This window comes from Hydrogenibacillus schlegelii (assembly GCF_001653195.1).
GTDB lineage: Bacteria > Bacillota > Bacilli > Thermicanales > DSM-22653 > Hydrogenibacillus > Hydrogenibacillus schlegelii.
In genome coordinates this window covers 1-55,690 of record NZ_JXBB01000023.1, presented here as the reverse complement: position 1 = coordinate 55,690, position 55,690 = coordinate 1, and the positions used below count along the sequence as shown (strand labels likewise).

Below are 55,690 nucleotides of genomic sequence, written 5' to 3'. Positions count from 1 at the left end.
GAACGGTGATCTGAACCTTCGGGTGCTTGGCCATAAACCGCTTCGCCGCTTCTTCGACGAGGGGCTGCATGGCGGTCGATCCCGCCAAAGTGATTTTGCCGCTCAATTCGGCGGCGGTACGGACCGTCTCCGCCTTTTCGGCGGCTTTGGCGCCCACGCTTCCGGCGAAAGGAGCGAGAAGCACGGCTCCGGCCAGCAAGAGGCGCATGATCGAGCTGAACGGCATTCGCCTACCCTCCTCTTGACAGGGTTCAATGCCCTATCCGCTGCCATTGTACAAGCCCAGTGTAAAAGGAGATTGAAGATCGGATTAAGAAAATGTAACATTTATGTTAAGTTTTGGTAAAGGCAAAGGCCGTTCCGGATAGTGCGATTTATACATCTTGCGTATTCCGCTCATCGGTGATAAGATGAAATACGTTCAAGCGAATCGATCGTGGGCCATTAGCTCAGTTGGTAGAGCACCTGACTCTTAATCAGGGTGTCGGGGGTTCGAGTCCCTCATGGCCCACCAGTACATATTGCGAAAATCAAGGCCTCCGGGGGATTGCTCTCCGAAGGTGTTCTTTTTTACCGGCCCTTGGGGGCTTGCAATTCGCGTCGATTCGTGCTATGATGCCGATGTCTTTTCCCGGAGAAGGGATGCGCTGAGGGGGCGGCCGAAGCCCGACAGACGATGCGGACGTAGTTCAGGGGTAGAACGCAACCTTGCCAAGGTTGAGGTCGCGGGTTCGAATCCCGTCGTCCGCTCCAGGAACGAAACCGAACGGACCGCCGATCGGGTCGGGGATCGTCCGGGACGTGGGAATCCCGACGGGAAAGGCGGACGATTGGTCGATAGAGTGTATCCCGTTGGCCGCATCGGAAAAAGCGGGAAAGCCATGGGAGCGAAGAAGGGGCAGTCGCAGTTGCCCCTTTTTCTTTTTCGCACATTTCGCTGACCGTTGCGCCGGAGCAAGACCGGGGGGCGCCGAACGGTTCCGCTCGGGCCGCCGTCACGGTGAAGAATGCCGATGGGCGGAGGTGGGCGCGTTGGACCGCGGAGAATCCGGGAAAATCGCTCCTGTCGATCCTAAGGAACAAGAAGACATCGCCGGGTCCGAGGACGAAGACGAAGACGTACGCTGGATGCGGCTCGCCCTGGAAGAGGCGAAAAAGGCATTGGAAAAGGGCGAAGTTCCGGTCGGCGCCGTCGTTGTCAAAGACGGCGTGGTCGTCGGCCGCGGGCACAACGTCCGGGAGACGAAACGGGACCCCCTCGGCCACGCCGAACTGATCGCCATTCGGGAAGCGGCACGGACGCTCGGTGGGTGGCGGCTGGGCGGCACGACCTTATACGTCACATTGGAGCCGTGTCCGATGTGCGCCGGGGCGATCGTGCAAAGCCGCATCGACCGGCTTGTCTTCGGCGCCGCCGACCCGAAGGCCGGAAGCGCCGGAACGCTCCTCAACCTCGTGCGGGATCCCCGTTTCAACCACCGGGCCGAAGTGCGCGGCGGCGTCCTCGAGGCGGAAGCGGCGGCGCTCTTAAAGGCGTTTTTTGCTCGACTTCGGAAAAAACGGGCGGACAACCTATAGGAGCAAACGCCGAGGCGGCACCCGCGAAGAAGAAAAACGGGCACGCTGCTTTCAGGACGCCACCGCACGCGCGTCTCCCTGTCGGCGCACGGAAACGGCCTTCTTCTTCGCTTTGCGAATTCCTCTCGACCCTGCGCTTTTGGACCACGATCCGCTCTGGATGGCCGCCTATCGCCGCTCAGAACCGCCGGCGGTGGCCGGTTGGCCGGTTGGCCGCCGTGGACCTTCTGGCGGCATGACGATCGGAGGACGGTACCGGGCATCGCGGGGCCGGTCGATCTGGATCGGTACCGGGGCGCAGACACTCGTCGCGGCGTTGAAAAAAGTGGGGCCTTGCTCCGGAGAGCATGACGTGTTATGATAAACGGTGCGCGTGGAGGCGTACCCAAGTGGACGAAGGGGGCTGACTCGAAATCAGCTAGGACGGGCAACCGTCGCGGAGGTTCGAATCCTCTCGCCTCCACCATTTTTTGGAGCCTATTATGACTGAATATTTATTAAATATAGTCTTCGTTTTTCGATCTCTTCGCTTAAAACCGCCTCCGGGCAAGGGCCCGTTGAAGGAATATGTCTGAGCGGGTCGAATACATCTTTACTAAGGAAGTGAGAAAGACACCCGGTGAAGGGAGCGCCAAAATGAGCGAACGGGGTGTGTTCAATTCGGCGCTGCAGCGGTTTGTCGACCACCTCCCCTTGCCGGCGGCGGTCATCGATGAAACCGGCCGGCTGCTGGTGAAAAATACGGCTTGGACCGAGGCGGCCGCCGCTTCTTCCGCCGACTTCGTCCGGGAGCCGCCGGCTTCATGGCCGGCTCCGCAGCCACGCGAGGATCAGATGTTTTGGCTCCCGCTGGAGACGGCCGACCGCTTCCGTACATACCTCGCCATCCGCCCGGCGGCCGCCTCCGGCGAGGGCGAAAAAGATGTGCGCCGGCGGGCGCTGGAGGAGGCGTTTGAGCGATATCATGCGGCTTTTCTCGTCCTCGATCGCAAAGGCCGCATCTTATGGATGAACGCGCTGTTCCGCCGCTGGTTTTTCGTCCCGGCGGCGGCCGTCGGGCGGCCGATCGCGGACGTGTTTCGTCACCTTCCGGAGGAACAGACGCCGGCGCCTAAGCGGCTGATCGCCGGGGGAGAAGTTCGGGAAGAGCCGTTTACGTGGATGAGAAACGGAAAACCGCTCCATCTCGTCCGGGACAGCTACGCCCTCGGAGACATCGGCGCCGTCCTCCTCGCGTTCAAAGAGATCGGGCGTTACGCGAACATCGACGACAAGATCTTGCGGGCCGACCGGCTGGCGACGATCGGGCAGATGGCCGCCGGGACCGCCCACGAGATCCGGAACCCGCTGACGTCTCTCAGAGGTTTTTTGCAGCTGCTCGAGACTTCGCTGGCGGAGCACGGATTGGAGAAGGAACGGGAATACGTCCACCTCATGTTGAAGGAAATTCTCCGGATCAACGCCCTGGTCGACCAATTTTTGCTTCTCGGCAAGCCGCAGGCGGTCCGTTACCGAAAGCTTCGCCTGCCAGCGGTGGTGGCGGAGATCGTCCCGGTGCTTGCCGGGGAGGCGATGCTCCACGATATCGTCCTTGAAAATCGCGTCCAGGAGCCGCTTCCGCCGATCATCGGCGATCCCGAACTCATCAAACAGGTGCTCCTCAACATCGTCAAAAACGCCATCGAAGCCGTTGAACGGCAGGGGACGATCACCCTGACGGTCGATGTCGACCCGGAGATGCGGACGGTCCATCTGAACGTGCATGACACCGGACCCGGCATTCCGCCGTACCTTGTCGACCGCATTTTCGACCCTTTTTTTACGACCAAAAAAGACGGAACCGGTCTCGGACTGGCCGTCTGCCAGCGGATCATCCAAGATCTCGGCGGGCAGATCCGCGTCATCAGCAAAGGCTTCGGGACGACGATGCAGATCGTCCTGCCTTACGTCGACGATACGGAAAGCGGTGCGGCGGAGGCGCGCGGCCGGAAGCGGGACACCGAAGATCCGAACGGCCCGGCTCCGGATTCGATTCGATAGGCGCCGGCCGGCTCCCCGGGAGCGCCGATGTGGTACAATCGGGATGATCGCCTGCGGCGCAGGAGGGGATCACGATCGGCTATCAGGCGCTCTACCGGGCCTATCGTCCGAAGCGATTTCAAGAGCTCGTCGGTCAGGAACACGTAACGACGACGCTTCGCCAGGCGGTCAAAAGTGGGCGGGTGGCTCACGCGTATCTGTTTGCCGGCCCTCGGGGGACGGGAAAGACGAGCGCGGCCAAGATCCTCGCCAAGGCGATCAACTGCCTGGCGCCGGAAGACGGAGAACCGTGCGGCCGGTGCACCCACTGCCGCGCGATCGACGCCGGCGAGGCGCTGGACGTCGTCGAACTCGACGCGGCGTCCAACCGCGGCATCGACGAAATGCGGTCGATCCGTGACGCGACGTGGCTGAAGCCGGCCGCCCTTCAGACCAAGGTGTACATCATCGACGAAGCGCACATGCTGACCCACGAGGCGGCCAATGCCCTTTTAAAGACGCTCGAAGAGCCGCCGGAGCACGTCGTCTTCATCCTCGCGACGACCGACCCGGACAAGATGCCGGCGACGATCCGTTCCCGGGCGCAGCGGTTCGACTTTCGCCGCCTTGCGCCGGAGGCGCTCCGGGCCAGGGTCGAGGAGATCGCCGGCCGGGAAGGGATCGCCCTGGAGCCGGAAGCCCTCCGGCTCATCGTCGAGTTCGCCGACGGCGGACTCCGGGACGCCCTGGCGCTCCTCGATCAGGTTCGGGCGTATGCCGGCGACCGCATCGCCGCCGCGGACGTTCGGAACGTGGCGGGGCTCCCGGAGGCGGAGGAGATCGAGGCGATCCTCGCCGCTCTCGAGGAAGGGGACGCCGCCGGGCTCCATCGGGCGCTCGAAGCGGCGTACGGGGCCGGACGGGAGCCGGAGCGGCTCGCCAGGAGCCTCGCCCGGGCGCTTCGAGAGCGGTTTTACCGGCGGCGGAAAGAAGCGGGCGGTCCGGCGAAAGGCGAGGCGGCGCTCGCCCGGCGGCTGAGGGCGCTCATGGAGGTGGAGGCGGCCCTTCGTCTGAGCGTCGATCCTCACCTCAGGCTGGAGGCAGAGCTCATCGGCCTCCTCGCCGAAGGGGGCGCCGAGAAGGCCGGGGAACAGGCTTCCGAGGCGCTCCTTGGGCGGATCGCCGAGCTCGAGGCGCGCCTTCGGGCGCTGGAGGACCGCTTGCGGCGGCCGGAACGGTCGGCCGCCGGCGCGGACGATGCGAAGGCGCCGGCCCCGACCTCAGAGGGAAGCCGGCGACCGACGCCGGCGGCGGTCGCCACGGCGCCCGGCGCATCGCCTTTCCCGTCCGCAGGCGCACCGGCGGACGCCCCCGCCGGCGCGGCGGCCCGGCCGGGGCCGAGCGCGGCGGAGCTTTCGGCCTTCGCTCGGGAGAACGATCCGGCGCGCCTTAAGGTGCTCGAAGAACGGTGGGCCAAGGTGCTTGCCGCGGTCAAGGGCCGGGATATTCGCGCCGAAGCGTGGCTGAAGCGCGGCCGGCCGGCGGCGGTCCGGGGGGAGGTCGCGCTCCTCGTCTTTACCGTCCCTCTTCACCGGCAGATGACCGAACAGAGCGACAACCGGCGGCACGTCGAGGCGGCGCTGGCCGAGGCGACCGGCGGGGAGATCCGGTCGTTTCGAACGGCGATGGCCGACGCGTGGGATCGGGCCCGAGGCGCCGCCGGCGACCCGCCGATCGTCCGGGCGGCCGTGGAGCTCGTCGGGCCCGAGCGGGTCGAGGTTCGCTACGGGGAGGAAGACGAAGCGGAAGCGTAAGCCGGCGCGGCGGAAAAGAGCCGGCCCGCCGGCGACAGGAGGCGAACGGGATGAACATGCAGCAGATGATGAAGCAGCTCAAAAAAATGCAAGAACAGATGGAAAAGGCCCAGGCGGCGCTCAAAGCGAAGACGGTGGAAGGCAGCGCCGGTGGGGGCGCCGTCGTCGTCACGATGAACGGGCACAAAGAGATCCTCGGCGTCAAGATCGACCCGAGCGTCGTCGACCCGGACGACGTCGGCCTGCTGGAAGACCTCGTGCAGGCGGCGGTGGCCGAGGCCCTCCGGGCGGCGGAGGCGCTGGCGCAGGAAGATCTCGGCCGGATCACCGGCGGCCTCCGGATTCCGGGCCTGTTCTGACGGGGGCGTCCCGATGCACTATCCGGAACCGCTGGCCCGACTGATCGAGGCGTTTCAGAAGCTGCCGGGGATCGGGCCGAAGACGGCGACGCGGCTTGCCTTTTACGTGCTCAAACTGCCCGATGAGGACGTTCGGGCGCTCGCCGAGGCCCTTCAGGCGGTCAAAAGGGATCTGAAGACGTGTTCGATCTGCCATAACGTCACCGACCGGGATCCCTGCGCGATCTGCAGCGATCCGACCCGGGATCGGCGGACGATCTGCGTCGTCGAGGAGCCGAAAGACGTCGCGGCGATGGAAAAGATGAAAGGGTACCGGGGCCTTTATCACGTGCTCGGCGGCGTTCTCTCTCCCCTCGACGGCATCGGCCCGGAGGAGCTGAAGATCAAGTCGCTCCTCGAGCGGCTTCAGGATGAGACGGTGGAAGAAGTGATCATCGCCACCAACCCGTCCGTCGAAGGCGAGGCGACGGCGGTCTACCTCGCCCGGCTGATCAAGCCGTCGGGCATTCGGGTGACGCGCATCGCCTCCGGGCTCCCCGTCGGCGGCGATCTCGAGTACGCCGACGAGGTGACGCTGGCGCGGGCGTTGGAGGGGCGACGGGATGTCTGACGGGAGAAAGCCCGAAACCTGCGGCGAGGAATGGGAAGCCGGGCGGGGCGCCGAAGCGCCGATCGTGGAAGCCCTCCAGACCTACGCCGATCGCGTCCGCTTTCACGTTCCGGCCCACGGCGGTCGCCCCTTCGGGCCGGAGGTCGCTGCCCTGCTCGGCCCGGCGCTTCGGTTCGACCAGACGGAAGTCGGGGCGCTCGACGATCTGCACCGGGCGACGGGCGTCATCCGGGAGGCGGAAGCCCTCGCCGCCCGGGCGTTCGGCGCTCGCCGGACGCGGTTTCTCGTCGGCGGGGCGTCCGCCGGCGTGATGGCAGCGGTGCTGGCCGTCCGGGAAAGCCGCCCGAACGGAGTGTGGCTGGCGGGGCGCGACGCGCACCGGTCGTTTTACCACGCTCTCATGCTGGCCGGCGCCGAGGCGATCCTCATCGCGCCGGAGGTGGACGCCTACGGTCGGCCGGACGGATACGATTGGGCGCGATTTTGCGCCTGGGTCGAGCGGATCCCGGTGCAGGGGGTGTTCGTGACGACGCCGACGTACTTCGGTCGGCACCGCCCCCTCGAGGCGCTCGTCCGTTGCCTGCGCCGGCGAGGGATCCCGCTCGTCGTCGATCAGGCCCACGGCGGGCATTTCGGCCTCGATCCGCGCCTCCCGCCGTCGGCGGTCGCCGAAGGGGCCGACCTCGTCGTCCATTCGTCGCACAAATCGCTCGGGGCGCTGACGATGGCGGCGATGCTTCACCTCGTCGGGGACGCCGCTCTCGACGACGCCGTCGACGGAGCGCTGGTGAAGCTCCAGTCGTCCAGCCCCTCCTACCTGCTTCTGGCCTCCCTCGACCTCGTGCAGCAGTCCGTCCGATCGGGGGCGCTTCCGAACCGCCTTCGCCAGGCGATCGACGTCGCCCGACCCCTGATGAGGCGGCTTCAGGCAGTGCGGCCGGACGCGGTCCTCCCGTCAGACGACCCGCTTCGTTTTTCGCTCCTCGCCCCTCCCGGCGAAGGGCCGGCGCTCCTTTCGCACTTTGCGGCGGCGGGGATCGACCTGGAGCTCGCCTTCGGCGACCTCGCCCTGGCGATCGTGCCGCTCGGCGTCCGGCCGGAAGACGGCGACCGGCTCGAGGCGGCGTGGCGGTCGTTTTGGGCGGTGCGGCCGAAGGCGCATCCAGCCCGGGGAGCGGTCGGGCGCCGACCGGCGGTGCCGCTTTTTGTTCCGGCGGCCGAAGAGCGCCGGCGCTTTGCCCTGGGCGCCGGCCGGCGCCGTCGGCAATGCCTCGCCGAAGCCGTCGGCCGGCCGCTCGCCGACGCCCTCGTCCCCTATCCGCCGGGGATTCCGTGGCGGTTTCCCGGTGACCGGCTTTCGGCCGAGGACGCGGCCGCGCTCGCGGCTGCCCTCGCGGCGGGCGCCTCCATCCACGGCGTCTTTCCGGACGGGACGGTGTCGGTGTTTGAGGAAGCGGAAGGGTGAAGGCGGCGGTTGACCGGATAATGTGCGATTTATGGTAGAATGAAGAAAACGGACGTCGGAGGAGAATCGCCGATGAAGATGATCATCGCGGTCGTTCAGGACCAGGACAGCCAAAAGCTCTCCCAGGCCCTCATCCAGGCCAACTTTCGCGCGACCAAGCTCGCCAGCACCGGCGGTTTCCTCCGGGCCGGGAACACGACATTTCTCATCGGCGTCGAGGACGACGACGTCGATCGGGTGCTCGACATCATCCGGGACAGCTGCCAGTCCCGCGAGCAGATGATCGCTCCGGTGGCGCCCCTGGGCGGGGCGGCGACGAATTACGTCCCGTACCCGGTCGAAGTTCAGGTCGGCGGCGCGACGGTGTTCGTCCTCCATGTGGAACGGTTCGTCCACTTTTGATCCGGCGCGGGAGCCCCGGGCGGGACGGCTCATTGAGCGCATCGCGGCGAGTGGGCGGGCCGCCCATGCCTATTTGTTTTACGGGCCGCCGGGGAGCGGGAAGCGGGAGGCGGCCCGCCGCCTCGCCGCTCTGCTCCTCGGCCGCCCCCTCGCCGAGGCGGCGACCGACGTCCGCTGGGTCGAAGCGGACGGGCCTCTGGTCGGCATCGATGACGTGCGGGCGTGGATCGAGTGGGTGCACCGGGCGCCCCTTGCGGGGGCCCGCCGGGTCGTCGTCGTCGAGCAGGCGGAGCGGCTGACCCGAGAGGCGCAAAATGCGCTGCTCAAGGTGCTGGAGGAGCCACCGGCGACCGCCCACTTCGTGCTGCTTACGGCTCGGCCGGGGCGGCTTTTACCGACGGTGCGCTCCCGGCTCTACCCGGTGCCGTTTTCCGCGGCGGACTCCGGCGCCCGCTTGCTTTCGGCGCTGGCCGAAGGCGGTCTTTTCGTTGCCGGCGAAGGCAGGGACGGATCGGCCGGCGCCGGCGAAAAGACGGCGGCCGGGGCGGCGTCTGGCGAGGGATGGGACGACGTGCTACACTTCTTATGTCACCTCCCGGCGACGCCCGGCCGGCGGCTTCAGGCGTACGCCGCCCTCGTCCGCAAGGCCGGCGCCGATCCGGCGGCGGTCCTCGGTCGGCTTCTCGTCGCGTACCGGGACGTCCTGGTGCTCGCGACCGGCGGCGAGGCGTCCCTCGTCCTGGCGTCGGCGCGGCCGTGCCTGGAGCGCCTTGCCGCCCGCCTCGGTCCGGCCGGCGCTGCGCGGGTCGTCGTGCGCCTGATGGAGGCGCTGGCGGCCGTGCGGGAGCACCGATCGCCGGCTTGGGCGGAAGCGCTGGTGACGGAGCTGGAAGGGGTTTGACATGGTCGAGATCATCGGCGTCCGCTTCAAAAAGGCCGGGCGGATCTATTATTTTGACCCCGGGGAGGCGGAAGTGTCCGTCGGCGACGGCGTCATCGTGGAGACGATCCGCGGCATCGAGTACGGTCGCGTCGTCATCGGCCGGCGTCTGGTGCCGGAGGAAGACGTCGTCCTTCCGCTCCGCCCGCTGATCCGGCGGGCCGACGCGGCGGACGAGGCGGTCGTCGCCCAAAACCGCGAGGACGCCAATCGGGCGATCCCCGTCGCCCGGGAACTCATCGCCGCCCACGGGCTGCCGATGCGGCTCATCGATGCGGAATATACGTTTGACCGGGCGAAGCTCATTTTTTATTTCGCCGCGGACGGCCGCGTCGATTTCCGGGCCCTCGTCCGGGATCTTGCGGCGGTCTTCCGCACCCGGATCGAGCTCCGGCAGATCGGCGTGCGGGATCAGGCGAAGCTCATCGGCGGCATCGGCCCGTGCGGGCGGGTGCTTTGCTGCTCGTCGTTTCTCGGTGAATTTGAGCCGGTCACGATCAAGATGGCCAAAGATCAAAACCTGGTCTTGAATCCGACGAAAATCTCGGGACTCTGTGGCCGGCTGATGTGCTGCCTGACCTACGAAAACGATCAGTACGAATCGGCCCGGGAGATGCTCCCGGATCTCGGCGAGGAGATCGAGACGCCGTACGGGTCGGGGCGGGTCGTCGGCCTCAATCTCCTCGACCGGATCGTCCAGATCGCCCTCTCCGGCGGCCAGACGGTGGAGCTCCCGTGGGAGTCATTGGTTGCCTACTGGCAAGAGCGCTGGCAATGACGGGCGGACGGCGAGGCGAGGGGGTGGGCCGGCCGTGGAAAAAAAGGCGCTCTTTCATCGCCTGGAGGCGATGGAGGCCAAACTCGGGGAACTGTACGAAGCTCTCGGAGAACTGAAGCGGGACTTGCAGGCGCTGGTCGAGTCGGAGCTTCGCCTGGCGCTGGAAAACGAACGGCTTCGGCGATCGCTGGCCGGCTCCGACCGGGCGCCTGCCGGGTCGGGGGCCGCAACGGAAGTCGGCGTCGGCGAAGGGGTGGAAAACCTCGCCCGGCTGTATTACGAAGGCTTTCACGTCTGCCATCACGCGTTCGGCACGCTCCGGGCCGGCGGCGACTGCCTCTTCTGCCTCGATCTGCTGCACAAAGCGACCCGAAAGGGCCGGGAGGAGGGCGGCGATGCGGAGTCCAGGCGAACTTCCTCCGTCCGCGGCGCCCCTTAAGCCGGGGGAGCGGCTCGATCGTCTGGGCCTCGGGCATCGGGTGATCATCCAGCGGGACGATGCCTTCCGCTTCGGCATCGACGCGGTCCTGCTCGCCGCCTTTGCCCGGGTCCCGGCCGAGGGGGAGATCGTCGACCTCGGCGCCGGAAATGGGGCGGTGCCGCTCCTTTTGGCCGACCGGACGGGCGCCCGGTTCACGCTGGTCGACATCCAGCCGGAGCTCCTCGACATGGCCCGCCGGAGCGCCGAACTGAACGGCCTTCAGGACCGGTTTCGGTTCGTGCTCTCGGACGTTCGGGAAGCCGCCGACGTCCTCGGCGCCGATCGATTCGACTACGCGACGTCGAATCCGCCCTATTGGCGTCGCGGCGGCGGCACCCCGAGCCCGAACGCGACCCGGCACATCGCCCGCCACGAGACGACGGCGACGATCGACGATTTTGCCCGGGCCGCCGCCCGGCTCCTCAAGCCGCGGGGCCGCGCCGCCTGGGTGTACCGGCCGGAGCGGCTGGCGGACCTGTTTTCCGCCCTGCAAAAGGCCCGGCTTCACCCCGTGCGGCTGCGCTGGGTCCATCCCCGGCCCGAGGCCCGCGCCGTTCTCGTCCTCGTGGAAGCGGTCAAAGGGCCGGCGGCTCCCCTTGCGGTGGAGCCGCCGCTTTTCGTCGCCACCGGCGACGGCTATTCCGAGGCCATGATGGCCATCTACCGGATGAGCGGAGGCGCCGATGGCTGACGTCCACGTGCAAAAAAGTTTTGCGGCGACCGGCGGCGTGCTGTACGTCGTCGGGACGCCGATCGGCCACCTCGACGATTTCACCCGACGGGCCCAGAGCGTCCTGGCCTCGGTCGACCTCATCGCCGCCGAAGATACGCGGGTGACGCGAAAATTGTTGCAGGCATACGGCATTCGGACGCCGCTCGTCAGCTTCCACGCCCACAGCGGCCCCGGCCGCCTTCAGGCGCTCGTTGAGCGGCTCGTCTCCGGCGCCTCGGTGGCTCTGGTCACCGACGCCGGCATGCCGGCCATCTCCGATCCCGGCGAAGTCCTCGTCCGGGCGGCGATCCGCGCCGGCATCCCCGTCGTGCCGATCCCCGGCCCATCGGCGGCGATCGCGGCCCTTTCGGTCTCCGGGCTTCCGGCGACGCCCTTTTTGTTCGTCGGCTTCCTTCCGCGGCGGCCGGCGGAGCGCCGGGAGCGCCTGACCGCATTAAAGCCGCTTCCTTTTACGCTCGTCTTTTACGAGGCGCCGCACCGACTTTCGGCGACGCTCCGGGATCTTGCGGACGTCTTCGGCCCGCGGTCGGCGGTCGTTGCCCGGGAGATGACCAAGCGGCACGAGACGTTCTGGCGGGGCAAGCTTCCGGACCTTTGGGCGCTCGCGGAAAAAGAACCGCCCCGCGGGGAGATCACCCTCGTCGTCGAAGGCGCGGAGGCGGCCGACGGCCGGAGGGCCGCGCCGGCGGGCGGGGCGCCGGCCGGCGAGGAAAGCCCCGGCGCGGAGACGCCCGCCGAGGCGCTCCGGGCGCTTCTGGCCGCCGGTTTCAGCGGCCGCGACGCGGCCCGGGCGGTGGCGGAGCGCTTCGGCCTCTCCCGCCGGACGGCCTACCGCCTCCTTGCCGACCTGGACCGGTCCGGCGCCTTGATCCGGGAAGACGAAGACTAGCGGCACCGGTTCGTCGCCGGGCCGGCTTCCCGGGGCGGGGCAAAGAGGCGGGCCCCCGGCCCCCAAGCGGTCGGCATCGAAAACGGGTCCGGCCGTTCCGGACCCGTCGAACCGTCTGGCGCCCGCCGCGCCATAGCGAATGATCGAAGCCTTTTGGGGCCGTTCTCTTTTCGACGAGGGCCGCCGGGGGCGCCAACAGACGCGGGAATCAGCGCCCGTCGCCCGGTTCCGGAGCGCCGGCCGGACGCACGGCGTCGCCGAGCTCGGCGGCGCACCGCCGGCAGACCTTTTTATCTCTAAATTCGATCAAATCCGATGACGAACGGCAAAAGACGCATCGCGCTTCGAGTTTTCTCAGCACGATCCGATCACCGTCGACGTAGATCTCCAGGGCGTCCCGCTCGCCGATGCCGAGGGTCCGCCGGAGCTCGATCGGGATGACGACGCGGCCGAGTTCGTCGACTTTGCGGACGATGCCGGTCGCTTTCACGGCTCTCCCCCCCGACGGCGCCGCACGTGACGCCAGGCTCCCTCTTTAGCATACCAGCTCCTGCCAGGGAGCGTCAACTTTCTTGACAGAGCCGGGAATCGGCGCTAAGATGGACAAAAATCATCCAGCGCGACTGAGGGACCGGGGATGGGAAAGTTTTACATTACGACGCCGATCTACTACCCGAGCGCGACGCTCCACATCGGGAACGCCTACACGACCGTGGCCGCCGACGCGATCGCCCGCTTCCGGCGGCTCGAAGGGGACGACGTCTTCTTCCTCACCGGCACCGACGAGCACGGCCAGAAGCTCGCCAAGACGGCCGCCCGGCACGGCAAGGCGCCGCTCGAGTACATTGAGCCGATCGTCGTGTGGATCAAGGATCTCTGGGCGCGCCTCGACATTTCGTACGACGACTTCATCCGGACGACGGAGCCGCGGCATAAGGCGGCGGTGCAGAAGATCGTCGAGCGCCTCCTCGCCTCCGGCGACATCTACCTCGGCGAATACGAAGGCTACTACTGCGTCGAGTGCGAGGCCTACTGGACGGAGTTTCAGGCGAAGCGGGACGACGGCTATTTCTGCCCCGACTGCGGCCGGCCCATCAGTCGCGTCAAGGAAAAAAGCTATTTCTTCCGCCTGTCCAAGTACGCCGATCGGCTCGAAGAACACATCGAGCGCCATCCGGAGTTCATCCTGCCGGAGTCCCGGAAGCATGAGATGCTGAACAACTTCATCCGGCCGGGGCTTGAGGATCTTTCCATCTCCCGGACGAACTTCGACTGGGGGATCCCGCTTCCCCACGATCCGGAGCACGTCCTCTACGTCTGGGTCGACGCCCTGTCGAACTACATCACCGCCCTCGGCTACGGATCCGACGACCCGTCGAAGTTCGAGCGCTACTGGCCGGCGGACGTCCACCTCGTCGGCAAAGACATCCTTCGCTTCCACACGATCATCTGGCCGGCCATCCTCATGGCGCTCGGTCTCCCGCTCCCGAAGACGGTCTTCGGCCACGGCTGGCTGCTCATGCCGGACGGGAAGATGTCGAAATCGAAGGGGAACGCGATCGATCCGAAGTTCCTCATCGACCGGTACGGCTCCGACGCCGTCCGCTACTTCCTCCTTCGGGAGGTCCCGTTCGGTCAGGACGGCGTCTTTACGCCGGAGGCGTTCATCCGCCGGACGAACAGCGACCTCGCCAACGACCTCGGCAACCTCGTCCACCGGACGGCGGCGATGATCGAGCGGTACTTCGACGGGCGGCTCCCGGCGCCGGGGGAGGAGGCGCCGGCCGACGAGGCGTTTCGGGCGGAGGCGCTCGGGCTTCGGGCCAAGGTGAAGGCGGCGATGGACCGCTTCCACCTGAACGTTGCCCTCGGAGAAATCTTCGCTTTCGTCCATCGGGCGAACCAGTACATCGACGAGACGGCGCCGTGGGCGCTGGCCAAGGATCCGGCGGCCCGCTCCCGACTCGGCACCGTGCTGTATCAGCTCGCCGAAGGAATCCGCATCCTCGCCGTCCTCCTCGGTCCCTTCATGCCCCGGACGCCGGAGCGCATCTTCGCGATGTTTTCCGTCGGACCGGATGACCCGGCCCGGGACTACGGCCGGCTGGAGACGTGGGGGGTGCTTACGCCGGGCCGGCGGGTGGAAAAAGGGCCACCGCTGTTCCCGCGGCTCGACCTCGCGGCGGAGATCGCGGCGATCGACGCTCACACCGCCGCCGCCCGGGCGCAGGCGGAGGCCAACCTCCGGTCCCGTTCGGCCGGCAGGGCGAACGGGCCGGCCGGCGAGGGGAGCGCTCCGGCCGGCGCCGGTCCGGCAAAAAATACGGCGAACCGCATCCCGTCCGAAGGAGGAGAAAACCGCGTGGCCGAAAGCCCGCCGAAAGCGCCGGAAGGCGTCACGCCGATCGACCTCGAGACGTTCGGCAAGGTCGAGCTTCGGGCGGCGGAAGTCGTCGCGGCAGAGCGGGTGCCGGGCGCCGACCGGCTCCTTCGGCTCATCCTCGACCTCGGCGATGAGCGGCGGCAGGTCGTCTCCGGCATCGCCGAGCATTACGCGCCGGAGGCGCTCGTCGGGAAGAAACTCATTTGCGTCACGAACTTAAAGCCGGCCCGCTTCCGGGGGGTCGACTCGTACGGCATGATCCTCGCGGCGTCGTACGACGGCGCCCTCAGGGTGATCGAGGTGCCGGCCGAGGTGCCGAACGGCACCCGGATCCGATGAGCGCCCCGCTGGTCGACACCCATGCCCACCTCGACGATCCGGCGTTTGATGCCGATCGGGCGGAGGTGCTGGCGCGGGCAAAGGCCGCCGGCGTCCGGGCGATCGTCAACGTCGGCTACAATCCGGAGCGCATCCGGACGACGCTCGCGCTCACCGAGGCGGAGCCGATCGTCTACGCCGCCGTTGGGCTTCATCCGACGGAAGCGGAGCGCTTAAGCCCGGACGTTTTGGCGGCGATCCGGGAGGCGGCCCGGCACCCGAAGGTCGTCGCCATCGGCGAGATCGGCCTGGACTATCACCATCAGACGGCGTCCCGGGAGGCGCAGGTCCGGGCGTTTCGGGCGCAGCTCGACCTCGCCCGGGAGCTCGGCCTTCCGGTCATCATCCACAACCGGGACGCCCACGATGACGTGTATGCCCTCCTCCGGGAGGCCGACGCCGGGGCGATCGGGGGCGTGATGCATGCCTTTTCCGGCTCGGAGGCTCACGTCGAGGCCGCCGTCGCCCTCGGTTTTTATCTTTCCCTGGGTGGTCCGGTGACGTTTAAAAATGCCCGGGCGCTTCAGGCGCTCGTGCCCCGCATCCCGCTGGATCGCCTCGTCATCGAAACCGACGCGCCGTATCTGGCGCCCCACCCTTATCGGGGGAGGCGGAACGAAAGCGCCCACGTGCGCCTCGTCGCCGAGGCGGTGGCGCGCCTTGCCGGGCGTTCGGTGGAAGAGATCGCGCACCTTTCGACCGACAACGCGAAACGGCTGTTTCGCCTTCCGTCGCCGGACGCCCCACCGGACCACGGGATGGGTTGAGGTGAAGCGATGGCGTCAAGTCGCCGGCGGCTCGCCGGAGCGCTCGCCTGGACGTTCGTCTGGGGCGCGCTCCTTGCGGCCGCCATCGGATTCGGTTCCAAGACGGTCACCGTCGACGACGGAACCGCGGTCCGGACGCTCAGCGTCCCCGACCGGTCGGTCGGGGCGCTCCTCGTCCGCCTCGGCCTCCGGCTCGAGGACGGCGACCGGGTGTTTCCGCTTCCGGACGCGACCCTTCGGGACGGTGATGCCGTCGTCGTCCGGCGGGCTAAGGCGGTCCGCCTGATCGTCGGCCGCGGCCAGCCCGCCCTCGTCCGGACGACAGCGGAGACCGTCGGCGGCCTCATCGCCGAGCTGGGCTTCGGCCTGCGGCCGGCGCACGTCGTCACGCCGGCGCCGGAGATGCCGCTTCGGGGCGGAGAGACGGTGCGGATCGAGCGGATCGATGCGGCCGTCGTCGCCGAGAGCCGGACGATCAAGGCCGAAACGGTCAAAAAGGCGGATCTCGCCCTGCCGCGGGGGGTGGAAAAGACCGCCTCCCCCGGCCGGGACGGGCGGGCCCTCGACTTTTACCGCGCCGTCTACGTCAACGGCGTCCTCACCGACGTGCGGCCGCTCGTAAGCCGCATCGTCGAAGCGCCGATGCCGAAGATCGTTCGCGTGGGCGCCCGGGTGCCCTCGCCGGAGGTCGCACCGGTCCCGGAGGCCGGCTCCGGGGCCCGCGCCGCCTCGTCGGAACCGGCGGTCCTTGCGATCAACGGGCAGCGCCTCCCCGTGCAAAAGGCCCTGACCGGTGTCGTGCTGACCGCCTACGGCCCGGGCCCGGCCCACACCGGCAAGCGGCCGGGCGATCCCGGTTACGGAATGACGGCCATCGGCGTTCGGGCCAAAGAAGGCCGGACGATCGCCGTCGACCCGACGGTCATCCCCCTCGGAAGCTGGGTGTACATCGAAGGCTACGGCCTTTACCGGGCGGAAGACACGGGCGGCGGCGTCCGCGGTCGGATGATCGACCTCTTTTTCGAGGACGACCGGAAGGCCGACGCGTTCGGCTACCGGCGGGGAAACACCGTCTACGTGATCGGACCCCATCGACCGGAAGGGCTGTGACCCTTCCGGTTTTTTATGGGCTGAGGGGCGATGGTCCTGAAAAAAGTCCCGGTGGGTGAAGGTGTATAATAAGCGAGGTGATGCCGGGTTGACCGAAGCGAAGCCGCACCTCGAGGCGGTCGTCGTCGTCGAAGGGCGGCGGGATGCCGCCCGCGTTCGAGAGGCGGCCGAGGTCGACGTCTTCGTCCTCGGCGGCGACGCCCTTACCCCGGAGAAGATCGCCGCCCTCCGGCGCCTTGCCCGCGTGCGGGACGTCGTCGTCCTGACCGATCCCGACCGGGTCGGAGAAAAACTGCGCCGGGCCCTCGATCGGATGGTTCCGGGGCTTCTGCACGCCTACCTTCCTCCGGAGGCGGCGAAAAAAAACGGCCGCTACGGCGTCGAGCACGCTCGACCGGAGGCGATCCGGGCGGCCCTCGGCCGCCTCCGCAAAGCCGAGCGAAAGGGGCCGCCGGCGTTGTCGTGGCAGGCGTACGTCGCCCTCGGCCTTGCCTTTCAACCGGAGGCGTCCTTCCGGCGGGCCCGCGTCGCCGCTCGCCTCGGCATCGGCCCCGCCGGCGCCAAGGCGTTTTACGAACGCCTGAACCTCTTTTGCATCCCGGAGGCCGCCGTTCGGGCGGCTCTCGGGTCGGACGCCCGGGAAGGCGGCCCGACCTCCGGCGCCGGCGGTCCCGAGGGGAAGGAGGCGGACCGCCGGTGAACGTCGATCCCCGGCGCACGAAAGCGCTTGCCCGGGCGCTGGATCTTCGGCCGGTCAAATCCCGCGGGCAGCATTTCCTCACCGCCCCGCCCATCGTCGACGGGATCGTCACCTGCGCCGGCGTCGGGCCGGAAGACGGCGTGCTGGAAATCGGCCCCGGCCTCGGCGCCCTCACGGCGGCCCTCGCCGAACGGGTGCGCCGCGTCGTGGCGGTGGAGATCGACCGGCGGCTCGTCGCCGCCCTGAACGAGCTCTTCGCCGATCGGCCCTCGGTCCACATCGTGGAAGGGGACGTGCTGGCGGTGGACCTTCCGGAGCTTCTGAACCGTCACTTTGCGCCGGAGACGCCGGTCCACGTCGTGGCCAACCTCCCGTATTACATCACGACGCCGATCCTCTTTCGCCTGCTCGAGCACGGCGATCGCTTCCGGGCGATCACGATCATGGTGCAAAAAGAGGTGGCCGATCGCCTCGTCGCGACGCCGGGAACGAAGGCGTACGGCGCCCTGACGGCGTCGGTGGCCCGCTTCGCCCGCGTCGAAAAGTGCCTCGACGTCCCGGCGGGAGCGTTTTTCCCGCCGCCGGCGGTGGCGTCCCGCGTCGTCCGCCTCGTGCCGCACCGCCCTTCGCCGTACGCCGGCTGCCGCGAAGGCTACGGGCACCTCGTCGCCGTCGCCTTCAAAAGCCGCCGGAAGACGCTCGCCAACAATCTGCGCCAGGCCCATCCGGCGCTTCCGATCGATTGGGGCGCCTGGCTCGAGGCCCACGGCTATGACGCAAAAATCCGCGGCGAAATGCTCGCGCCCGACGATTTCTGCCGCCTCGGCGCGGCGCTCTGGACGCTCCTTCAGGCCCGAACGGGGTGACGCGATGCTCTTCATAAGCCCGACGGACGGCCGGCTCTCGATCGCCGAGATGCTGGCCGCGATCGAACGGTTCATCGCCGTCGACGAGGCAGGCCGCTACAAGCTCATCATCGGCACCGATTCCCAGACGCATCACGGCGAGACGCTGTTCGTCACCGCCGTCATCGTGCACCGGATCGGGAAGGGCGCCCGCTTTTTTTTCCATCGCCAGAGCCGGCCGCCGGTCCAGGATCTCCGGCAGCGGGTGTATCTCGAGACGGCGGCTTCCCTCGAGACGGTTCAGCGGATGCAGCGCGATCCGGCCTTTCAGCGGATCATCGATCTCCCGATCGAGATCCACGTCGACATCGGGACGACCGGCGCCACGCGGTCGATGATCCAGGAGATCGTCGGCTGGGTGACGTCGGTCGGCTACACGGTCAAAATCAAACCCCAATCGTACGGTGCGAGCGCCGTCGCCGATCGTTACACCAAGTAAGGCCGCCTCACTCCCGGACGTCGCCGGCCATAGGCTATGGCGGAAGGGGGCGCGGCGATGATCACCGTCGGCATGCTCGTCGGCCGAAAATCGTACGGCCGGGACATCGTCTTTCGCGTCATCCAGATCGATCACGCCGCCCGAAAGGCGCTTTTGCAGGGGAAGGACGTCCGCCTCCTGGCCGATGCGCCGCTGGACGATCTGGAGCCGGTGGACGACGCGGGGGAGGAGGCGGACGATGGCGCTTCGGGCAAAACGGCCCGACCGGCGCCGCCTCCGCCGGCGCCCCGCGGGAAAATCCTCGGGACGCGGGCGGTGCCGTACCCGGGGAAGGTCCTCCATCTCGACGGCGACGCCCGGTACCTCGCCCTGTCGATGGCGGAGTACGAGCGCCTCGGGCTTCCGGCCGTCGGGCTGAACCTTCCGGAGCGGGAGATGCCGAAGAAGGTCTCGACCCTCCTCCGTCGGATGCAGCCCGACATCCTCGTCCTCACGGGGCACGACGCCTACCAGCGGGGCCGGGACACCTACCGGCACTCGCGGTACTTTATCGACGCCGTGCGCCACGCCCGGGAAATCGAGCGGCACAAGGACGCCCTCATCATCGTCGCCGGGGCTTGTCAGTCGGATTACGACGGGCTGATGGCCGCCGGAGCGAACTTTGCCAGTTCTCCGGCCCGGATGAACATCCACGCCCTCGATCCGGTCCGGGTCGTCTCCCGGCTTGCGACCGCCTCGGTCCGGGACATCGTCGCGCCCGATGCGGCGATCGCCGGCGTGACCGGCGGCGCCCGGGGGTTCGGCGGCATCGAAACCCGCGGGACGCTTCGCCTCGGTTTTCCGGAAAACGCCCGTTGACAGCCTTTTGCCGGCCCTGCTATAATGGTTGTTTTCGTTTGACACGCTATACGAAAAATGTTATACTAGGGCCGGCGAGGTGATGAACACGTGGCGAAAAATGCCCTGGCGGAGATCAAAACGCTTCTCGACGGGTATGTCGGACAGCGGATTCGACTGAAGGCAAACGGCGGCCGCAAAAAAACGGTCGAACATGTCGGCATCTTAGAGGAGACGTATCCGCTCGTGTTCATCGTCAAATTGGACGAAACGGCTCGACCGGTCCGGCGGGTGTCCTACAGTTACGCCGACATCTTGACGGAGGCGGTCGAGCTTACGGTTCTCGACGAAAAGGGACCGCAAAAGATCACCGTGTCGCCGGCGCCGTGACGCCGCTTTGCGCCGCATAGCCTCGGACGGACGGCGCAGATTACGAAGGGGGCGGCCGAGGCGCCGGGAGGGATGGCGGTGGCCCGACGGCGACGGGTCATGTCGGAGGCGCTGAAGGCGGAACTGGCGAAGGAACTCGGCTTTTACGACAAAGTCCGTGCCGGAGACTGGGGCGACATCACCGCCCGGGAGGCGGGGAACCTGGTCCGCCAGGCGATCGCCAAGGCGGAGGCGATCCTTCGGGCGGGCGAAGCGCCGTCTGACCGGCGGTGAGGGGGCAGAAGAGGCTGGGCGACCGGCCTCTTTTGCCTGCCTTTTTTTGCCGTGCTTTGCGTGTTACAATGGGACGGAACGCGGGCGTCGGTGGGCAGCGGCAGGCGGACGGGATGGAGACGAAAATGCGCGAACTGTGGATCACCTCGCCGGCCAAGATCAACTTGACGCTGGAAGTGCTCGGCCGGAGGCCGGACGGATATCACGAGCTCGACATGCTCGTCGTCGCCGTCGATCTGGCCGACCGGCTGCGCCTCGTGCTTCGGGACGACGGAGCGATCACCCTGTCGTCGTCGAACGGAACGCTCCCCCTCGGCGAGAAGAACCTGGCGGTGGCCGCCGCCCGGAAGCTTCAGGCCGCAAGCGGCGTCCGGGCCGGCGTGCACATCGAGATCGAGAAGCGGATCCCGATCTCCGCCGGCCTCGGCGGCGGGTCGTCGAACGCCGCGGCGGTCCTCATGGGGCTCAACGCTCTCTGGGGGCTCGGCTACGACCGGGAACGGCTTCAGACGCTCGGCGCCGAGATCGGCTCCGACGTGCCCTTTTTTTTCCACGGCGGGACCGCCCGGGTGCAGGGCCGGGGAGAGCGGGTGGAGCCGCTTCCCGACGTCGGTCCCTGGACGATCGTCATCGCCCGGCCGCCGCTTTATGTGTCGACGGCGGATGTGTTTCGGGCGCTCGCGGTCGATCGGCTGCCGCCGCCGGGAGAGACGGCGGCGGCGGTGGCGGCCCTTCAGGCCGGCCGGCGGGAGGCGGTGCTCCGGCACCTCCGGAACGATCTCGAAGCGGTGACGTTTCGGCTGTACCCGGAGGTGCGCCGCCTGAAGGAGAAATTTTACGCTTTCGGCGCCGAATACGCGCTCATGTCCGGCAGCGGCCCGGTCGTCTACGGCGTCTTTCCCGACGGCCGCCGCGCCCGCCGGGTCGTCCACAGCCTGCGGGGGTTTCTCCGGGACGTCTATCTCGTGCAGACCCTCGGCGCCCGGTCTTCTCCCCGGGGCATGACGGCGGTCTCGAAAGGGTGAAACCGGAGTGGCCAAGAAGCCGAAACGCGCCGGACGGCTCGTCGACCTCGCCGCGCGCCTGGTGGCGGCGCCGTACGGACATTTTTCGCTGACCGCCTTCGCCGAGGCGTACGGCGCCGCCAAATCGTCCATCAGCGAAGACCTGGCCCTCATCAAGGACGTGCTGGAGGCCTCCGGCCGGGGAACGCTCCGGACCTTCCCCGGCGCCGCCGGCGGGGTCCGGTACGAGCCTTGGCTTCCCCGGCCGGAGGCCGAGGCGTTCGGCGAAGCGCTTCGAGCGGAGATGGAGCGGCCGGAGCGGCTTCTGGCGGGGGGGTTCGTCTACATCACCGATCTTCTCGGCCGGCCGGACGTCCTCTCCCGGTTCGGCCGGCTGGTGGCGACCGCCTACGGGGGCGAGGAGATCGACTGGATCCTCACCGTCGAGACGAAGGGCATCCCCCTGGCGACCGCCGTCGGGTTCTGGCTCAACCGGCCGGTCGCCGTCGCCCGCAAGGCGAGCCAGATCACCGAAGGGTCGGTCGTCACGGTGAGTTACGTCTCCGGGACGACCCGGCGGATTCAGACGATGTCCCTCTCCCGCCGGGCGATCCCGTCGGGAGCGCGGGTGCTCATCGTGGACGATTTTTTGCGGGGCGGGGGGACGATCCGGGGGCTTTGGTCGCTTCTCGACGAGTTCCAGGCGACGGCAGCGGCGAGCGTCGTCCTCGTCGAGACGCCGCCCGGAGCGCCCCGCCTCGTCGACGGGGTGCGGGCCGCCGTCCGGCTGACGCGGCTCGACGCCGAGGCGGGGGTTCTCGTGGCCGAGCCGGGGGACCTGATGCACGACTACCGGGCGGCGCTTTTAAAGATCGAAGGGGAGCTGAAAAAAGAGGACGCGGCGCTCGTCGACCCGGAGGGTCGGCCGGACGACGGCGCCGCAGACGGAAAAAGGAGGGAGCGGCGCGATGCGGTCGATTAACGCCGACCGGGCGCCGGCGGCCATCGGCCCGTATTCCCAGGCGGTCGAAACCGGCGGCTGGGTCTTTCTCTCCGGCCAAATTCCGCTTCGGCCGGACGGGACGCTCGTCGACGGACCGCCGGCGGAGCAGGCGGAACAGGTGCTCAAAAATCTGGAGGCCGTGCTCGAGGCGGCCGGCCTTTCCAAACGGGACGTCGTCAAGACGACGATCTTTCTTACCGACCTTTCGCATTTTCAGGCGGTGAACGAAGTGTACGGCCGCTTTTTCGGCGATCACCGGCCGGCCCGCTCGACGGTCCAGGTGGCGGCGCTCCCCCGGGGCGCGGCGGTCGAGATCGAAGCGATCGCCGTCCGGCCGCGGTGAGGACCGCCGATTCATGCAAAAATAACTTTGATCCGCGGAAGGAATCGGCCGCCCTGCGTCGAAAGCGTAGACTAGTCCGACACTTCGGCGCAAGGTGGTGAACCCGATGGAAGTGACCGATGTCCGCATCCGGACGGTGCAGGGCGAGGGCAAGATGAAGGCCGTGGCGTCCGTCACCTTTGACGGCGAGTTCGTCGTCCACGACATCCGCATCATCGACGGGACGAACGGCCTCTTCGTCGCCATGCCGAGCAAACGGATGCCCGACGGGGCGTTTCGGGACATCGCCCACCCGATCTCTTCGTCGACGCGCGAAAAGATCCAGCGGGCCGTCCTCGACGTCTACCGCCGGCACGTGGCCCAAAACGCCGCCCGGGAGGCGGCCGAAACGGCCGGACCGACCGACGGCGACCTCGTCGGCGAAGGCGCGTAAGGCGCTTTCGCCGCTTTTTTGTCCGCCGGTGCCCCTTGCGCCGGCGCCGGCCTTTCTGTATCATGGGGATGATTTGCCGGGCGGGGAACGCCGGAGGGAGAGGAAGGATCCGGATGAAACGGGTTGCCGTCGTGCTGGCGGCCGGCAAGGGGACCCGAATGCGCTCGGAACGGCCGAAGGTGCTCCATCCGCTCCTCGGAAAGCCGATGCTGGGGTACGTCCTGGAAGCGCTCGGCGCCGTCCGGTGGGACGGCGTCTTCGTCGTCGTCGGCCATCGGCGGGAATGGGTGGAAGCGGCGTTTGCCGGCGCCGCGTCCTTCGTCGTCCAGGATCCGCCGCTCGGGACCGGCGACGCGGTAAAAACGGCCCTCAAGCAGGCGGGGGCACCGCCGGAGACCCTCGTCGTCTTAAACGGCGATGCGCCCCTCCTTCGGGCCGAGACGATCCGCCGCCTCGTCGAGGCGCATGAGGCCGCTTCCGCCGCGGCGACCGTCGCCGCGGCCCGTCTGGACGATCCGACGGGGTACGGGCGCCTCGTCCGGGACGACGACGGCCGCCTCGTCGGCATCGTCGAAGAAAAGGACGCCACGCCGGCCGTTCGGGCCATCCGGGAAGTGAACGCCGGGCTGTACGCGTTTTTCGGCCCGGCGCTCGCGGAGGCGCTTTCCGCCCTCCGGCCGGACAACGCGCAGCAGGAATACTATCTCACGGACGCCGTCGGGCATCTCCTCGCCCGCGGAGCGGCGGTCGAGGTCTTTCCCCTCTCCGATCCGACGGAGGCCCGGGGGGTGAACGATCGCCGGGAACTCGCCGAGGCGGAGGCGATCCTCCGGCGGCGGATCATCGAGCGGCATCTCCTCGCCGGGGTGACGGTCGAGGATCCGGCGTCGACGTGGATCGGGCCCGACGTCGAGATCGCCGCCGATGCGATCATCCGGGCCGGAAGCCGCCTGATGGGCCGGACGCGCGTCGGCGAGGGGGCGGACGTGGGGCCGTATGCCGACCTGACGGACACCGAGGTCGGCGCCGGCGCCCGCGTCCGGTACACCGTCGCCGAAGGGGCGGCGATCGGCGCCGGATCCGACGTCGGGCCCTATGCCCATCTCCGGCCCGGCGCCCGCCTCGGCCGGACGGTGCGCGTCGGGAACTTCGTGGAAGTGAAAAACAGCACCGTCGGAGACGGGACGAAGCTTCCGCATCTGACGTACATCGGCGATGCGACGGTCGGTTCCGGCGTGAACGTCGGCTGCGGGACGATCACGGTCAACTACGACGGCGTGGCCAAGCACCGGACGATGATCGAGGACGGCGCCTTCATCGGCTGCAACACGAACCTGATCGCGCCGGTCCGCGTCGGCGCCGGCGCCTACGTCGCCGCCGGCTCGACGATCACCGACGACGTCCCGGACGGAGCGCTGGCGATCGCCCGGGCGAGGCAGACGAACAAACCCGGTTATGCCGCGCGGCTTCGGGCCAAGTTCCGGGATCGCTCCGGCCGGTCGGCCGGGGAAGCCGTCTCCCATCACGGCGGAGAAGGGAACGAGGGATGAGCTATCGCGACTCGAAACTGAAGGTCTTCAGCGGCAACTCGAACCGGGCGCTCGCCGAGGAGATCGCCCGGCATATCGGCGTGTCTTTGGGCGATGCGGAGATCTCCACCTTCAGCGACGGCGAAATCCAGGTCCGGCTGAACGAAAGCGTCCGCGGCGCGGACGTTTTTGTCATCCAGTCGACGAGTTATCCGGTGAACGACCACCTCATGGAAATGCTCGTCATGATCGACGCCTTGAAGCGGGCGTCCGCCGGCCGGATCAACGTCGTCATGCCGTACTACGGGTACGCCCGGCAGGACCGGAAGGCCCGGGCCCGGGACCCGATCACGGCCAAACTGGTCGCCAACCTGATCGAAACCGCCGGCGCCGATCGGGTCATCGCCATGGACTTGCACGCGATGCAGATCCAGGGCTTTTTCGACATCCCGGTCGATCACCTGCTCGGCATCCCGATCCTGGCGGCGTATTTTCGGGAAAAGGGGCTCGACGATGTCGTCGTCGTCTCGCCGGACCACGGCGGCGTGACCCGGGCCCGGCGCCTCGCCGACCGCCTCGGGGCGCCGATCGCCATCATCGACAAACGGCGCCCGGAGCCGAACGTCGCCCAGGTGATGAATATCGTCGGCCAGGTCGAGGGCCGGACGGCGATCCTCATCGACGACATCATCGACACCGCCGGAACGATCACTCTGGGCGCCGAGGCGCTCCTCAAAGCCGGGGCGAAAGCGGTTTACGCGAGCGGCACCCACGCCGTCCTCTCGGGGCCGGCGATCGAGCGGCTCCGCTCCTCGCCGATCCGCGAGATCGTCGTCACGAACACGATCCACGTGCCGGAGGAAAAGCGGCTTTCCAACCTCGTCATCCTTTCGGTGGCGCCGCTCATCGCCGAGGCGATCGTCCGCGTCCACGAACAGCTGTCCGTCAGCCGGCTGTTCGACTGAAGGCGGGGTAACGGGATGATCCGTCTCGTCGTCGGCCTCGGCAATCCGGGGCCCGAGTATGCCCGGACGCGGCACAACGCCGGCTTTTGGGTCGTTGACGCCCTCGCCGCCGACGGGGTCGTCGTCCGCCGGGACGAAAAATGGGGCGGCGAGCTCCGGGACGTCCGTTTCGGGGGGCAGCGGGTGTGGCTTTTGAAGCCCCTCACCTACATGAATCGCGCCGGCGATGCCGTCGGCGCGGTGGCCCGGTACTTCGGCATCGCGCCCGAGGCGATCGTCGTCGTCTACGACGATCTCGACCTTCCGGTGGGGAAGATCCGCCTTCGTCTGCAGGGGGGTCACGGCGGCCACAACGGCATGCGCTCGGTCCTCGCCGCCCTGGGGACGGAAAAGGTGCCGCGGCTTCGAATCGGCATCGGCCGGCCGCCTGCGGGGTCGGTCGCCGACTACGTCCTCGCCCCGCCCCGGCCGGAGGAGCGGGCGGCGCTGGAGGCGGCGGTCGAGCGGGCGCGGGAGGCGCTTCGCCTGGCGATCGCGCGGGACTTTCTCGCGGCGATGAACCGGTTCAACGTCGACGGCCCGGAGGCCGGACGGTAGGAAGCTCGGCCGGCGCCGGCAAAGCTCCGGCCGCAAGGCTTTGGCCGGCAAGTATACGGCCGCTCCGTTTCGGTCAAGCTCTTAGCGATGACGGACCGAAAGCGGGGATCGACATGGCCCTCGTCTACCAGTGCCGCATCTGCCGGAGCGTCCTGGGGGTCTTTTATCACGACGAGCCGCGCCTTTTGCTCACGCTCGAGCGGCTCGCGCCGGAGGACCGGGCCGCCCTGGTCGAAGAGACGGGCGAGGCGACGCGCGTCTGGGTCGTGTGCGAGCACTGCCAGGCGGCGTACGACGCCCATCCGGAGCTTTATGAGCTGGACAGCCCGCTTCAGTGACGGTGGGCCAAGACGTCGGGCAAAGGCGGCCGGCGGGAGAAGAGGGGGTCGAAGGTGCTCGGTGCGCTTCTTGGCGCCATTCGCGGCCATCCGGATCTTTTGGCGATCGCCGATCGGATCCGAAGCGGCGTGCGGGAACAGCTGGTCACCGGCCTGGCCGGTTCGACCCGCGCCATCGTCTGGGCGGCCTTGCAAGAAGCCCTCGGGCGGCCGCTCGTGATTTTATCGTCTAATAATTATCAAGCACAGAAAAATTACGAGGATATTGTCGAAATTGTCGGGGAAGACGGCGTCGTCTTTTACCCCGGCGAGGAGCTCGTCGCCTTCGTCGAGGAGCGCCCGTCGGCGGAGCTCGCGGCGCGCCTGGAGGCGCTTTACGCCCTCCTCTTTCGCCGGCCGCGGTTTCTCGTCACCGGATACGCCGCTCTCATGCGGCCCCTGCCGCCGCCGGCGGTGTTTCGGGCCCATACGCTTGAGCTAAAGCCGGGGGACGAACGGACGCCGGAAGACATCGTCCGCGTCCTCGTCCGAGCCGGGTACCGCCGGGAAGCGGAGGCGCTTGTGCCGGGGACGGTGGCCGTCCGGGGCGGCATCGTCGACGTCTATCCGCTCGCCGGGGGGGCGCCGGTTCGCCTCGAATGGGGGTTTGACGCCCTGGAGTCGATCCGGGCCTACGATCCTGAGGACGGTCGCTCCCGGGGAGAACTGCCGGCGGTGCGCCTTCTTCCGGCCTCGACATTCCTCCTGGCGTCGGAAGCCCGGGACCGGCTGCTTCAGGCGCTCGGGGCGCTCCGGACCGAGGAGACGCTCAAGATCGGCGATCCGGAGCGGCGGGCCGAAGCGGAGGCGCACCTCGACCGGCTCATCGCCGAGCTTAAAGCGGGAGGGCTTCCGCCGGAGGCGGCCCTCTATCTCAGGCGCGCCTGTCCGGAGCCGGCGACGCTCCTCGACTTTCTCGAGGCACCGGTCCTTGCCGTCGACGAACCGTCCCGGGTCTGGGACGCCGCGGCCCAGTACGCCCGGGAGGAGGCGGAATGGATCATCGAAGCGAAGGCCCGGGGACGCCTCGTCGGAAGCGGCGAGCGCTTCTTTTCCCGGGAGGCGGCCCTCTCTCCCGCCCGGGCGCCGATCGTCTACTTTTCGTTTTTTGCCCGGACGCTCAAAGGGATGAAGGTGAGCCATACGACGGGCTTTGTCTCCCGGAGCGGCCAGGCGTTCCACGGCCAGTTCGGCGTCCTCAAAACCGAGTTTGACCGCTGGCGCCGTCTCGGCTACCGGGTCCTGTTTCTCGCCGGCGACCGAGACCGGGCAGAGAGACTGCAAAAAATGCTTGAAGATGCCGGCATGGCGGTGGACGTCCGGCCGGAGCTCGTGGCGCTGCCGGAAGCGCCGGCGATCGCGATCGGCCACCTGGAGACCGGCTTCGAGTGGCCGAGCGCCCGCCTCGTCGTCGTCACCGAAGGGGAGCTTTTTACCCAGCGGAAGCGGCGGGTCCGGCCCGCGATCGAGGTCGAAGGAACCGAGCGGATCGCCCGCTATCAGGATCTCAAGCCGGGCAACTACGTCGTCCACGTCCACCACGGCATCGGCCGGTTCGTCGGCCTGGAGACGCTGGAAGTGGACGGCGTGCACCGGGATTATCTCCGCATCCAGTACGCCGGCGGCGACCAGCTGTACGTGCCCGTCGATCAACTCGGCCTCATCCAAAAGTACGCCGCCGCCGACGATCGGGAACCGAAGCTCTCCAAGCTCGGCTCCGGCGAGTGGAAAAAGACGAAGCAGAAGGTCCGGCAGGCGGTCGAGGAGATGGCGCGAAAGCTCCTCGAGCTGTACGCCCGTCGGGCGGCGTCGCCGGGGTTTGCCTTTCCGCCGGACGATGCGCTGCAGAAGGAGTTCGAGGCGCTCTTTCCGTACGAACCGACACCGGATCAGCTCCGGGCGATCGAGGAGATCAAGCGGGACATGGAGTCGCCCCGGCCGATGGACCGGCTCCTTTGCGGCGACGTCGGCTACGGCAAGACGGAAGTCGCCCTCCGGGCGGCCTTCAAGGCGGTCATGGCCGGGAAGCAGGTCGCCTTTCTCGTGCCGACGACGATCCTCGCCGAGCAGCACTATCAGACGATCAAGGAGCGGATGGCGGATTTTCCCGTCACCGTCGAGGTCTTAAGCCGCTTTCGCACCCGGGCGGAGCAAAAAGACATTCTCGCCCGCTTGAAGCGCGGCGAGATCGACATCATCGTCGGCACCCACCGGCTGCTTTCCAAAGACGTCGTCTTTCACGACCTCGGCCTCCTCATCGTCGACGAGGAGCAGCGCTTCGGCGTCCGGCACAAAGAGCGGCTCAAGGAGCTCAAGGCCAACGTCGACGTCCTCACCCTGACCGCGACGCCGATCCCCCGGACGCTCAACATGGCGCTCATCGGCCTCCGCGACCTCAGCCTCATCGAGACGCCGCCGGAAAACCGCTATCCGGTCCAGACGATCGTCGCCGAATACTCGCCGACCCTGGTCCGGGAGGCGATCGAACGGGAGCTCGCCCGGGGCGGCCAGGTCTTTTTCCTGTATAATTACGTGGAATCGATCTACCGCATGGCGGAGGAGATCCGCGCCCTCGTCCCCGAAGCCACGGTCGCGGTCGCCCACGGCAAGATGCCGGAGGACGAGCTCGAGCGGACGATGCTCGACTTCATGCACGGCGAGATCGACGTCCTCGTGACGACGACGATCATCGAGACGGGCGTCGACATTCCGAACGCCAACACGCTCATCGTCTACGACGCCGACCGATTCGGGCTGGCGCAGCTGTACCAGTTGCGGGGCCGCGTCGGCCGTTCCGGCCGCATCGCGTACGCGTATTTGACGTATCAAAAGGGGAAGGTCTTTTCCGAGGAGGCCGAACGGCGGCTCGAAGCGATCAAGGAGTTCACGGAACTCGGCTCCGGCTTCAAGATCGCCATGCGGGACCTCGCCATCCGGGGCGCCGGAAACCTCCTCGGGCCGGAGCAGCACGGCTTCATCGCCGCCGTCGGTTTCGATCTCTACAACGAGATGCTCCGGGAAGCGGTGCAGAAGCTCAAAGGGGAGCCGGTCGAGGAGGCGCCGAAGGCGCCGGAGCTGAACGTCCAGATCGATGCGTACCTGCCGGAAGACTACATCCCGCTTCCGCCCCAGAAGATCGGGTATTACAAGCGCCTCGCCGCCGTCCGGGACCCCGGCGACGTGGAGGACGTGCGGGCGGAGCTTCGGGACCGGTTCGGCCCGCTTCCGGCGCCGGCGGAACGCCTCCTCCTCGTCGCCCGGGTGCGGGCCCTCGGGACGGCGCTTCAGGTGGAGCGGATCGACTGGGAAGGGGGGCAGCTTTCGGTCCGCTTTCGGCCGGAAGCCCGGGTGAAGGCCGACGATCTTCTCCGGCTCGCCCGCGCCGGCGAACGGCTGGGCCTTTCGGTCGGAACGGCCCTCGGTTTCTTTTTCAAGGCCGAAAGCGCCGAAGCGGCGCTCCGCCGGCTGGAGGCGCTTTTCGTCCGCCTCGCCGAGGCGCTTTCGGCAAGCGAAGGGAAGGGAGTCCTGCGCGATGAAGAACACGTCCGCTGACCGCGTTCGCCGCTTTGGGGCGGGGATCGTCGCGTTGTTTTTGGTCGTCGCCCTCGGGGCGTGCGGCGGCAAAGGATCCGCGCCCCAGTCCGAGGGGCCGGCCCAGGAAGAGGCCGCCCCGGGCGTCAAGCGGATCGAATTGGCCGAGGCGCCGGATGCCGTCGTCGCCCGTTACGACGGGGGCGTCGTCACCGCCGGGGATTTTCAGGAATACCTCAACTTCCGCCAGCTGTTCGATCCGCTGAGCGCCGATCAGACGTTCTGGGGAACGCTCCTCGACGAGTACGTCGGGCTCACCCTCCTCGCCGAGCGGGCGGACGCCGGCGGCGTCGTCCCGACGTCGGGGCCGGAGGCGCCGAAAGAGGCGGCGCAGTCGTTCATCCGGTCCCTCAAAGATCACCTCGGGGAAAAAGGCTACGCCGACGAGCTGAAGGCCCTCGGCCTGACCGAGGCGGCCATCGAGCGCTATATCGGCCTGTTCGCCAAGGCCGACGCCTACCTCGCCCATGAGGCCGGCCGGACGGATCTCAAGGCGCGCTACGAGGCGCAAAAGGACGATTATACCCTCACCACCGTGCGGCACATCCTCATCCGGGTCGGGGAGGGGCGGAGCGACGCGGAGGCAAGAAAGCTGGCCGCCGAGCTCGCCGAACGGGCCCGGCAAGGGGAGGACTTTGCCGGGCTCGCCGATCGGTATTCGGAAGATCCGGGCAACACCAACCCCGACGGCAGCAAAAACGGCGGTCTGTACGCGGACGTTCCGGCCGGCCAGTGGGTCGAGCCGTTCAAACGGGCGGTGCTCTCTCAGCCGATCGGCGCCGTCGGAGATCCGGTCAAGACCGACTACGGCTACCACGTCATCCGGGTCGAAAAGCGGACGCCCCAGCCGTTCGAGGCGGTCAAGGAAGAGCTGGCCGCCCGGGCGGCTCAGGAGGCATACCGGCGCTTCATGGACGAGGAGCTCAAGCAGGTGCTCAAAGAGCGGCACGTCCCGACCCCGAAGGCGTCGTAAGGCCGCGCCGCCGAGACCGCGCCGCATAGAAAAAACCGGCGGATGTATACTATGCCCAGGCCGCGCGACCCAACCTGCGAGGAAAGCGAGGGCGCACCATGAAGGCTACGGGCATCGTCCGCCGGATCGACGATCTGGGGCGCGTCGTCATCCCGAAAGAGATCCGCCGCACGCTCCGCATCCGCGAGGGCGACCCGCTGGAGATTTACGTCGATCAGGACGGCGAAATCATCCTGAAGAAGTATTCGCCCATCGGCGAACTGAGCGGCGCCGTCCGGGAATACGCGGAGGCGCTCCATGAAAGCCTCGGGCACCTCATCCTCATCAGCGATCGGGATCGGTACGTCGCCGCCGCCGGGAGCGGCAAAAAGGCCTTTTTGGAAAAGCCGATCGGTCCCCTGGTGGAGCAGAGCATGGACGAGCGCCGGATGATCCGGGAGACGAACGCCGGGGAATACGAGTTCGTCGCCGGGGAGCGGGAGCCGGCGGTGCAGTTCGTCGTCGTCCCGATCGTCGCCGCCGGCGACCCGATCGGCGCCGTCGTCGCGATCGCCCGGGGCGAGCTGGCGCAGATCGGCGAACTGGACCTCAAGGTGCTGGAGACGACGGCCGGATTTTTGGCCAAGCAGATGGAAGACTGACCGCGGCCCGGCCACGGCGCGACGGCGTTTGGCCGGGCGCTTTTTTGGCTAAAACGAAAGACGATCGACGGCGCGGAAAGAAATTTGCCGGAGCCGGCAGGATTTTAGCGGCTTCAGTCGAATACGTCGATACGGATCGATCGAAGCCCAAAAGGAGGTCTCCCGATGAACAAGCAGGAATTTATCGCGGCCGTCGCCGAGCGGACGCAGATGACGAAGAAGGACGTCGAAGCCGTTTTGAACGCCGTGCTTGACGAGATCACCGAGGCGCTGAAGCGGGGCGAACGGGTGCAGTTCGTCGGCTTCGGCACGTTCGAGACGCGGAAGCGGGAAGCCCGCACCGGCCGCAATCCCCAGACGGGCGAAGAGATCCGGATCGCCGCGTCGGTCGTGCCGGTGTTCAAGGCGGGAAACAAGCTCAAAGAAGCGGTCAAAGCGTAAAAAGCGCCGAACGGCGCTTTTTTTTTTTTCGGCCGGTTCGGACACACAATGTTCAAGAATTCACAGGATGACGATCTGTGAACGGTTGTTAAATTGGATTATAATGTAACAGGCGCGGTGGAAACGCCTTCACACCGGCCGGATCGCCAGGGGAAAAACCGTGCGGAAGGGGGAACGGCATGCGATCGGGGATGCGGAGCAAGCGGGGGTGGGCGCTTTTTCTCGGCGTGGGCCTTCTCTTCGCCCTTCAGGCCTGCGGTTTCGGCGACAAGGCCCCGGAAGGGACGGGCGAGAAGCCGGCGCCGGACGTCGAGGCGCTCACCGTGAAGCTCGAGGCGCCGGCGGACGTCGTCGAGACGGGGGCGGCGACGCCGTTTCGCGTCCGGGTGGAAGACGAACGGGGGCAGCCGGTCGACGTCGAGAAGGTGTATCTTTTCACCAATATGGAAGGCATGCATCACCCGACGGAGGGGACGATGCGCCACGTCGGGCCGGGGACGTATGAGCTCCGCTTGCCGCTTGCGATGGCCGGCGAGTGGTATGCGGAGGTGACGGTGACCGCCGGCGGGAAGACGAAGACCTTTACCGGCTATACGGTGCGCGCCGAAGGCAAGATGGTCCATGCGTTCATGAAAGGGTACAACGCCGACGAACAGGGCGAGCTTCCGGAAGGCTGGAAGCCGGGGGCGGCCGATGGCCCCGGCGACCGGGACCACGCGTCGGGGTCGGGCGCGATGGATCTCGGAGGCGACGAAAGCGGCGCCTCGCAGGGGGACGCCGGGACGGAAGCGGGATCCGGCCACGGGGAGGGCGGCGGGAAGCCGTGAGCGGGCGATGCGCCCCCGCCCTGAGAACGCAGGCGCTAAGGAGGGAGCGGAATGCGGGGGATCGCCTGGCGCGCCTTTTGGCGCCGCAAGAAAGAGTCGGGCCTGACGGTGGCGCTCCTCGCCCTGGTGCTCCTCCTGGCGATGTTGTTCGCCTACACGCTCGCCGGTTACGCCGGCGGGCTTTCTCTGTCGGAAGCCCGCCTCGGGGCGGACGTCGTCCTGTTTGCCAAGGAAGCGCCGGTCGACGGAAGCGCCGTCCTCTTTTCGCCGCAGCCGATCAACGCGTACTTCGAGGCGGCGCCGGTCGAGGCGGCGCTCCGGTCGATGCCTGGCGTCGCCGCCTGGACGCCGCAATTTTTTGCCCAAACGCTGAACGCCGACTGCTGTTCGGTGGAAGGGGAAAACCGCCTCGTCGGCATCGACTGGGCGAGCGATTTTCTCGTCAAACCGTGGGTGCGGGGGGTGCCGCCGGATCGTTTTGACGGGAATGTGGCGATCCTCGGCGGCGGCGTGCCGGGCTACGAGGACGAGATCGAGATCCTCGGCGCGCCGTTTCGCGTCGTCGCCCGCCTCCGGCCGACGGGGACGGCGATGGATCAGACGATTTTCGTCCCGCTCGACGTCGCCCGGGCGCTCGTCGCCGCGTCGGACACCGTCGTCGAGCTCTGGGGCCGGCACGACCCGGCCAGGAGCCTTTCGGCGATTTTCATCCGGGCCGAAGCGCGCTACAATCCGGATCTCCTCGCCTACCAGCTCAGCCGGCTGCCGGAGGTCACGGTCATCCGGACGAGCGACGTCATCACCGGCGCCCGGGAGACGCTCAGCTGGATGGGGCGGCTCCTCGGGGTATTCGGCGGATTTGCCTTTGGTTTCGGCGCGCTGGCGGTGTTCGGCCGCGTGGCGGCGGACGTCCGGCGGCGGCAAAACGACTTCGCCCTGATCGTCGCCCTCGGGGCGCCGCGGCGGCGGGTTTACGCCTGGCTCTTCTGGGAGACGATGTACACGGCCTTCGGCGCCGCCTTGCTGGCGGCGGTCGCCGGCGCCCTCGCCTGGCCTTTCCTCCGGGACGCGTTCTTGGGCGGGCAGGGGCAGCCGTTTGTGGCGCCGCCCCCGGCGGCGGTGGTCCTCGGCGCCGCCGTCTTCGTCGCGCTCGCCTGGGCGGTTCAGCTTTTGGTCGCCCTGTGGGCGGTCGGCGACGCCGTCCGGCGGCCGGTCGGCGAGGTGCTGAAAGAGGAGGGAGGATTGTGACGGCGGTCCTTGAGGTCGAAGGGCTTTCGGTCCGGGTCGGCCGGCCGGGCCGGGAGGTCCTCCGGGACGTTACGTTTTCCCTTTCGCCCGGCGAGTGGGTGAGCCTCGTCGGAGAGAGCGGCGCCGGGAAGACGACGCTCCTTTTTGCCGTCGCCGGCCTTCTCCCTCGGGACGGGGGGACGATCCGGTATGAGGGGAAGCCCCTTCACGGAGCGGCCCTCGCCGCCTATCGCCTCCGCCGGATGGGGCTCGTCTTTCAGGGGCTTTACACCGTCCACAGCCTGACGGTGCGAGAAAACGTCCTCCTGCCGGCGATGCTCGCCGCCGGCGGACGGCGACCCGGTCCGGAAGAAGAAGCCCGGGCGGAGGCGCTCCTCCGGCGGGTGGGGCTGTATGAGGCGCGAAATGCCCTTCCCCACACCCTTTCCCACGGCGGGCGGCGCCGCCTCGCGGTCGCCCGGGCGCTTTTTTTGAACCCGCCGATCGTTCTGGCCGACGAGCCGACCAACGACCTCGACCGGGAGAACCGGGCGATCGTCCTCGATCTGTTTCGAGCGCTTCGCGCCGCCGGGACGGCGCTTCTCGTCGTGAGCCACGACGAGGCGACGGCCCGGGAGGGAGATCGGGCGCTTCGGCTCGAAGGCGGTCGCCTGCATCCTGTGGTAGAATAAAGCGAAAAGCGGCCGGCGTCGGCCGGTGCGGTTCGGGCCGGCGGGTCCGGCGTCGCGAGGGAGGGTGCGGTCGGAAAGGGGGAGGATCCGTGCGGCTCGATCTGTTTCTGAAGACGGCCCGCCTCGTCCGCCGTCGGGCGGTGGCGAAGGCCCTCTGCGATGAGGGGCGGGTGTTCATCGACGGCCGGCCGGCGAAGGCCGGCGCCGTCGTTCAGCCGGGGCAGACGATCGCCGTTCGTTTCGGCGAGCGGACCCTCCGGGTGCGGGTGAAGGCGGTCCCGGCGTCGAAGGCGGCCGACCCCGCGGAGCTCGTCGAGCGCCTCGACGACGAAGGGTAAGGCGTCCGATGCGGACGGCCGGCGCCGGTCCTCGGCGTTCTAAACCGGGCCCCCTCCGGCGTACGATGAGACAAACGCCGCTGGCCGAGGGGGAGTGACGATGGCGGAAACAAAGCCTCGGCATGAGGTCGGCCTCGTCGACCGGAAGGCGCTCGCCATCTCCGGCGTCGTCCGCATCGAGCGGTTCGATCGGGAGCGGTTCGTCCTCGAGACGGACGGCGGTCCGCTCGTCATCACCGGCGCCCAGCTGGAGCTGAAAAATTTTGATGTCGAGGCCGGTGAGGTGGCGATCGAAGGCCGCATCGACGCCCTTCAGTACGTCGAGGCGCCGGACGGCCGGACGAAGGGCTGGCTGGGGAAGCTGTTTCGATGAGCGTGCAGGCGGAAGCGGAGCTCGTCGCCCGGGCGCTTCTCGCCGGCGCCGCCTTCGGCCTCTTCTACGACGGTGCCGGGGCCCTCTTCCGGCGGATGCGGTCGGCGCCGGTCCGGGCCCTCATGGAGGCGCTCGCCTGGGCCGCGGGGGCGATCCTCGTCTTTGCCGCCGTCGCCCTGAGCGAGGTGCCGAAGGTGCGGGTGGCGCTTCTGCCGTTTGCCCTCCTCGGGGCGGTCGGCTATGAGGCGATCCTCGCCCGGCCGGTTCACCGGGCCGCCGGGTGGGGGAGGCGGCGCCTCCTCCGCCCGGCGGCGACCCTCATCGGGCGCGTCCTCCGGGCGCTCGCCGCCGTCGGGCGGTGGGGGCTTGGGGCGGCGGCGTTTTTCGTCGGCGCGCCGTTTCGGCCGTTCGTCCGGTGGATTTGGCGCGGGCTTCGGACGGCGGGGGGCTTGTTTCCCCTTCGGCCCCTTGCTACAATGGGAAAAGCGATCCGCCGCCTGTTCCGGCGGCATCTCCGGTGAGGAGGCAAAACCGTGGCGCGGGGGAGCGGTTCGGTCGGCGCCGTCCGCCGGCGCCGGCTGGCGACGATGCTGTTCGCCGCCTTTTTGGCCTTGGCGCTCGGGCTCTGGCTGCGGACGGAGGCGAAGGTCCGCCTCGTCGAGCGGTCTTACGCCGACCAGACCGAGCGGCTTCGGGCGCTTCAGGCGGAGGCGGACCGGCTTCGGTTGGAAAAGGCCCGCCTGAACGATCCGGCGTACGTCGCCGATCTCGCCCGGACGGCGTGGTTCTGGTCGAAGGACGGCGAGATCATCATCCGGCTGGCGAAGGAGCCGGAGCCCGGCCGGCCGGCGGAGGGCGGCCGCTGAAGCGAAACGCGAAGGCCGCCTTCCCCCTTTACAGCGTTCGGGCGGGGCGCTATACTCCGGTTAGAGGACCCGAGGGGAAGGGAGGTGCGCCCTGGTTCGGCGCTTGATCGCCGAATGGGACTTCGGTCCGCTTTGGCCGGTCCGGCGAACCAGGATGCGAGCGGCCGATGGCCATCGAAGTGGGCAGCCTGCTGGAAGGCCGGGTGACCGGGATCACCCGCTTCGGCGCCTTTGTGGAGCTGGCGGAAGGCGTCACCGGCCTGGTGCATATTTCCGAGGTGGATGACGCGTACGTCGTGGACATCCACGATTTTCTGAAGGTCGGCGATGTCGTCAAGGTGAAGGTGCTCAGAGTCGAACCCGGCGGCAAGATCGCGCTTTCGATCCGGCAGGCAAAGCCCGGAGCCTCGTCCCAGCGCCCGCGGGGGCGAAAAGGCGACCGCCAGCTCGGCTTTGAGGATAAGCTGAACCGGTTTTTGAAGGACAGCGAAGAGCGGTTGAGATCGCTTCGGCGCTCCCTCGATCCGAAGCGCGGAGGCCGCGGCTCGCGCCGGCCTTAAGCCCGGCGGTAACCTCGGATCGGCTGAGCCGAACGATCGGCCGACGGGATCGAAGCCCTTCCCGACGCGGATGGGCCTTTTTCTTTGGCCGCGAAGCGGCCGGCCTGTCGGGCGGGGAGAGAGAGGTGACGACCGTGATCATCTTTTCCGGCGTGCAGCCGTCCGGCGAGCTCACCCTCGGGAATTATCTCGGCGCCATCCGGCAGTTCGTCGACCTGCAGAACCGGGGCGCCGCCGCCTATTACAGCGTCGTCGACCTGCACGCCACGACCGTTGAGCACGATCCCCGGCGGCTGGCGGAGTACACCCGGATGGTCGCCAAGCTGTACGTCGCCAGCGGCATCGACCCGGAGCGATCGGTGATCTTTGTCCAGTCGCACGTGCCGGCCCACAGCGAGCTGGCGTGGATTCTCATGTGCCTCGCCCGGACCGGGGAACTGAACCGGATGACGCAGTTTAAGGAAAAGGGCCGGGGGTCGGAGTCGGTCGCCGTCGGCCTGTACACCTATCCGGTCCTCATGGCCGCCGACATCCTGCTCTACCGGACGACCCACGTGCCGGTCGGGGAGGACCAGAAGCAGCATTTGGAGCTCACCCGGGACCTCGCCGAGCGGTTTAACCGGACGTACGGAGAAACGTTCGTCCTGCCGGAGCCGCTCATTCCGGACGTCGGCGCCCGGATCATGGCCCTCGACGATCCGACGAAAAAAATGTCGAAGTCCAACCCGAACCCGAACAGCCGGATCGGCCTCCTGGACCCGCCGGAGCTCATCGAACGGAAGATCATGCGGGCGGTGACGGACAGCGAAGGGACCGTCCGCTACGCGCCGGAGGAAAAGCCCGGCATCTCCAACCTGCTCGCGATCTTAAGCCTTTCGTCCGGCATCCCGATCGCCGAACTCGAGCGGCGCTACGCCGGCGTCGGCTACGGGGCGTTTAAAAGGGACGTCGCCCAGGCGGTCGTCGAGGCGCTCCGGCCGATTCAGGCGGCTTATGCGGCCCTTTCCGACGACGCGATCGAGCGGGTGCTCGCCGACGGGGCCGAGCGGGCCCGAGCGGTGGCGGAGGCGACGCTCGCGGAAGTGAAGGCGCGTTTCGGTTACCTCCCTTCGACAAAAGCGACAAAAGGCGCCGGAAAAACCCGGCCGACCGAGAGCGGGTTTTGACAAGTTGCTCCTCTCCTTCCGGCTATACTAGGGGACAAGTCCTCGCGGGGACGAGTCTTCGAGGCGCGGAAGGGGTGGAGCCCGTGAAGACGCTCGACTGGGGCCCGGCGGCCGGGCGGCCGCTCGGTCGGGTGCTGTGGACGCTCGAGGCGTTTCGGCGACGGGTCGCGCCGAGCCGCCCGTTCGCCGTCTTCTTCTTTGCCGTCCTCCTGGGCCGGGCGCTCGTCTTGGGGGAGCTTTCTCCGTTCGGGCTCGCCTTCTGGGCGGCGTCCCTCATCCTCTGGCCGGCGTGGGCCCACGTGGCCTTCGCCGGCTGGATGCTGGGGGCGGCCCTGTCGCCGGTGCCGCACGTTCCGGCGGCGGCGGTGGCGGCCGGGCTGTACGGCCTGCTGTATCGATTCAGCCGCCGGGTGGGCCTGCCGGCGGCGTACACCCCGCTCGTCGTCGCGGTGGCCCAGGGCGGGGCGGCGATCGTCTGGCGGAAACTCTTTTTCCCGCTTTCGCCGTACGCCTGGGCGATGAGCGCGGTGGAGGCGCTTTTGGCCTTCGTCCTTTTCATCATTTTCGTGCAGTCGTTTCCTCTGCTGTTCAACCGCCGCCTGTGGTCCGGCCTTCGGCAGGAGGAACTGATCGCGCTTTTCATCGTCATCGCGACGCTCCTTTCCGGCACGATGGGGATCTCGCTCTTCGGGCTCGACGTCCACGCCGTCCTGAGCCGCGCCGTCGTATTTACGCTGGCGACCGTCGGCGGCGGGGCGTTCGGGGCGACGGCGGGGGTGCTGAGCGGCTTTCTGCTCGGCCTCGCCGAAAGCCGGGAACTGGTCGAGATGAGCGCCCTCGGCCTGTCCGGCCTGATCGCCGGCCTCTTCCGGCCCGCCGGCCGCTTCGCCGCCGCCTTCGGCGGGCTTCTGGGCCTCGCCCTCATCGCCGTCTACGCGCCGGGGACGAAGGAACTCGGCTTCGTTTTGCTCGAGGCGCTCCTCGGAGCCGGTCTCTTCCTTGCCGTCCCGGAAGGGTCGCTCGAGGCGCTCCGGCGGGTGGTTCCGGGGACGCGGGCCCACCTTCGGGATCAGGAGGCCCGATGGGCGAACGTGCGCCGGGCGGTGGAGACCCGGTTCGGCGGTTTTGCCGAAATGTTCGCCGCCCTCGCGCAGCCGTTCGACCCGGTGGGGGAGGAGCCGCCGGCCGATCCCCGAGAGGCTGCGGTGCGGCGGGTGGAGGAGGCGATCTGCGGGAAGTGCTGGAAAAAAGACGTCTGCTGGGGCAAATACGGCGAAGAGACGGCGAGCGGCCTTCGTGCCGTCCTCGAGCGGCTGGACGGGGATAAGGCGCCGGCGTGGCGGCTCGGCCGGACGTGGGCCGATCGGTGCATCAAGCCGGAAAAGCTGGAGCGGGCGCTGGAGCGGGAATACTCCCGGGAGAAGGAGGCGCTTCAGGCGGCGGCCCGGCTCCGGGCGGCTCGGCGTCTCCTCCGGGATCAGCTCCTCGGCCTCGCCCGGGTGATGGAGGAGATGGCCGCGGAGATCCGCCGCGACGGCCCCTTAAGCCGCCATCGGGAGGCCAATCTCCTCCGGGCGGTCGAGCAGGCCGGCCTCTGGGTGCAGTCGCTGGATGCCCTGAGCCTCGTGCCGGGAGAGGTCGCGGTGGAGCTCGTCGTCGCGGCGGACGGGTTTCAGGCCGTGCGGGAGCTGGAGGCGCTCTTTCAGTCGCTCCTCGGGGAGCGGATCGTCGTCGAGCGGATGGAGCCGGTGCCCGGGGGCCACCTCATCCGGCTGGTGTCCGGGGCCCGTTACCGGGTCCACTTCGGTTACGCCCAGGCGGCGAAGGGCGGCGGGCTCATCTCCGGCGATTCCGCCGTCGGCCTCGACCTCGGTCGGCAGGCCTTTGCCCTCGTCTTGAGCGACGGCATGGGAAGCGGCGAGCACGCCCGGCGGGAGTCGCGGGCGGCGGTGGAGATGCTCCGGGCGATCCTCGCCGCCGGCTTCGACGGGGCGGTCGCGGTCCGGTCGGTCAACGCGCTCCTTGCGCTCCGGGGGCTCGACGAACGGTTCGCCACCGTCGACCTCGCCTTCGTCGACCGGATGAGCGGCCGGGCGAAATTCATCAAAGTCGGCGCGGCGCCGAGCTACATCCGCCGCGGCGATGCGGTGATCCGCGTCGAAGCGCAAAACCCGCCGGCCGGCGTCTTTCCGGAGGCGGAGTTCGACGCTGTGGAAGTTTCCCTCCGACCGGGCGATGTCGTCGTCATGCTCACCGACGGCGCCTATGAAGCGAAGCGCCACCCGGAGCAGCGGGAGCGGTGGATCCGGCGCCTCATCCGGGAGATCGACGCCGACGAGCCGCAGGCCTTTGCCGACCTTCTGCTCGATGCGATCGTGCACGAGACGGAGTTTTCCCTCTCGGATGACATCACGGTGGCGGTGATGACGCTCGAAGAAGAAGGCGGGGCCTGGGCGAGCGCCCGGCCGGCCGAAGGCGCCCGCATCGCCTGAGGCCGGCGCCGCCCGGCACCGCCGCCCGGACCGGGGAGGGTTGCGATGGACGGAAAGATGCGGCCGGAGGCGCCGCCGTTTCGGCCGGCGGCGGACCTTTTCCGGCCGGGGGAGACGGTCGTCGCCGCCGTCTCCGGGGGCCTCGATTCGATGGCGCTGCTCGCCTGGCTCGATGACCTTCGCTCGGCGCTTTCGCTCCGCCTCGCCGTCGCCCACGTGCACCACGGCCTTCGGGGCCCCGAGGCGGACGCCGACGCGGCGTTCGTCGCCGCCGAGGCGCAGGCCCGGGGATTGCCGTTTTATCTCGTCCGCCTCGCGAAAGACGCCCCGGCGGCCAACGTCGAGGCGGTGCTTCGGGCCCGCCGCTACCGGGCCCTCGCCGCCGTCGCCCGGCGCATCCGGGCTCAGGCGGTCGCCGTGGCCCATACGGCGGACGATCAGCGGGAGACGCTCCTTCTCAAACTCCTTCGGGGGACGAGCCCGATGGGGCTCGCCGGCATGCCGGCGGAGCGGCCCCTTGCGGCCGGCGTCCGCCTCGTCCGGCCGTTTCTTTTCGTCGAGCGGACGGCCCTTGCCGCCTACGCCCGGGCGCGGGGGCTTTCTTATCGCCACGACCGGTCGAACGAAGACCTGCGCTTTTTCCGCAATCGGATCCGGCACGAGCTCTATCCGGCGCTCCGGGAGCTGTCGCCGGCGGTCGGACGGCACCTCGACCGCTTAAGCCGGCTTGCCGCCGAAGAGGCGGCCCACTGGGACGCCGCCGTCCGCCCCGTCCTTGGGTCGGTGCGGTGGCGATACGGCGCCGCGATCGTGCCGGTGTCCGCCCTCGCCGGCGCGCCGCCGCCTTTACAACGGCGGGCGATTCATCTAATATGGAAGTGCCTTCTTAAGCTCCGGGACCGGCCGGACGCGGCCCTCGGCCTCGAAGGGCTGGACGGCGTCCTCCAGGCGATCGGCCGCGGCGCTCCGGCGGCGGTGGAGCTGGAGGGGCCGTTTCGCGCCGTCCTGGACGGGGCGGATCTTTATTTTTTACCGAAAGATCCCGGGCCGCATTGGACCGTCCGGCCGCCGGCGGCGTTCTTCTGGCCCGAAGCCCGCGAACGGGTGAGTTTTTTCCTCCGGCCGGCCGTCGGCCCCGCCGCGGCGCCGCCGGCCGGCCCTGCGCCGACCGCCGCGGCGCGATTCGGCGCGGCGGCCGTCTTCCGCCTCGCCGCCGGGACCCCGCTCGTCTACCGCCGGCGCCGGCCGGGAGACCGGCTCTATCGGCCGGACGGCCGGGGCCCGAAGCTCAAGGACGTTCTCGCCGAGCTCGGCGTGCCTCGGCCGCTCCGCCGGATCGTCCCGGTGTGGGCCGCTGGCCGGGACGTCCTCTGGGTCCCGGGGTGGGTTCAGGCCGAAGCCCTTCTCCCCCGGCCGGGCGAGGCGGCGATTGAGGCGCGTACCGAAGCCATCGATGCGGGGGTTTGGCCATGTCCCTTTTAGACGACATCCAGAGCGTCCTTTATCCGGAAGAAGACATCCAGCGGCGGGTGCGGGAGATCGGGGCGGAACTGACGGAAGCGTATGCCGGAAAGGCGCCGCTCGTCGTCGGCGTCCTCAAAGGGGCGGCGCCGTTTATGGCCGACCTCGTCCGGCGCATGGATCTTCCCCTCGAGCTCGATTACATGGTCGTCTCCAGCTACGGCCAGGCGACGAAGACGTCCGGCGTGGTGAAGATCATCAAGGACCTCGATTTTGAGATCGAAGGCCGGGACGTGATCATCGTCGAGGACATCATCGACACGGGGCTTACGCTCCGCTATCTCGCCGACCTCCTCCTCCGGCGGAACCCGCGGTCGCTTCGGATCGTCACCTTGCTGGACAAACCGCACAACCGGCGGGTGGACATTCGGCCCGACATCGTCGGCTTCGTTGCTCCCGATGAATTCGTCGTCGGGTACGGCCTCGACTACGCGGAAAAATACCGCAACCTGCCGTTCATCGGCATTCTCAAATCCCGCGTGTACGCCGGGCGCGCCTGATTGGCGGCCGATGTTGGCTGTGGTAAAATAGAGGAAGTGCCCCGGGGATGGAAGGAGGTCGGGCATGCCCAAGCTCGTCCGCAATATCCTTTTTTATATGCTCGTCGTCATCGTCCTGGTGGGGCTCATCAACATGCTGGCCACCCAGGGACGGGCGCCGAACGAGAAGCCGTACAGCTATTTCCGCGAGATGCTCCTCGCGGATCAGATCAAGTCGCTCAGCCTCCGGGAAGAGGGACCGACGGGGCAGACCGTCGTCATCGAGGCGACGCTCAAGGCGGCGCCGGCCGGGCAGGAGCACTTCATCACCCGGGCGCCCCTCACCGGTGAGCTCATGCGGCTGATCGACGAGAAGATCGACCAGTCGAAGCTCACCGTCGTCCAGGAACGGGTCCGGGATACGTCGTGGGTGAATTTTCTCATCTCGGTCGTTCCGTTCGTGCTCATCTTTATCCTTTTCTTCTTCCTCATCAACCAGGCCCAGGGCGGCGGCAATCGGGTGATGAATTTCGGCAAGGCCCGCATCCGCCAGTTCACCGACGACAAGCGCAAGGTGACGTTTAAGGACGTCGCCGGCGCCGACGAGGAGAAAGCGGAGCTGGTCGAAATCGTCGATTTTTTGAAGGACCCCCGGAAGTACGCCGCGCTGGGCGCCCGGATTCCGAAAGGCGTGCTTCTCGTCGGGCCCCCGGGAACGGGGAAGACCCTCCTCGCCCGGGCCGTCGCCGGCGAAGCGGGCGTGCCCTTTTTCAGCATCAGCGGCTCCGACTTCGTCGAGATGTTCGTCGGCGTCGGTGCCTCCCGCGTGCGGGACCTGTTTGAGACGGCGAAGAAAAACGCCCCCTGCATCGTCTTCATCGACGAGATCGACGCCGTCGGCCGCATGCGGGGCGCCGGCCTCGGCGGCGGCCACGACGAGCGGGAACAGACCTTGAACCAGCTTCTCGTCGAGATGGACGGGTTTCAGCCCAATGAAGGAATCATTGTCATGGCGGCGACGAACCGGCCGGACATCCTCGACCCGGCGCTCCTTCGCCCCGGCCGGTTCGACCGGCAGATCACCGTCGACCGGCCGGACGTAAAGGGCCGGGAGGAGATCCTCAAGGTGCACGCCCGGAACAAGCCCCTCGAACCGGAGGTCGACCTGAAGAAGATCGCCCGCCGGACGCCCGGCTTTACCGGCGCCGACCTGGAAAACCTGCTGAACGAGGCGGCGCTTCTCGCCGCCCGGCGGAACAAAAAGGCGATCGGCCTCGCCGAGATCGACGAGGCGATCGACCGGGTGATCGCCGGCCCGGCGAAGACGAGCCGGGTGATCAGCGAGCGGGAAAAGCAGATCGTCGCCTACCACGAATCGGGGCACGTCATCGCCGGGTATTACGCGACGAACGGCGACGAAGTGCACAAGGTGACGATCATCCCCCGCGGTCAGGCCGGCGGCTACGCCGTGACGCTGCCGAAGGACGACACCAACCTGCCGACGAAAAGCTACCTCCTCGACCGGATCCTCATTCTCCTCGCCGGACGGGTGGCGGAGGAGATCGTCTTCGGCGACGTGTCGACCGGCGCCTACAGCGACTTTAAGCAGGCGACGGACATCGCCCGCCGGATGGTCATGGAATACGGCATGAGCGAAAAGCTCGGGCCGATGCAGTTCGGCCGCCGGCAGGGAGAGGTCTTCCTCGGCCGGGACCTCGGCCACGAGCAGAACTACTCCGACGCCATCGCCTACGAGATCGACCTCGAGATCCAGCGGATCATCCGGGAGCAGTACGAGCGCTGCCGGCAGCTGCTTACGGACAAGCGGGAGAAGCTCGAGACGATCGCCCAGGCGCTCCTTCGGGTCGAGACGCTCACCAGCCAGGAGATTCGGGACCTCATCGAAAAGGGCCGGACGGAAGGCGACCGGATCGTCGCCGAGCCGATCTCGCCGACGGAAGTCCGCATCCGCGTCGCCGAGGCGCCGTCGCCGGCGTGACGCCGGGTGGCGGATGCGCCCAAGCTTGCCGGAGGTGGGACGCGGATGCTCCTTGCCCTCGACATCGGCAACACGAACGTCGTCGCCGGCGTTTTCGACGGCGAAGCCCTTCGACACCAGTGGCGCCTTCAGACGGACCGGCGCCGGACGGCCGACGAATGGGGCCTCCTCTTTCGCCAGCTTTTTGCCGAAGCGGGGCTTCGCTCGGAGGACGTCACCGGCGTCATCGTCTCGAGCGTCGTGCCGCCGGTCATGCCGGAGATCGAGCGGTTCATCGTCCGCGCCTTCGGCGTCGCGCCCCTCATCGTCGGCCCGGGCATCCGGACGGGGCTCAAGATCCAGATCGACAACCCCCGGGAGCTCGGCGCCGACCGGGTGACGAACGCCGTCGCGGCGGTGCACCACTACGGTCCCCCGCTCATCGTCGTCGACTTCGGCACGGCGACGACCTTTTGTTTGATCGACGAAACCGGCACGTACCGCGGCGGCGTCATCGCGCCGGGGGTGATGGTGGCGATGGAGGCCCTCGTCCAGAATGCCGCCAAACTGCCGAAGGTCGAGCTGGTGCCGCCGCCGGACGTCGTCGGGAAAAACACCGTCGAGGCGCTTCAGTCGGGGCTCTTCTACGGCTACCTCTCCCTCGTCGAAGGGATGATCGAACGGCTGAAGCGGCGCTTTTCGGTGCCGCCGACCGTCGTCGCCACCGGCGGGCTGGCGGAGCCGTTTGCCCGTTCGACGAAGCGGATCGACGTCTACGATCCGCAGCTCACCCTCAAAGGACTCAAACGCATCTACGACCTCAATGCGGCGTCGTCGCCGCCGGGAGGTTCGCCGTAAGGAGACGGACGATGGATGCCCTCTACCGCGGACTGGCCCTGGACGGCCGGGTGCGCCTCTTCGTTCTCCGCCTGACGGAGACGGTGCGGGAGGCGGCGCGGCACGTCGAGACCCGGCCGACGGCGTCGGCCGCCCTCGGCCGGGCGATGGCGGCGGCGGTACTCTACGCCGCCGGGACGAAAACGGCCGACGCGATCCACCTCCTCATCGCCGGCGACGGCCCCCTCGGACGGGTCGTCGCCGATGCCTTTCGCCTGCCGGACGGCGCCCTCGGCGCCCGGGGACTCGTCGAGCGGCCGGAGATCGACCTCCCGCCCCGGTCTGACGGCAAGCTCGACGTCGGCGGCGCCGTCGGCCGCCGGGGGACGCTCGTCGTCGCCCGGGAGCTCGCCGGCGGACCGCCGTACCGGGGGACGGCGCCGCTCGTGAGCGGCGAGATCGGGGAAGACTTCGCTTTCTATCTCCTGACGTCCGAGCAGATCCCGTCGGCGGTCGGCCTCGGCGTGCTCGTCGCCGGCGACCACACCGTCGAGGCGGCCGGCGGCTTCTGGCTGCATCCGCTCCCCGGGGCGGAAGGGGAGATTCTGGAGGTTCTCGAAGCGCGGCTTCGGGAGGCGCCGCCGGTGACGACGCTTCTTCGGCGGACGCCGTTTCCCGAGGCGGCCGCCCAGGCGCTCGTCGGCGAGGCGGGGCATTGGGAGACGGTCGAGCCGGTGCGGTTTTACTGCACCTGCTCGGAAGCGAAGGCCGCCCGGACGCTTCGCCTCCTCGGCCCGAAGGCCCTGGTGGAGGAAGCCGCCCGCGGCCGGCCCCTCGAGGTGCGCTGCGGCTTTTGCCGGCGGCGTTACACCTTTCCGCCGGCGGCGCTTCGCCGCCTGGCTGAAGCGGTTCGGTCGGGGGCCGAGGAAGGAAGGGATGAAACGTGATGCGCTCGAAGGCGCTTTCGCTGCCCGGCGGTCGGCGCCTTTTGCTCGACCGCCCGATCGTGATGGGGATTTTAAACGTGACGCCCGATTCGTTTTCCGACGGCGGCCGGTACACGACCGTCGAGCGGGCGCTCGAGCACGCCCGGGCGATGGTCGCCTGCGGCGCCGCGATCATCGACCTCGGCGGCGAGTCGACCCGGCCGGGGCATACCCCGGTGCCGGCGGAGGAAGAGCTCCGGCGGGTGCTTCCGGTCCTTCGGGCGCTCCGGGCGGCGCTCGACGTCCCGATCTCGATCGACACGTCCAAGCCCGCCGTCGCCGAAGCGGCCCTCGCCGCCGGGGCGGACATCCTCAACGACATCTGGGGCCTTCAGGATCCGGCGATGGCCCGCCTCGCCGCGGAGGCGAAGGTGCCGGTCGTCATCATGCACAACCGCCGGGAGCCGGAGTATTCCGATCTCCTGGGGGACATCCGCGCCGACCTGCTGCGGGGCGTTGATCGGCTCCTTCAGGCCGGCGGGCGGGACGAACAGGTCATCCTCGATCCGGGGATCGGCTTCGGGAAGACGTATGCGCAAAACCTCGCCGTCCTCAAGCACCTGCCGGCGATCGTCGACCTCGGCCACCCCGTCCTCCTCGGCGCCTCCCGGAAGTCCGTCATCGGGCTTACCCTCGACCTCCCGGTTGACCGGCGGCTCGCCGGCTCGCTCGCCGTCGCCGTCTACGGCGTTCTTCGGGGCGTCACGATCGTCCGGGCGCATGACGTCTGTGAAACCGTCCAGGCGCTCAAGATGGTCGCGGCGATCGAAGCGGCCGATGCGGCGGCAACCGGCTCCGGGGAAGGGCCGATTCCCGGCGTCGGAGCGCCGTAGCCCGGGATCGACCGATGAGGTGGGCGTACATCGGCCTCGGCGCCAACGTCGGCGACCGGAAGGCGGCCCTCGCCCGGGCCCGGGCGGCGCTCCGGGCGGCGTACGGCCGCATCCGCTGTTCGTCGATCTACGAGACGGCGCCGCTTTACGACGTCGATCAGCCGCCGTATTGGAACCAGGTCGTCGCCGTGCCGGCGGCGGAGGCGCCGCCGGCGATGCTCGAGCGGCTCCTTCGCATCGAGGCCGGGCTCGGCCGTGTGCGGATGCGGCCGAACGGTCCCCGGACGATCGATCTCGATCTTCTGCTCTGGGGCGACGCCGTCATCGAGACGGCGTCGCTTACGGTGCCGCATCCGCGGCTTTTGGAACGGGCGTTCGCCCTCGTGCCGCTCGTCGAGCTGGCTCCGGATCTGGTCCACCCGAAGACGGGCCGGCCGCTTCGGGAGGCGCTTTTCGGCGTCCGGACGCAGCGGATCCGCCGCGTGCTGGGAGGGGAACCACCATGTGGATGATCGGCGACGTCACCATCCCGAATCGCGTCGTTCTCGCACCGATGGCCGGCGTGACGAATCTCGCCTTCCGCCGCATCGTGAAACGGTTCGGCGCCGGCCTCATTTACACGGAGATGGTGAGCGACGTGGGGCTGATTCACGGGAACGCCCAGACGCGGGCGATGCTCACCCTCGACCCGGAAGAACATCCGGTGGCGATCCAGCTCTTCGGCGGCGACGCCCGCACGCTCGCTGAGGCGGCCCGGATCGTGGAGGCGGAGACCGACGCCGACATCATCGACATCAACCTCGGCTGCCCAGCGCCGAAGATCAACCGCCTCGACGCCGGCGCCAGGTGGCTCCTTTCGCCGGATCGGGTCTACAACCTTTACCGGGCGGTCACGTCCGCCGTCCGGCGCCCGGTGACGGCGAAAATCCGCCTCGGCTGGGACGCCGATCGCCTCACCTACCGGGAGGTCGCCCTCGCCATCGCCGAAGGCGGCGGAAAGGCGGTCGCCGTCCACGGCCGCACCCGGGCCCAGATGTACGAAGGGCGGGCCGACTGGGAGGCGATCGCCGAAGTCAAAGACGTGCTTAGGCCGTACGGCATTCCGGTCATCGGAAACGGCGATGTCGACACGCCGGAAAAGGCCGCCGAAATGCTGCGGACGACCGGTGTCGACGCGGTGATGATCGGCCGGGCGGCCCTCGGCAATCCGTGGCTCATCTACCGGACCGTTCGCTATCTCGAGACCGGCGAGCTGATCCCGGAGCCGACGCCGGGAGAAAAGGCGACGATGGCCCTCGAGCACTTCCGGGCGCTTGTCGAGCTCAGGGGGGAAGCGGTCGCGGTGCGGGAGATGCGCAAACACGCTGCCTGGTATCTGCGGGGGATCCGGGGCGGCGCGGCCCTTCGGGCCGAGGTGAACCGCGCCGAGTCGGCGGCGGCGCTCCGGGCGATCCTGGAGCGGATCCGGGACGCGGCGCCGGCCGAAGCGGTGGCGGCGAGCTTCCGTTGACATCCTCGGAGGCCTCCAATATAATACCGATAATTCCGGACAAAGGAATGCCCGGCGCGCCGCGGGCCGACCGCTCCGTGCGCTTCTTTTTTTCGTCCCGGCGCGCCGTCGATCGGTGAGGGGGATGGGCATGAGCGACAAAGAGGTCATTCTCACCCGCTCCGGCCTGAAAAAGCTGGAGGAAGAACTGGAATACTTAAAGACGGTCAAGCGGAAGGAAGTCGCCGAGCGGATCAAGATCGCCATCGGCTACGGCGACCTCAGCGAAAACTCGGAGTATGAGGACGCCAAAAACGAGCAGGCGTTCATCGAAGGGCGGATCGCGACGATCGAGAAAATGCTCCGGAACGCCAAGGTGATCAACGACGAGGAGGTCGGCACCGACGTCGTCACCGTCGGCTCGACCGTCGTGGTGAAAGACCTCGAATTCGACGAAGAAATGACGTTTACGATTGTCGGTTCGGTCGAATCCGATCCCGAGGGCAACAAAATCTCGAACGAATCGCCGGTCGGCATGGCCCTCCTCGGCAAAAAGCGCGGCGCCATCGTCGAGGTGAACGCGCCGGCCGGCGTCATCCGGTATCAGATCATCGACATCCAAAAAGGCGAATGACGACGAGGTGACACGGGTGGACGAATCGATGGCCGGTCGGACGGCGGCGTTGAGCGATCAGGAACGCGTCCGCCGTGAAAAACTCGAGGCGCTCCGGGCCCTCGGCGTCGAGCCGTACGGCGGCCGCTTCGAACGGACGCACACCGCGGCCCGGTTTCACGAACAATTCGGCGGGATGAGCGCGGAGGCGCTCGAGGCCCGGCCGATCGCCGTGCGGATGGCCGGGCGGATGATGCAGAAGCGCCGGCAGGGGAAGGCGGGCTTCGCCCACCTGCAGGATATGACCGGCCGGTTTCAGATCTACCTCCGGCAAGACGTCCTCGGCGATACCGCCTACGAGGTCTACAAACTCGCCGACATCGGCGACATCTTCGGCGTTGAGGGGACGGTGTTCCGGACGAAGACCGGCGAGCTCACCGTCCTCGTCCGGCAGTTTGTCCTTCTGGCGAAGTCGCTCCGGCCGCTTCCGGAGAAATTCCACGGCCTCAAGGACGTCGAGCTCCGCTACCGAAAGCGGTATCTCGACCTCATTATGAACCCCGACGTCTTAAGGACGTTTCTCTTAAGGAGCAAGATCGTCCGGGCGCTCCGGTCGATCCTCGACGCCGAGGGGTTTGTCGAGGTCGAAACGCCGACCTTGCAGCCGATTCCCGGCGGCGCCGCCGCCCGGCCCTTCGTTACCTACCACAACGCCCTCGACATGGAGATGTACCTTCGCATCGCCATCGAGCTCCACTTAAAGCGGCTCATCGTCGGCGGCATCGAAAAGGTGTACGAGATCGGCCGCGTCTACCGGAACGAGGGCGTCTCGACCAAGCACAATCCGGAATTCACGATGTTGGAACTTTACCAGGCGTACGCCGACTTTACGGACATCATGGCGCTCACCGAATCGCTCATCGCCCGCGTCGCCGAGGAGGCCGTCGGCACGACCCGCATCGTCTATCAGGGCCAGCCGATCGACCTCACGCCGCCCTATCGCCGGGCGCACATGGTCGACCTCATCCGGGAGGCGACCGGCGTCGACTTCTTCCGGCCGATGAGCGTCGACGAAGCCCGGGCCCTCGCTCGCGCCCATGGCGTCGAAGTCGCGCCGCACATGACGGTCGGCCACATCATCAACGAATTTTTTGAACAGAAGGTGGAGGCCTCCCTCATCCAGCCGACCTTCGTCTACGGCCATCCGGTGGAGATCTCGCCGCTGGCGAAAAAAAACGCCGCCGATCCGCGGTTTACCGACCGGTTCGAGCTCTACATCGCCGGCCGCGAGCACGCCAACGCCTTTTCCGAGCTCAACGACCCCATTGATCAGCGGGAGCGTTTTCTGGCCCAGCTCAAGGAGCGGGAGCTCGGCAACGAAGAAGCCCACCGGATGGACGAAGATTTTCTCGAGGCGCTCGAAGTCGGCATGCCGCCGACCGGCGGCCTCGGCATCGGCGTCGACCGGCTGGTGATGCTCCTGGCCGATCAGCCGTCGATTCGGGACGTGCTTTTGTTCCCGCATATGCGCCACGCGCCGAAGGAAGGTTAACCTTCCTTCGGCGCGTTTTGCGGTAAGGCACCGGCTTTGACGACCGTCACCGGACACTTCGCCCGGCGGACGACCTCCGCCGCGACGCTGCCCAAAAGGAGCCGCCGAAGCCCGCTTAAGCCGCGGTCTCCGAGGACGATCCCGTCGGCACGGACGTCGCTTGCCGCAGTCAAGATCGCCTCCACGATGGCGCCGCGGTAGAGGAGCGTTTCCGTGGGCACGTCCGCCCGAAGCCCTTCGGCGGCGATCGCCTCTAAGGCCGAAAGGCCGGCCTTAAGGCGCGCATACGCCGGATCGCCGGGGCCGGGCCAGGCGTCTTTCGGCACCCGGCCGCCTTCGCCGTCGTCGTCGACGAACACGGCATACAGCCGCGCGCCGAGCGCCCGCGAGAGATCAAGCGCCCAGCGGGCGGCGGCGAGCGACGGGGCGCTGCCGTCGACGGCGACGAGCATCGACCGGATCGTCTTCGCGCTCTCTGGCATGGAGCATCCCGCCTTTCAAGCGTGGTGGAGAACGATATGATGCTTCCGTTTCAAGTGTTCGTGGCCGTCTATGAACTGAAAAACTTTACGCGCGCGGCGGAACGGCTGTATCTCACGCAGCCGGCGGTGAGCGGACACATCCAACAGCTCGAATCGACGTTCGGCGTTCAGCTCTTTACCCGTTCCCCGCGCAAAGTCGTTCCCACCGCCGCCGGCGAGGCGCTTTACGCTCGGGCCAAACGGTTGCTCGCGGAATACGACGCCATGGTCGCCGAGCTGGAGCGCTTTCAGGCGTCGCTTTTGGGTCCGCTCCACATCGGCGCGAGTCTGACCGTCGGGGAGTCCGTCTTGCCGCGGCTCATCGGCGGCTTCGCGCGCCGCTACCCGCGCGTCGACATCGAAGTGACGGTCGGGAACACCGAAGAAATTGTGGAAAAGGTGGCCGTCGGGGCCCTCGACGTCGGATTTGTGGAAGGCCGCGTGGAGCGCGCCGGGGTCGAGCGCCGACCGTGGCTCCGCGATACGCTCGCCCTCCTCGTCGCCCCGGGGGATCCGCTCGCGGATCAGGCCGAGATCCCCGTCTCCGATCTGAAGGATCGAACGTGGATCGTCCGCGAGCACGGCTCCGGGACCCGCGCTTTTGTCGAACGGTTCTTCGCCGAATTCGGCCTTTCTCCCCGGCGGCGGCTCGTCTTCAGCAGCAACACCGCCGTCAAGGAAGCGGTCATGTCCGGGCTGGGCGTATCGCTTCTTTCCCGGTTCGCCGCCCGGCGCGAAATCGCCCACGGCGAGCTCCTCGCGCGGCCGATCGCCGGCGCCGATCTCGCCCGCTCGTTTGATCTCGTCTGGCGCACCGGCGCCCATACGCCGCGCGCGGAGGCGCTTTTTTCGTATGCCCGTTCATGGGCGGAGGAAGCTGACGAGGAAGGCGTCGAAGAGCGACAGGGCGAGCGAGGCGCCGCCGCCGACGGCGAGCGCCCGCGTGCCTAGCCGCCGAAGCGTCACCCAGTCGGCGGAAAGGCCGAGGCCCGCCATGGCCATCGCCAGCAGGAAATACGCCGTCTGCACGGCCGACGTCTTCACTCCTTCCGGAACCGAAAACCAGGTATGGAGGACCGCGACGCCCAAAAATCCGAGAATGAACCACGGGACGGGGACGTTCCCCAAACGCGTCCGACGGCCTTCCGTCCGGTCGGCGGCGCGGGGCGAATCGCGCCACAGGGCGCTGATCGCGAGGGCGACCGGGACGAGCAAGGCGACGCGCGTCAGTTTGACGATGAGCGCCGTATCCGCCGTCTTTTCGCCGAACGGAAAGCTCGCCGCGACGACGTGGGCGATCTCGTGCAGCGTGCCGCCGAGAAACATCCCTTGGGCCGCCGCGCCCCACGGAAGCAGCGGGACAAGGGCGAGATCGAGGAGCGTAAACGCCGTGCCGAGCAGCGCCACGGCGGCCGCGGCGGCGGCCGTTTCGCTTTCGTTGGCCTTGATCTGCGGGGCGACGGCGACGACGGCGGCGGCGCCGCAGATCGCCGTGCCGCAGGCGGTGAGCATGCCGAGCCGCCGCTCGACGTTCAACTGCCGGGCGATCCACAGAGCGACGCCCATCGCCACGGCGATCGAAAGCCCCGCGACGATCGGGACCTTTACGCCGGCGCGGGCGATGTCGGAAAGCGAAAGGCGCATGCCGAGCAGGACGATGCCCGCCCGGAGAAGCTTTTGGCTTGCGAATCGAATGCCGGCTGCGGCGTCGGTGGGGATGTCCATCAGGCCGCGCCAGGCCATGCCGAGCAGAATGGCGATGACGAGCGGTCCCATGACCGAAACGCCGGGAAGCCGGGCAAGCGACGTCGCCGTATACGCGATGAACAGGGTGAGGATCACCCCCTTCAGCCATCCGAGGCGGGCGACCGGCGCGGCGCCGGCGGGACGGGCGTTTGCGGGCGCGGTCTTTTGTTCCATCTCTAACATCTCCAACCTCCCTCTTCAATTTTTTCCTGGCGTTTTGGGGGATTGCGCCATGTTTTCATGATAGGGGGATTTTGTTTTCATGAGAAATACATTTTGCGGATGATCACCATCACCAAGACCGATGGGAAAAACGTTCCGGATGCAAAAAAGCGACCGCGTACGACGGTGAACGCGGTCGCTTCGGGCGGCTCCGTGAAGCAAAGGACAACCCGTTATTTGATTTCGACCTCCGTGCCGAGCGGGAGATGTTCGTAAAGCCATCGGACGTCGTCGTTGTACAGGCGGATGCAGCCGCTTGAAGCGTTATGGCCGATCGAACTCGGGTCGTTCGTCCCGTGCAGGCCGTAAATCGACCCGTCCGTCCCGGGGACGTTGAGGCCGAGCCAGTGGCTGCCGAGGGGATTGCGCGGATCGCCGCCGGGGATGTTTTTCGCCCGGTAATACGGGTGTTCCAGCTTGGTGACGATCCGGTACACCCCCGCCGGCGTCTCATCGCCGAGGCGGCCGACGGCGATGGGAAACGTTTTGACGAGCCGGTCCCCTTCGTAGACGAAGAGCACTTTCGCCTCGCGCTTGACGACGAGGCGGAGGGGGAGCGGAACGCCGATTTCCCCGAGGAAGACGTCCGGCCGGCTCGTCCGATCGAACGCCGGAAGGAGCTCCCCGTCGAGCGGCACCATGAGCACATCGCCGGCCCGGAGCGTTTCGTTCCCTGCCCCCTGGGCGGCCCGAAGCGCACCGGCGTACCGCTCGCTGCCGAAGTACCGTCGGCTCAAGGCGGCATACGTCTCTCCCGGCCGGACGACGTGGACGAGGAGCTTCGGCGGCCGGAGGAGAAGCGTCGCTCCGGCAGAAAGGGCGGCGGGATTCGCCAGGCCGTTGGCCCGGGCGATGTCCGGCGCGTACGCGACGGTGCCGAAGTAACGCTTCGAGATCGCCGCGAGGGTCTCCCCGGCGGCGACCGTGTGCCAGAACATCGCCGGGTTCGGGATCTGCACCGTCTCGCCGGCGCGAAGGGCGGGGCCGTCCGCCCGGCCGTTTCGCTCCATCAGATAACGGGCAAACCGGTCGGATCCGTAATACGTCCGCGCGAGGGAAAACCACGTCTCCCCCGGCTGCACCCGGTGGGAGAGGCGGAAGCGATCGCCCGAAAGCCACGCCGGATCAGCCGTTTCCCTGCCGCTGGCCGCATCGGCGGCCCGGCCCTTCGCGGCGTCTTCCGTTCGGCGGGGCGCGGTCGATTCCCCGGCGGCCGAGGCCCGATGCGCTTCGCTCGGCGTGCCGCTTTGGGGCGGCCGGCCGGCGCCGGGCGCCGCCGGGCCGCCGCTTGGCGCCGAGTTCGCCCCGGTTTCTTTGACCGGGGCGCGCGATGATGCGCTTTCGCCCGGGCCGGCCGAAACGGCCGGGCGTGCGGCCGGTGCCGGCCCGGCGTTCCCTTCGCTCGGATGGAGCCGGGCGGCTTCGGATGGGGGCGAAGCCTCCTGAATGGCGTCGCCTCCGTCGACGCCGGCGGTCCGACCGTTTTTGACCGCCGTCGGCGGCGTTTCGGCCGGTCGAGTTTCCGTCGTCCCTGCGCGGCCGGCGGTCGGGATGGGGAAGAGCGAATGTTTGAGGCCGTCGATCGCCAAGGCCAAAAGGAGGGCGGCCAACACAAAGGCCGAGACAAAAAGGAACGTTCCCCATCGATCTCTTCCGGCGCGGCCAAAATTCGGTGCCGCCATCACGATCCCCCTTCGGAGTCTGGTCCGACGCCGCCGGCGCCGGGGAAGCCTCCGGTCGCCGGACGCCGGATGGTGTTGAACGCCGTCGTCGACATTATACGCAACAATTCAAGAAAAAGCCACCTTATATTTAAAAATGATCTATTTGGCCTAGATCGGGCGTTCCGAAGGGCGCATCCGCCGACCGGAGAACCGGGCCTTCGGTCGGGATCGTCCGGCCTGCCGTCCGGACCGAACGTCGGCGGCGCTAGGCCGTTCGGCGGAGGCCTTCGCCCGTTCAGCGCGGCCTTCGCCCATTTCGCCGAGACGCCAAGCGAAATATGAAAAAAATACATAGACGGTGCCCCTTGACGAAGCGGGCTGGGCGTGATATATTATCCTTTGCCGTCGCAAGGCGGCCCATCCGAGCGACACCGCGTTCCTTGAAAACTAAACAGCACCCGCCCTGTGAGGAAGGCCTTTCCGGGACCGGCGGGCGGCCGAGGGGGCCGGGATGGAGCCGGCGGTGTTGGTCGTCTGTTGGGACCGGGGGGGATGGGAAGA

At 68.1% G+C, this 55,690-nt stretch carries 58 protein-coding genes, 3 tRNA genes and 1 pseudogene (1 of these 62 cut by a window edge); 57 read left to right on the top strand and 5 right to left on the bottom strand.

All coding sequences use genetic code 11. The features are described from left to right. Positions 1-208: pseudogene (locus tag SA87_RS07200) on the bottom strand (phosphate ABC transporter substrate-binding protein); its annotated part reaches 671 nt to the left of the window's first position; the annotation flags it as partial. Between the two features lie 230 nt (positions 209-438). Here SA87_RS07200 and SA87_RS07195 point away from each other — a divergent pair. The 15 genes from SA87_RS07195 (at position 439) to rsmI (ending at position 12,068) form a co-directional block, all read left to right on the top strand. After that, positions 439-514 (top strand) — tRNA-Lys (locus SA87_RS07195). Between the two features lie 164 nt (positions 515-678). After that, positions 679-753 (top strand) — tRNA-Gly (locus SA87_RS07190). Between the two features lie 336 nt (positions 754-1,089). After that, entirely contained in the window at positions 1,090-1,578 is a 489-nt protein-coding gene (gene tadA / locus SA87_RS07185; RefSeq protein WP_273000221.1) for a tRNA adenosine(34) deaminase TadA, read from the top strand. A gap of 375 nt (positions 1,579-1,953) precedes the next feature. Beyond that, positions 1,954-2,044 (top strand) — tRNA-Ser (locus SA87_RS07180). A 170-nt stretch (positions 2,045-2,214) separates the two neighbouring features. Next, entirely contained in the window at positions 2,215-3,618 is a 1,404-nt protein-coding gene (locus SA87_RS07175) for an ATP-binding protein (protein ID WP_066201333.1), read from the top strand. A gap of 68 nt (positions 3,619-3,686) precedes the next feature. After that, positions 3,687-5,411: a DNA polymerase III subunit gamma/tau gene (gene dnaX / locus SA87_RS07170; RefSeq protein WP_082910498.1), complete on the top strand. Its 1,725-nt coding sequence runs from the start codon at positions 3,687-3,689 to the stop codon at positions 5,409-5,411. Positions 5,412-5,461: 50 nt separating this feature from the next. Further along, on the top strand, positions 5,462-5,770 hold the full coding sequence (locus SA87_RS07165; RefSeq protein WP_066201328.1) for a YbaB/EbfC family nucleoid-associated protein: 309 nt from the start codon (positions 5,462-5,464) through the stop codon (positions 5,768-5,770). A 13-nt stretch (positions 5,771-5,783) separates the two neighbouring features. Continuing rightward, a complete protein-coding gene (gene recR / locus SA87_RS07160; protein WP_066201321.1) occupies positions 5,784-6,380 on the top strand; it encodes a recombination mediator RecR in 597 nt (198 codons plus the stop codon). Beyond that, complete coding sequence (locus SA87_RS07155) at positions 6,373-7,845, top strand: aminotransferase class I/II-fold pyridoxal phosphate-dependent enzyme (protein ID WP_066201319.1); 1,473 nt, start codon at positions 6,373-6,375, stop codon at positions 7,843-7,845. The genes recR and SA87_RS07155 overlap by 8 nt, the downstream gene beginning before the upstream one ends. A gap of 72 nt (positions 7,846-7,917) precedes the next feature. Next, positions 7,918-8,247, top strand: coding sequence for a cyclic-di-AMP receptor (locus SA87_RS07150; RefSeq protein WP_066201314.1), 330 nt, complete (start codon positions 7,918-7,920; stop codon positions 8,245-8,247). After that, positions 8,222-9,148 (top strand): DNA polymerase III subunit, encoded by a 927-nt coding sequence (locus SA87_RS07145; protein WP_066201310.1) that lies wholly within the window; start codon positions 8,222-8,224, stop codon positions 9,146-9,148. Before SA87_RS07150 ends, SA87_RS07145 begins: the two co-directional genes overlap by 26 nt. 1 nt (position 9,149) lies before the next feature. Continuing rightward, complete coding sequence (locus SA87_RS07140; protein ID WP_066201308.1) at positions 9,150-9,965, top strand: PSP1 domain-containing protein; 816 nt, start codon at positions 9,150-9,152, stop codon at positions 9,963-9,965. 34 nt (positions 9,966-9,999) lie between these two features. After that, the gene (locus SA87_RS07135) at positions 10,000-10,404 is read left to right on the top strand and encodes an initiation-control protein YabA (protein WP_066201303.1); all 405 of its coding nucleotides are present in this window, start codon (positions 10,000-10,002) and stop codon (positions 10,402-10,404) included. Continuing rightward, positions 10,361-11,137: a tRNA1(Val) (adenine(37)-N6)-methyltransferase gene (locus tag SA87_RS07130; RefSeq protein WP_066201300.1), complete on the top strand. Its 777-nt coding sequence runs from the start codon at positions 10,361-10,363 to the stop codon at positions 11,135-11,137. Before SA87_RS07135 ends, SA87_RS07130 begins: the two co-directional genes overlap by 44 nt. Continuing rightward, a complete protein-coding gene (gene rsmI, locus SA87_RS07125) occupies positions 11,130-12,068 on the top strand; it encodes a 16S rRNA (cytidine(1402)-2'-O)-methyltransferase (protein WP_066201297.1) in 939 nt (312 codons plus the stop codon). The genes SA87_RS07130 and rsmI overlap by 8 nt, the downstream gene beginning before the upstream one ends. 208 nt (positions 12,069-12,276) lie before the next feature. On the opposite strand, the gene SA87_RS07120 is transcribed toward rsmI, so the two are convergent. After that, positions 12,277-12,558: an AbrB/MazE/SpoVT family DNA-binding domain-containing protein gene (locus tag SA87_RS07120; protein ID WP_066201294.1), complete on the bottom strand. Its 282-nt coding sequence runs from the start codon at positions 12,556-12,558 to the stop codon at positions 12,277-12,279. Between the two features lie 147 nt (positions 12,559-12,705). Between SA87_RS07120 and metG the strand changes: the two genes are divergently transcribed. From metG to lysS, 41 genes are all read left to right on the top strand, one after another. Beyond that, positions 12,706-14,790, top strand: coding sequence for a methionine--tRNA ligase (metG, locus tag SA87_RS07115; RefSeq protein ID WP_066201293.1), 2,085 nt, complete (start codon positions 12,706-12,708; stop codon positions 14,788-14,790). Continuing rightward, the gene (locus SA87_RS07110) at positions 14,787-15,596 is read left to right on the top strand and encodes a TatD family hydrolase (RefSeq protein ID WP_066201291.1); all 810 of its coding nucleotides are present in this window, start codon (positions 14,787-14,789) and stop codon (positions 15,594-15,596) included. Before metG ends, SA87_RS07110 begins: the two co-directional genes overlap by 4 nt. A 9-nt stretch (positions 15,597-15,605) precedes the next feature. Beyond that, the gene (locus SA87_RS07105; protein WP_066201288.1) at positions 15,606-16,706 is read left to right on the top strand and encodes a resuscitation-promoting factor; all 1,101 of its coding nucleotides are present in this window, start codon (positions 15,606-15,608) and stop codon (positions 16,704-16,706) included. 88 nt (positions 16,707-16,794) lie between these two features. Further along, the gene (locus SA87_RS07100) at positions 16,795-17,406 is read left to right on the top strand and encodes a ribonuclease M5 (RefSeq protein WP_066441909.1); all 612 of its coding nucleotides are present in this window, start codon (positions 16,795-16,797) and stop codon (positions 17,404-17,406) included. Beyond that, positions 17,403-18,272 (top strand): 16S rRNA (adenine(1518)-N(6)/adenine(1519)-N(6))-dimethyltransferase RsmA, encoded by an 870-nt coding sequence (rsmA, locus tag SA87_RS07095; protein WP_066201286.1) that lies wholly within the window; start codon positions 17,403-17,405, stop codon positions 18,270-18,272. The genes SA87_RS07100 and rsmA overlap by 4 nt, the downstream gene beginning before the upstream one ends. Before the next feature lie 4 nt (positions 18,273-18,276). Next, positions 18,277-18,750: a ribonuclease H-like YkuK family protein gene (locus SA87_RS07090; protein ID WP_066201282.1), complete on the top strand. Its 474-nt coding sequence runs from the start codon at positions 18,277-18,279 to the stop codon at positions 18,748-18,750. Between the two features lie 57 nt (positions 18,751-18,807). Next, positions 18,808-19,608, top strand: a complete 801-nt coding sequence (locus tag SA87_RS07085) for a sporulation peptidase YabG (protein WP_066201277.1) — start codon at positions 18,808-18,810, stop codon at positions 19,606-19,608. A 90-nt stretch (positions 19,609-19,698) separates the two neighbouring features. Beyond that, positions 19,699-19,977, top strand: a complete 279-nt coding sequence (locus SA87_RS07080; RefSeq protein WP_066201274.1) for a Veg family protein — start codon at positions 19,699-19,701, stop codon at positions 19,975-19,977. 78 nt (positions 19,978-20,055) lie between these two features. Then, a complete protein-coding gene (locus SA87_RS07075) occupies positions 20,056-20,250 on the top strand; it encodes a small, acid-soluble spore protein, alpha/beta type (protein ID WP_066201664.1) in 195 nt (64 codons plus the stop codon). Positions 20,251-20,318: 68 nt separating this feature from the next. Continuing rightward, positions 20,319-21,275, top strand: coding sequence for a 4-(cytidine 5'-diphospho)-2-C-methyl-D-erythritol kinase (ispE, locus tag SA87_RS07070; protein ID WP_245637676.1), 957 nt, complete (start codon positions 20,319-20,321; stop codon positions 21,273-21,275). 7 nt (positions 21,276-21,282) lie between these two features. Then, on the top strand, positions 21,283-22,236 hold the full coding sequence (gene purR / locus SA87_RS07065; RefSeq protein ID WP_066201268.1) for a pur operon repressor: 954 nt from the start codon (positions 21,283-21,285) through the stop codon (positions 22,234-22,236). Beyond that, positions 22,223-22,600: a RidA family protein gene (locus SA87_RS07060; RefSeq protein WP_066201264.1), complete on the top strand. Its 378-nt coding sequence runs from the start codon at positions 22,223-22,225 to the stop codon at positions 22,598-22,600. Before purR ends, SA87_RS07060 begins: the two co-directional genes overlap by 14 nt. Positions 22,601-22,706: 106 nt before the next feature. Then, complete coding sequence (gene spoVG, locus SA87_RS07055; RefSeq protein WP_066201662.1) at positions 22,707-23,033, top strand: septation regulator SpoVG; 327 nt, start codon at positions 22,707-22,709, stop codon at positions 23,031-23,033. A 113-nt stretch (positions 23,034-23,146) separates the two neighbouring features. After that, the gene (gene glmU / locus SA87_RS07050) at positions 23,147-24,583 is read left to right on the top strand and encodes a bifunctional UDP-N-acetylglucosamine diphosphorylase/glucosamine-1-phosphate N-acetyltransferase GlmU (protein ID WP_066201261.1); all 1,437 of its coding nucleotides are present in this window, start codon (positions 23,147-23,149) and stop codon (positions 24,581-24,583) included. After that, positions 24,580-25,527 carry a ribose-phosphate diphosphokinase gene (locus SA87_RS07045; protein ID WP_066201258.1) on the top strand — a complete coding sequence of 316 codons (948 nt, stop codon included), beginning with the start codon at positions 24,580-24,582 and terminating at the stop codon, positions 25,525-25,527. The genes glmU and SA87_RS07045 overlap by 4 nt, the downstream gene beginning before the upstream one ends. A gap of 15 nt (positions 25,528-25,542) precedes the next feature. Further along, the gene (pth, locus tag SA87_RS07040; protein ID WP_066201253.1) at positions 25,543-26,124 is read left to right on the top strand and encodes an aminoacyl-tRNA hydrolase; all 582 of its coding nucleotides are present in this window, start codon (positions 25,543-25,545) and stop codon (positions 26,122-26,124) included. A 113-nt stretch (positions 26,125-26,237) separates the two neighbouring features. Then, positions 26,238-26,462 carry an anti-sigma-F factor Fin gene (locus SA87_RS07035; protein WP_066201250.1) on the top strand — a complete coding sequence of 75 codons (225 nt, stop codon included), beginning with the start codon at positions 26,238-26,240 and terminating at the stop codon, positions 26,460-26,462. 54 nt (positions 26,463-26,516) lie between these two features. Then, positions 26,517-30,053, top strand: coding sequence for a transcription-repair coupling factor (gene mfd / locus SA87_RS07030; RefSeq protein ID WP_066201247.1), 3,537 nt, complete (start codon positions 26,517-26,519; stop codon positions 30,051-30,053). After that, positions 30,034-31,065, top strand: a complete 1,032-nt coding sequence (locus SA87_RS07025; RefSeq protein ID WP_066201244.1) for a peptidylprolyl isomerase — start codon at positions 30,034-30,036, stop codon at positions 31,063-31,065. Before mfd ends, SA87_RS07025 begins: the two co-directional genes overlap by 20 nt. A 98-nt stretch (positions 31,066-31,163) precedes the next feature. Next, positions 31,164-31,706 carry a stage V sporulation protein T gene (spoVT, locus tag SA87_RS07020; RefSeq protein WP_066201242.1) on the top strand — a complete coding sequence of 181 codons (543 nt, stop codon included), beginning with the start codon at positions 31,164-31,166 and terminating at the stop codon, positions 31,704-31,706. 165 nt (positions 31,707-31,871) lie between these two features. Continuing rightward, positions 31,872-32,147, top strand: coding sequence for an HU family DNA-binding protein (locus SA87_RS07015; protein WP_066201238.1), 276 nt, complete (start codon positions 31,872-31,874; stop codon positions 32,145-32,147). 179 nt (positions 32,148-32,326) lie between these two features. Then, complete coding sequence (locus SA87_RS07010; RefSeq protein WP_066201235.1) at positions 32,327-32,974, top strand: FixH family protein; 648 nt, start codon at positions 32,327-32,329, stop codon at positions 32,972-32,974. Between the two features lie 51 nt (positions 32,975-33,025). Then, entirely contained in the window at positions 33,026-34,222 is a 1,197-nt protein-coding gene (locus SA87_RS07005) for an FtsX-like permease family protein (RefSeq protein ID WP_066201232.1), read from the top strand. Then, positions 34,219-34,893 carry an ABC transporter ATP-binding protein gene (locus tag SA87_RS07000; RefSeq protein WP_066201227.1) on the top strand — a complete coding sequence of 225 codons (675 nt, stop codon included), beginning with the start codon at positions 34,219-34,221 and terminating at the stop codon, positions 34,891-34,893. The genes SA87_RS07005 and SA87_RS07000 overlap by 4 nt, the downstream gene beginning before the upstream one ends. An 89-nt stretch (positions 34,894-34,982) precedes the next feature. Next, positions 34,983-35,231 (top strand): S4 domain-containing protein, encoded by a 249-nt coding sequence (locus SA87_RS06995; RefSeq protein WP_066201224.1) that lies wholly within the window; start codon positions 34,983-34,985, stop codon positions 35,229-35,231. Between the two features lie 100 nt (positions 35,232-35,331). Next, the gene (gene yabP / locus SA87_RS06990; RefSeq protein WP_066201221.1) at positions 35,332-35,604 is read left to right on the top strand and encodes a sporulation protein YabP; all 273 of its coding nucleotides are present in this window, start codon (positions 35,332-35,334) and stop codon (positions 35,602-35,604) included. Beyond that, positions 35,601-36,125 (top strand): spore cortex biosynthesis protein YabQ, encoded by a 525-nt coding sequence (gene yabQ / locus SA87_RS06985; RefSeq protein ID WP_066201218.1) that lies wholly within the window; start codon positions 35,601-35,603, stop codon positions 36,123-36,125. The genes yabP and yabQ overlap by 4 nt, the downstream gene beginning before the upstream one ends. Positions 36,126-36,137: 12 nt before the next feature. Beyond that, entirely contained in the window at positions 36,138-36,470 is a 333-nt protein-coding gene (locus SA87_RS06980; protein WP_066201215.1) for an FtsB family cell division protein, read from the top strand. 167 nt (positions 36,471-36,637) lie between these two features. Next, positions 36,638-37,030 (top strand): S1 RNA-binding domain-containing protein, encoded by a 393-nt coding sequence (locus SA87_RS06975; RefSeq protein ID WP_066201212.1) that lies wholly within the window; start codon positions 36,638-36,640, stop codon positions 37,028-37,030. A 134-nt stretch (positions 37,031-37,164) separates the two neighbouring features. Beyond that, positions 37,165-38,196 (top strand): tryptophan--tRNA ligase, encoded by a 1,032-nt coding sequence (trpS, locus tag SA87_RS06970; protein WP_066201659.1) that lies wholly within the window; start codon positions 37,165-37,167, stop codon positions 38,194-38,196. Between the two features lie 74 nt (positions 38,197-38,270). Continuing rightward, positions 38,271-40,688 (top strand): stage II sporulation protein E, encoded by a 2,418-nt coding sequence (gene spoIIE, locus SA87_RS06965; RefSeq protein WP_082718392.1) that lies wholly within the window; start codon positions 38,271-38,273, stop codon positions 40,686-40,688. A gap of 45 nt (positions 40,689-40,733) precedes the next feature. Further along, a complete protein-coding gene (gene tilS, locus SA87_RS06960) occupies positions 40,734-42,170 on the top strand; it encodes a tRNA lysidine(34) synthetase TilS (protein ID WP_066201206.1) in 1,437 nt (478 codons plus the stop codon). Further along, a complete protein-coding gene (hpt, locus tag SA87_RS06955; protein WP_066201203.1) occupies positions 42,158-42,709 on the top strand; it encodes a hypoxanthine phosphoribosyltransferase in 552 nt (183 codons plus the stop codon). Before tilS ends, hpt begins: the two co-directional genes overlap by 13 nt. Positions 42,710-42,773: 64 nt before the next feature. Then, the gene (ftsH, locus tag SA87_RS06950) at positions 42,774-44,687 is read left to right on the top strand and encodes an ATP-dependent zinc metalloprotease FtsH (protein ID WP_066201200.1); all 1,914 of its coding nucleotides are present in this window, start codon (positions 42,774-42,776) and stop codon (positions 44,685-44,687) included. A 45-nt stretch (positions 44,688-44,732) separates the two neighbouring features. Next, a complete protein-coding gene (locus tag SA87_RS06945; RefSeq protein WP_066201198.1) occupies positions 44,733-45,524 on the top strand; it encodes a type III pantothenate kinase in 792 nt (263 codons plus the stop codon). 11 nt (positions 45,525-45,535) lie between these two features. After that, the gene (locus SA87_RS06940; RefSeq protein ID WP_066201195.1) at positions 45,536-46,450 is read left to right on the top strand and encodes an Hsp33 family molecular chaperone HslO; all 915 of its coding nucleotides are present in this window, start codon (positions 45,536-45,538) and stop codon (positions 46,448-46,450) included. Further along, a complete protein-coding gene (folP, locus tag SA87_RS06935) occupies positions 46,450-47,322 on the top strand; it encodes a dihydropteroate synthase (RefSeq protein ID WP_066201192.1) in 873 nt (290 codons plus the stop codon). Before SA87_RS06940 ends, folP begins: the two co-directional genes overlap by 1 nt. A gap of 14 nt (positions 47,323-47,336) precedes the next feature. Beyond that, entirely contained in the window at positions 47,337-47,834 is a 498-nt protein-coding gene (gene folK / locus SA87_RS06930) for a 2-amino-4-hydroxy-6-hydroxymethyldihydropteridine diphosphokinase (protein ID WP_066201188.1), read from the top strand. Continuing rightward, a complete protein-coding gene (dusB, locus tag SA87_RS06925; RefSeq protein WP_066201185.1) occupies positions 47,825-48,832 on the top strand; it encodes a tRNA dihydrouridine synthase DusB in 1,008 nt (335 codons plus the stop codon). The genes folK and dusB overlap by 10 nt, the downstream gene beginning before the upstream one ends. 130 nt (positions 48,833-48,962) lie before the next feature. After that, the gene (gene greA / locus SA87_RS06920; RefSeq protein ID WP_066201657.1) at positions 48,963-49,445 is read left to right on the top strand and encodes a transcription elongation factor GreA; all 483 of its coding nucleotides are present in this window, start codon (positions 48,963-48,965) and stop codon (positions 49,443-49,445) included. A gap of 28 nt (positions 49,446-49,473) precedes the next feature. Further along, entirely contained in the window at positions 49,474-50,976 is a 1,503-nt protein-coding gene (gene lysS / locus SA87_RS06915; RefSeq protein WP_066201654.1) for a lysine--tRNA ligase, read from the top strand. On the opposite strand, the gene SA87_RS06910 is transcribed toward lysS, so the two are convergent. Continuing rightward, positions 50,973-51,458: a universal stress protein gene (locus SA87_RS06910; RefSeq protein ID WP_066201182.1), complete on the bottom strand. Its 486-nt coding sequence runs from the start codon at positions 51,456-51,458 to the stop codon at positions 50,973-50,975. The two genes, lysS and SA87_RS06910, sit on opposite strands and share 4 nt — an antisense overlap. Before the next feature lie 21 nt (positions 51,459-51,479). On the opposite strand from SA87_RS06910, the gene SA87_RS06905 reads away from it, so the two are divergent. Further along, positions 51,480-52,448: a LysR family transcriptional regulator gene (locus tag SA87_RS06905; protein WP_169816926.1), complete on the top strand. Its 969-nt coding sequence runs from the start codon at positions 51,480-51,482 to the stop codon at positions 52,446-52,448. Here SA87_RS06905 and SA87_RS06900 read toward each other — a convergent pair. Together SA87_RS06900 and SA87_RS06895 are read right to left on the bottom strand one after the other, a co-directional pair. Beyond that, entirely contained in the window at positions 52,359-53,417 is a 1,059-nt protein-coding gene (locus tag SA87_RS06900; RefSeq protein WP_082718219.1) for a YeiH family protein, read from the bottom strand. The two genes, SA87_RS06905 and SA87_RS06900, sit on opposite strands and share 90 nt — an antisense overlap. Before the next feature lie 221 nt (positions 53,418-53,638). Beyond that, entirely contained in the window at positions 53,639-55,147 is a 1,509-nt protein-coding gene (locus SA87_RS06895) for a L,D-transpeptidase family protein (RefSeq protein ID WP_066201176.1), read from the bottom strand. Positions 55,148-55,690: the final 543 nt, after the last annotated feature.

Bases quoted from the DNA above. Each gene is read 5' to 3' on its own strand.
- SA87_RS07175 (WP_066201333.1), top strand. From the start codon at position 2,215: ATGAGCGAACGGGGTGTGTTCAATTCGGCGCTGCAGCGGTTTGTCGAC.
- SA87_RS07165 (WP_066201328.1), top strand. From the start codon at position 5,462: ATGAACATGCAGCAGATGATGAAGCAGCTCAAAAAAATGCAAGAACAG.
- recR (WP_066201321.1), top strand. From the start codon at position 5,784: ATGCACTATCCGGAACCGCTGGCCCGACTGATCGAGGCGTTTCAGAAG.
- SA87_RS07155 (WP_066201319.1), top strand. From the start codon at position 6,373: ATGTCTGACGGGAGAAAGCCCGAAACCTGCGGCGAGGAATGGGAAGCC.
- SA87_RS07150 (WP_066201314.1), top strand. From the start codon at position 7,918: ATGAAGATGATCATCGCGGTCGTTCAGGACCAGGACAGCCAAAAGCTC.
- SA87_RS07145 (WP_066201310.1), top strand. From the start codon at position 8,222: ATGTGGAACGGTTCGTCCACTTTTGATCCGGCGCGGGAGCCCCGGGCG.
- SA87_RS07140 (WP_066201308.1), top strand. From the start codon at position 9,150: ATGGTCGAGATCATCGGCGTCCGCTTCAAAAAGGCCGGGCGGATCTAT.
- SA87_RS07130 (WP_066201300.1), top strand. From the start codon at position 10,361: ATGCGGAGTCCAGGCGAACTTCCTCCGTCCGCGGCGCCCCTTAAGCCG.
- rsmI (WP_066201297.1), top strand. From the start codon at position 11,130: ATGGCTGACGTCCACGTGCAAAAAAGTTTTGCGGCGACCGGCGGCGTG.
- metG (WP_066201293.1), top strand. From the start codon at position 12,706: ATGGGAAAGTTTTACATTACGACGCCGATCTACTACCCGAGCGCGACG.
- SA87_RS07110 (WP_066201291.1), top strand. From the start codon at position 14,787: ATGAGCGCCCCGCTGGTCGACACCCATGCCCACCTCGACGATCCGGCG.
- SA87_RS07105 (WP_066201288.1), top strand. From the start codon at position 15,606: ATGGCGTCAAGTCGCCGGCGGCTCGCCGGAGCGCTCGCCTGGACGTTC.
- SA87_RS07090 (WP_066201282.1), top strand. From the start codon at position 18,277: ATGCTCTTCATAAGCCCGACGGACGGCCGGCTCTCGATCGCCGAGATG.
- SA87_RS07085 (WP_066201277.1), top strand. From the start codon at position 18,808: ATGATCACCGTCGGCATGCTCGTCGGCCGAAAATCGTACGGCCGGGAC.
- ispE (WP_245637676.1), top strand. From the start codon at position 20,319: ATGGGACGGAACGCGGGCGTCGGTGGGCAGCGGCAGGCGGACGGGATG.
- SA87_RS07060 (WP_066201264.1), top strand. From the start codon at position 22,223: ATGCGGTCGATTAACGCCGACCGGGCGCCGGCGGCCATCGGCCCGTAT.
- spoVG (WP_066201662.1), top strand. From the start codon at position 22,707: ATGGAAGTGACCGATGTCCGCATCCGGACGGTGCAGGGCGAGGGCAAG.
- glmU (WP_066201261.1), top strand. From the start codon at position 23,147: ATGAAACGGGTTGCCGTCGTGCTGGCGGCCGGCAAGGGGACCCGAATG.
- SA87_RS07045 (WP_066201258.1), top strand. From the start codon at position 24,580: ATGAGCTATCGCGACTCGAAACTGAAGGTCTTCAGCGGCAACTCGAAC.
- pth (WP_066201253.1), top strand. From the start codon at position 25,543: ATGATCCGTCTCGTCGTCGGCCTCGGCAATCCGGGGCCCGAGTATGCC.
- SA87_RS07035 (WP_066201250.1), top strand. From the start codon at position 26,238: ATGGCCCTCGTCTACCAGTGCCGCATCTGCCGGAGCGTCCTGGGGGTC.
- SA87_RS07025 (WP_066201244.1), top strand. From the start codon at position 30,034: ATGAAGAACACGTCCGCTGACCGCGTTCGCCGCTTTGGGGCGGGGATC.
- spoVT (WP_066201242.1), top strand. From the start codon at position 31,164: ATGAAGGCTACGGGCATCGTCCGCCGGATCGACGATCTGGGGCGCGTC.
- SA87_RS07015 (WP_066201238.1), top strand. From the start codon at position 31,872: ATGAACAAGCAGGAATTTATCGCGGCCGTCGCCGAGCGGACGCAGATG.
- SA87_RS07010 (WP_066201235.1), top strand. From the start codon at position 32,327: ATGCGATCGGGGATGCGGAGCAAGCGGGGGTGGGCGCTTTTTCTCGGC.
- SA87_RS07005 (WP_066201232.1), top strand. From the start codon at position 33,026: ATGCGGGGGATCGCCTGGCGCGCCTTTTGGCGCCGCAAGAAAGAGTCG.
- yabP (WP_066201221.1), top strand. From the start codon at position 35,332: ATGGCGGAAACAAAGCCTCGGCATGAGGTCGGCCTCGTCGACCGGAAG.
- yabQ (WP_066201218.1), top strand. From the start codon at position 35,601: ATGAGCGTGCAGGCGGAAGCGGAGCTCGTCGCCCGGGCGCTTCTCGCC.
- SA87_RS06975 (WP_066201212.1), top strand. From the start codon at position 36,638: ATGGCCATCGAAGTGGGCAGCCTGCTGGAAGGCCGGGTGACCGGGATC.
- tilS (WP_066201206.1), top strand. From the start codon at position 40,734: ATGGACGGAAAGATGCGGCCGGAGGCGCCGCCGTTTCGGCCGGCGGCG.
- hpt (WP_066201203.1), top strand. From the start codon at position 42,158: ATGTCCCTTTTAGACGACATCCAGAGCGTCCTTTATCCGGAAGAAGAC.
- ftsH (WP_066201200.1), top strand. From the start codon at position 42,774: ATGCCCAAGCTCGTCCGCAATATCCTTTTTTATATGCTCGTCGTCATC.
- SA87_RS06945 (WP_066201198.1), top strand. From the start codon at position 44,733: ATGCTCCTTGCCCTCGACATCGGCAACACGAACGTCGTCGCCGGCGTT.
- SA87_RS06940 (WP_066201195.1), top strand. From the start codon at position 45,536: ATGGATGCCCTCTACCGCGGACTGGCCCTGGACGGCCGGGTGCGCCTC.
- folP (WP_066201192.1), top strand. From the start codon at position 46,450: ATGCGCTCGAAGGCGCTTTCGCTGCCCGGCGGTCGGCGCCTTTTGCTC.
- folK (WP_066201188.1), top strand. From the start codon at position 47,337: ATGAGGTGGGCGTACATCGGCCTCGGCGCCAACGTCGGCGACCGGAAG.
- dusB (WP_066201185.1), top strand. From the start codon at position 47,825: ATGTGGATGATCGGCGACGTCACCATCCCGAATCGCGTCGTTCTCGCA.
- greA (WP_066201657.1), top strand. From the start codon at position 48,963: ATGAGCGACAAAGAGGTCATTCTCACCCGCTCCGGCCTGAAAAAGCTG.
- lysS (WP_066201654.1), top strand. From the start codon at position 49,474: ATGGCCGGTCGGACGGCGGCGTTGAGCGATCAGGAACGCGTCCGCCGT.
- SA87_RS06910 (WP_066201182.1), bottom strand. From the start codon at position 51,458: ATGCCAGAGAGCGCGAAGACGATCCGGTCGATGCTCGTCGCCGTCGAC.
- SA87_RS06900 (WP_082718219.1), bottom strand. From the start codon at position 53,417: ATGGAACAAAAGACCGCGCCCGCAAACGCCCGTCCCGCCGGCGCCGCG.
- SA87_RS06895 (WP_066201176.1), bottom strand. From the start codon at position 55,147: ATGGCGGCACCGAATTTTGGCCGCGCCGGAAGAGATCGATGGGGAACG.